48 protein-coding genes and 5 tRNA genes (2 of these 53 cut by a window edge) are annotated in these 57671 nt (G+C 47.9%); 27 read left to right on the top strand and 26 right to left on the bottom strand.

Going from position 1 to position 57671, the window contains the following annotated elements; all coding sequences use genetic code 11:
• Positions 1–185: the final stretch of a nickel-dependent hydrogenase large subunit gene (locus tag ACO05Z_RS16590; protein ID WP_421903297.1), read on the top strand. Its footprint begins 892 nt before the window's first position; only the last 185 of its 1077 coding nucleotides appear in the window; its start codon lies off the left edge, out of view; it ends in the stop codon at positions 183–185.
• Positions 186–196: 11 nt separating this feature from the next.
• A complete protein-coding gene (locus tag ACO05Z_RS16595) occupies positions 197–571 on the top strand; it encodes a 4Fe-4S dicluster domain-containing protein (RefSeq protein ID WP_420248986.1) in 375 nt (124 codons plus the stop codon).
• A gap of 75 nt (positions 572–646) precedes the next feature.
• On the opposite strand, the gene ACO05Z_RS16600 is transcribed toward ACO05Z_RS16595, so the two are convergent.
• The 11 genes from ACO05Z_RS16600 to ACO05Z_RS16650 all read right to left on the bottom strand — a co-directional run bounded on the left by ACO05Z_RS16600 (position 647) and on the right by ACO05Z_RS16650 (position 11755).
• Positions 647–1885: an EAL domain-containing protein gene (locus ACO05Z_RS16600; RefSeq protein WP_421903298.1), complete on the bottom strand. Its 1239-nt coding sequence runs from the start codon at positions 1883–1885 to the stop codon at positions 647–649.
• 126 nt (positions 1886–2011) lie between these two features.
• A complete protein-coding gene (locus ACO05Z_RS16605; RefSeq protein ID WP_421903299.1) occupies positions 2012–3226 on the bottom strand; it encodes an ABC transporter permease in 1215 nt (404 codons plus the stop codon).
• Entirely contained in the window at positions 3226–3900 is a 675-nt protein-coding gene (locus ACO05Z_RS16610; protein WP_421903300.1) for an ABC transporter ATP-binding protein, read from the bottom strand. Before ACO05Z_RS16610 ends, ACO05Z_RS16605 begins: the two co-directional genes overlap by 1 nt.
• A 13-nt stretch (positions 3901–3913) precedes the next feature.
• On the bottom strand, positions 3914–5143 hold the full coding sequence (locus ACO05Z_RS16615; protein WP_421903301.1) for an efflux RND transporter periplasmic adaptor subunit: 1230 nt from the start codon (positions 5141–5143) through the stop codon (positions 3914–3916).
• Positions 5144–5247: 104 nt separating this feature from the next.
• Positions 5248–5472 carry a helix-turn-helix domain-containing protein gene (locus ACO05Z_RS16620; protein ID WP_015853109.1) on the bottom strand — a complete coding sequence of 75 codons (225 nt, stop codon included), beginning with the start codon at positions 5470–5472 and terminating at the stop codon, positions 5248–5250.
• Between the two features lie 9 nt (positions 5473–5481).
• Complete coding sequence (locus ACO05Z_RS16625; RefSeq protein ID WP_421903302.1) at positions 5482–6021, bottom strand: DUF2975 domain-containing protein; 540 nt, start codon at positions 6019–6021, stop codon at positions 5482–5484.
• A gap of 189 nt (positions 6022–6210) precedes the next feature.
• A complete protein-coding gene (locus ACO05Z_RS16630; RefSeq protein WP_421903303.1) occupies positions 6211–7080 on the bottom strand; it encodes an RluA family pseudouridine synthase in 870 nt (289 codons plus the stop codon).
• Complete coding sequence (locus tag ACO05Z_RS16635; protein WP_421903304.1) at positions 7081–8382, bottom strand: TRAP transporter large permease; 1302 nt, start codon at positions 8380–8382, stop codon at positions 7081–7083.
• A 4-nt stretch (positions 8383–8386) separates the two neighbouring features.
• Positions 8387–8884, bottom strand: a complete 498-nt coding sequence (locus tag ACO05Z_RS16640; protein ID WP_421903305.1) for a TRAP transporter small permease — start codon at positions 8882–8884, stop codon at positions 8387–8389.
• Between the two features lie 63 nt (positions 8885–8947).
• Positions 8948–9967: a TRAP transporter substrate-binding protein gene (locus ACO05Z_RS16645; protein ID WP_421903306.1), complete on the bottom strand. Its 1020-nt coding sequence runs from the start codon at positions 9965–9967 to the stop codon at positions 8948–8950.
• A 138-nt stretch (positions 9968–10105) separates the two neighbouring features.
• A complete protein-coding gene (locus ACO05Z_RS16650) occupies positions 10106–11755 on the bottom strand; it encodes an FG-GAP-like repeat-containing protein (RefSeq protein WP_421903307.1) in 1650 nt (549 codons plus the stop codon).
• Between the two features lie 376 nt (positions 11756–12131).
• Here ACO05Z_RS16650 and ACO05Z_RS16655 point away from each other — a divergent pair, with 376 nt between their 5' ends.
• The 4 genes from ACO05Z_RS16655 to ACO05Z_RS16670 all read left to right on the top strand — a co-directional run bounded on the left by ACO05Z_RS16655 (position 12132) and on the right by ACO05Z_RS16670 (position 14512).
• Positions 12132–13388, top strand: a complete 1257-nt coding sequence (locus ACO05Z_RS16655; RefSeq protein WP_421903308.1) for an RsmB/NOP family class I SAM-dependent RNA methyltransferase — start codon at positions 12132–12134, stop codon at positions 13386–13388.
• Positions 13389–13410: 22 nt separating this feature from the next.
• Positions 13411–14187, top strand: a complete 777-nt coding sequence (locus tag ACO05Z_RS16660) for a class I fructose-bisphosphate aldolase (protein ID WP_421903309.1) — start codon at positions 13411–13413, stop codon at positions 14185–14187.
• 131 nt (positions 14188–14318) lie between these two features.
• Positions 14319–14394 (top strand) — tRNA-Val (locus ACO05Z_RS16665).
• Between the two features lie 41 nt (positions 14395–14435).
• Positions 14436–14512, top strand: a tRNA-Asp gene (locus ACO05Z_RS16670).
• A 49-nt stretch (positions 14513–14561) separates the two neighbouring features.
• Here ACO05Z_RS16670 and ACO05Z_RS16675 read toward each other — a convergent pair.
• The 5 genes from ACO05Z_RS16675 to ACO05Z_RS16695 form a co-directional block, all read right to left on the bottom strand.
• The gene (locus tag ACO05Z_RS16675; protein ID WP_421903310.1) at positions 14562–15119 is read right to left on the bottom strand and encodes a DUF6691 family protein; all 558 of its coding nucleotides are present in this window, start codon (positions 15117–15119) and stop codon (positions 14562–14564) included.
• A gap of 1 nt (position 15120) precedes the next feature.
• Entirely contained in the window at positions 15121–15705 is a 585-nt protein-coding gene (locus ACO05Z_RS16680) for a YeeE/YedE thiosulfate transporter family protein (protein WP_421903311.1), read from the bottom strand.
• Positions 15706–15899: 194 nt separating this feature from the next.
• A complete protein-coding gene (locus tag ACO05Z_RS16685; RefSeq protein WP_421903312.1) occupies positions 15900–16784 on the bottom strand; it encodes a DUF4198 domain-containing protein in 885 nt (294 codons plus the stop codon).
• 36 nt (positions 16785–16820) lie between these two features.
• A complete protein-coding gene (locus ACO05Z_RS16690; protein WP_421903313.1) occupies positions 16821–18890 on the bottom strand; it encodes a TonB-dependent receptor in 2070 nt (689 codons plus the stop codon).
• Between the two features lie 152 nt (positions 18891–19042).
• A complete protein-coding gene (locus ACO05Z_RS16695) occupies positions 19043–19972 on the bottom strand; it encodes a helix-turn-helix transcriptional regulator (RefSeq protein WP_421903314.1) in 930 nt (309 codons plus the stop codon).
• Positions 19973–20244: 272 nt separating this feature from the next.
• Between ACO05Z_RS16695 and ACO05Z_RS16700 the strand changes: the two genes are divergently transcribed.
• The 3 genes from ACO05Z_RS16700 to ACO05Z_RS16710 all read left to right on the top strand — a co-directional run bounded on the left by ACO05Z_RS16700 (position 20245) and on the right by ACO05Z_RS16710 (position 22981).
• A complete protein-coding gene (locus tag ACO05Z_RS16700; RefSeq protein ID WP_421903315.1) occupies positions 20245–21198 on the top strand; it encodes an L-lactate dehydrogenase in 954 nt (317 codons plus the stop codon).
• Positions 21199–21369: 171 nt separating this feature from the next.
• Positions 21370–21446 (top strand) — tRNA-Asp (locus tag ACO05Z_RS16705).
• A 170-nt stretch (positions 21447–21616) separates the two neighbouring features.
• On the top strand, positions 21617–22981 hold the full coding sequence (locus ACO05Z_RS16710) for a serine hydrolase domain-containing protein (protein ID WP_421903316.1): 1365 nt from the start codon (positions 21617–21619) through the stop codon (positions 22979–22981).
• Positions 22982–23092: 111 nt separating this feature from the next.
• On the opposite strand, the gene ACO05Z_RS16715 is transcribed toward ACO05Z_RS16710, so the two are convergent.
• A complete protein-coding gene (locus ACO05Z_RS16715) occupies positions 23093–23908 on the bottom strand; it encodes an arylamine N-acetyltransferase family protein (RefSeq protein ID WP_421903317.1) in 816 nt (271 codons plus the stop codon).
• 153 nt (positions 23909–24061) lie between these two features.
• Between ACO05Z_RS16715 and ACO05Z_RS16720 the strand changes: the two genes are divergently transcribed.
• Both ACO05Z_RS16720 and ACO05Z_RS16725 read left to right on the top strand, forming a co-directional pair.
• Positions 24062–24847, top strand: coding sequence for a substrate-binding periplasmic protein (locus ACO05Z_RS16720; RefSeq protein WP_421903318.1), 786 nt, complete (start codon positions 24062–24064; stop codon positions 24845–24847).
• A 233-nt stretch (positions 24848–25080) separates the two neighbouring features.
• The gene (locus tag ACO05Z_RS16725) at positions 25081–25599 is read left to right on the top strand and encodes a DUF2087 domain-containing protein (protein WP_421903319.1); all 519 of its coding nucleotides are present in this window, start codon (positions 25081–25083) and stop codon (positions 25597–25599) included.
• 68 nt (positions 25600–25667) lie between these two features.
• Here ACO05Z_RS16725 and ACO05Z_RS16730 read toward each other — a convergent pair whose 3' ends face one another.
• Positions 25668–27776 carry a heavy metal translocating P-type ATPase gene (locus ACO05Z_RS16730; RefSeq protein WP_421903320.1) on the bottom strand — a complete coding sequence of 703 codons (2109 nt, stop codon included), beginning with the start codon at positions 27774–27776 and terminating at the stop codon, positions 25668–25670.
• Between the two features lie 168 nt (positions 27777–27944).
• Positions 27945–29015 carry a class I SAM-dependent methyltransferase gene (locus ACO05Z_RS16735; RefSeq protein ID WP_421903321.1) on the bottom strand — a complete coding sequence of 357 codons (1071 nt, stop codon included), beginning with the start codon at positions 29013–29015 and terminating at the stop codon, positions 27945–27947.
• A gap of 208 nt (positions 29016–29223) precedes the next feature.
• Here ACO05Z_RS16735 and ACO05Z_RS16740 point away from each other — a divergent pair, with 208 nt between their 5' ends.
• From ACO05Z_RS16740 to ACO05Z_RS16755, 4 genes are all read left to right on the top strand, one after another.
• Positions 29224–30369 (top strand): sensor histidine kinase, encoded by a 1146-nt coding sequence (locus tag ACO05Z_RS16740; protein ID WP_421903322.1) that lies wholly within the window; start codon positions 29224–29226, stop codon positions 30367–30369.
• A 3-nt stretch (positions 30370–30372) separates the two neighbouring features.
• Positions 30373–30729 (top strand): STAS/SEC14 domain-containing protein, encoded by a 357-nt coding sequence (locus tag ACO05Z_RS16745; protein ID WP_421903323.1) that lies wholly within the window; start codon positions 30373–30375, stop codon positions 30727–30729.
• A 71-nt stretch (positions 30730–30800) separates the two neighbouring features.
• A tRNA-Val gene (locus tag ACO05Z_RS16750) sits at positions 30801–30876 on the top strand.
• 42 nt (positions 30877–30918) lie between these two features.
• Positions 30919–30995: transfer RNA gene (locus tag ACO05Z_RS16755), tRNA-Asp, on the top strand.
• A 90-nt stretch (positions 30996–31085) separates the two neighbouring features.
• Here the strand turns inward: ACO05Z_RS16755 and ACO05Z_RS16760 are convergent.
• The gene (locus ACO05Z_RS16760) at positions 31086–34343 is read right to left on the bottom strand and encodes a transporter substrate-binding domain-containing protein (protein WP_421903324.1); all 3258 of its coding nucleotides are present in this window, start codon (positions 34341–34343) and stop codon (positions 31086–31088) included.
• A gap of 336 nt (positions 34344–34679) precedes the next feature.
• Here ACO05Z_RS16760 and ACO05Z_RS16765 point away from each other — a divergent pair, with 336 nt between their 5' ends.
• From ACO05Z_RS16765 to ACO05Z_RS16790, 6 genes are all read left to right on the top strand, one after another.
• Positions 34680–35129 carry a GNAT family N-acetyltransferase gene (locus ACO05Z_RS16765; RefSeq protein ID WP_421903325.1) on the top strand — a complete coding sequence of 150 codons (450 nt, stop codon included), beginning with the start codon at positions 34680–34682 and terminating at the stop codon, positions 35127–35129.
• 217 nt (positions 35130–35346) lie between these two features.
• Positions 35347–35652 (top strand): hypothetical protein, encoded by a 306-nt coding sequence (locus tag ACO05Z_RS16770; protein WP_421903326.1) that lies wholly within the window; start codon positions 35347–35349, stop codon positions 35650–35652.
• A 157-nt stretch (positions 35653–35809) separates the two neighbouring features.
• Positions 35810–36145 carry a zinc ribbon domain-containing protein YjdM gene (locus tag ACO05Z_RS16775; RefSeq protein ID WP_421903327.1) on the top strand — a complete coding sequence of 112 codons (336 nt, stop codon included), beginning with the start codon at positions 35810–35812 and terminating at the stop codon, positions 36143–36145.
• A gap of 263 nt (positions 36146–36408) precedes the next feature.
• Complete coding sequence (locus tag ACO05Z_RS16780) at positions 36409–38553, top strand: methyl-accepting chemotaxis protein (protein WP_421903328.1); 2145 nt, start codon at positions 36409–36411, stop codon at positions 38551–38553.
• A 244-nt stretch (positions 38554–38797) separates the two neighbouring features.
• Positions 38798–40936 carry a methyl-accepting chemotaxis protein gene (locus tag ACO05Z_RS16785; RefSeq protein WP_421903329.1) on the top strand — a complete coding sequence of 713 codons (2139 nt, stop codon included), beginning with the start codon at positions 38798–38800 and terminating at the stop codon, positions 40934–40936.
• 216 nt (positions 40937–41152) lie between these two features.
• Positions 41153–43297, top strand: coding sequence for a methyl-accepting chemotaxis protein (locus ACO05Z_RS16790; RefSeq protein ID WP_421903330.1), 2145 nt, complete (start codon positions 41153–41155; stop codon positions 43295–43297).
• A 59-nt stretch (positions 43298–43356) separates the two neighbouring features.
• Here ACO05Z_RS16790 and ACO05Z_RS16795 read toward each other — a convergent pair whose 3' ends face one another.
• Together ACO05Z_RS16795 and ACO05Z_RS16800 are read right to left on the bottom strand one after the other, a co-directional pair.
• A complete protein-coding gene (locus ACO05Z_RS16795; RefSeq protein WP_421903332.1) occupies positions 43357–44202 on the bottom strand; it encodes an aldo/keto reductase in 846 nt (281 codons plus the stop codon).
• A gap of 18 nt (positions 44203–44220) precedes the next feature.
• Entirely contained in the window at positions 44221–44556 is a 336-nt protein-coding gene (locus ACO05Z_RS16800; protein WP_421903333.1) for an MGMT family protein, read from the bottom strand.
• A gap of 105 nt (positions 44557–44661) precedes the next feature.
• On the opposite strand from ACO05Z_RS16800, the gene ACO05Z_RS16805 reads away from it, so the two are divergent.
• Positions 44662–45675, top strand: coding sequence for a hypothetical protein (locus ACO05Z_RS16805; protein ID WP_421903335.1), 1014 nt, complete (start codon positions 44662–44664; stop codon positions 45673–45675).
• A 99-nt stretch (positions 45676–45774) separates the two neighbouring features.
• Positions 45775–46590, top strand: coding sequence for a helix-turn-helix domain-containing protein (locus tag ACO05Z_RS16810; protein WP_421903336.1), 816 nt, complete (start codon positions 45775–45777; stop codon positions 46588–46590).
• On the opposite strand, the gene ACO05Z_RS16815 is transcribed toward ACO05Z_RS16810, so the two are convergent.
• The gene (locus ACO05Z_RS16815; protein WP_421903337.1) at positions 46587–46979 is read right to left on the bottom strand and encodes a bacteriohemerythrin; all 393 of its coding nucleotides are present in this window, start codon (positions 46977–46979) and stop codon (positions 46587–46589) included. The two genes, ACO05Z_RS16810 and ACO05Z_RS16815, sit on opposite strands and share 4 nt — an antisense overlap.
• Positions 46980–47119: 140 nt before the next feature.
• Between ACO05Z_RS16815 and ACO05Z_RS16820 the strand changes: the two genes are divergently transcribed.
• From ACO05Z_RS16820 to ACO05Z_RS16830, 3 genes are all read left to right on the top strand, one after another.
• Positions 47120–48067 (top strand): DMT family transporter, encoded by a 948-nt coding sequence (locus ACO05Z_RS16820; protein ID WP_421903338.1) that lies wholly within the window; start codon positions 47120–47122, stop codon positions 48065–48067.
• 217 nt (positions 48068–48284) lie between these two features.
• Entirely contained in the window at positions 48285–49274 is a 990-nt protein-coding gene (locus ACO05Z_RS16825) for a BMP family lipoprotein (protein WP_421903339.1), read from the top strand.
• Between the two features lie 52 nt (positions 49275–49326).
• Positions 49327–51651 carry an ATP-binding protein gene (locus ACO05Z_RS16830; RefSeq protein ID WP_421903340.1) on the top strand — a complete coding sequence of 775 codons (2325 nt, stop codon included), beginning with the start codon at positions 49327–49329 and terminating at the stop codon, positions 51649–51651.
• Between the two features lie 283 nt (positions 51652–51934).
• Here the strand turns inward: ACO05Z_RS16830 and ACO05Z_RS16835 are convergent, their stop codons facing one another.
• Positions 51935–52267, bottom strand: coding sequence for a NirD/YgiW/YdeI family stress tolerance protein (locus tag ACO05Z_RS16835; protein WP_421903341.1), 333 nt, complete (start codon positions 52265–52267; stop codon positions 51935–51937).
• 601 nt (positions 52268–52868) lie between these two features.
• Here ACO05Z_RS16835 and ACO05Z_RS16840 point away from each other — a divergent pair.
• Positions 52869–53513, top strand: coding sequence for an RluA family pseudouridine synthase (locus ACO05Z_RS16840; RefSeq protein ID WP_421903342.1), 645 nt, complete (start codon positions 52869–52871; stop codon positions 53511–53513).
• Between the two features lie 222 nt (positions 53514–53735).
• Here ACO05Z_RS16840 and ACO05Z_RS16845 read toward each other — a convergent pair whose 3' ends face one another.
• Both ACO05Z_RS16845 and ACO05Z_RS16850 read right to left on the bottom strand, forming a co-directional pair.
• On the bottom strand, positions 53736–56063 hold the full coding sequence (locus tag ACO05Z_RS16845) for an FAD-dependent oxidoreductase (RefSeq protein ID WP_421903343.1): 2328 nt from the start codon (positions 56061–56063) through the stop codon (positions 53736–53738).
• Between the two features lie 29 nt (positions 56064–56092).
• Positions 56093–57671 carry the 3' portion of a glutamate synthase-related protein gene (locus ACO05Z_RS16850; RefSeq protein ID WP_421903344.1) on the bottom strand. It continues 56 nt past the right edge of the window, so only the last 1579 of its 1635 coding nucleotides appear in the window; its start codon lies beyond the right edge, outside the window; it ends in the stop codon at positions 56093–56095.

Genomic DNA, 57671 nt, shown 5'->3' on the forward strand with positions numbered 1-57671 from the left:
CCCGCGGTGAATGCCTCTACTACATGAAAGGTAGCGGCAAGAAGTTCCTTGACAGGGTCCGCATCAGAACACCCACGTTTGCGAACATTCCGCCTCTCCTGGCGATGCTCCCCAACTGCGAACTGGCTGATGTTCCGGTTATCATTCTGTCAATCGACCCGTGCATCAGCTGCACGGAACGCTAGGAGGCCGAGACATGCTTAACATGACTCCCACTGTACTGAAGAACCTCCTTCAAAAAAGCTCTACTCGCATGTATCCCATCGAGAAACGCGAGCCTTTTGAACGCTACAGAGGTGAACTGTTCAACAACATTGACGAGTGCATTTTCTGCAAAAAATGCCAGATTAAATGCCCTTCACAGTGCATTACCGTCACTAAAGATAAAGATAGCGGCACCGGAACATGGATCTGCGATCCCTTCGCATGCGTCTACTGCTCCATCTGCGTTGACCACTGCCCGACCAACAGCCTGTACATGAAACCTGTACACCGCGCCCCGTCCGCAGAACGCGACATGATGGAACAGACCGGTAAGGTCAAGCCGCCCAAGAAAAAAGCCAAGAAATAATTCAAAGCTTAGTTCGAACTACAAAAATCCCCGCAGCCTAACGGTTGCGGGGATTTTTACATGAAAGCGAAGCGACTAACCTGATGGGAACTCAACGCACAGCAAATGAAAAGACTTTAATCCGCTGAAAAAACGTAATGAAACTATTACGGTTGGAAAATTTGTAAATGGAGACAGCTGAGGTGGAGTAACAAAATTATCATAACCTAACAGCAAGTGCATATAATAATCGCGCATGGAGTGATCAGCTCCTGTTGTATTTACCGCCCTACGCTGCTTTAAGTCATCTTTTGAGACATTACGTGCAAGTCTTGGAGTTACTTGAATTCCATGCTCATCAATTACAAAAATAGAAACAACATCTTCATATTTCCTCAAAATACGTTTCAATAATTCTTTAAACTTGATTTCAGGAATATCGATAAACAAACTGGAAATCTTTTTCATCTGGGTTCGGATATCCAAAAAATGTTTTTTTCTATCTTTGATTCTGTCAGCCTGCAATTGCTTGAACTTTGAATTGATCAGCTCAACAGTTTGAACAAACCCCTGAACGGAGTCTCCAGCCCCACTGGTCGTACTGCGGTTGCGTGTATAAAAATATCCCTGATGACAATTAATTTTTGCCTGAAGCAGGTGCATAGCCTCATCTTCGCTTTCAATCCCTAAAGCAATAGGAACGCAATCAACAGAAGTGCAATTCCTGACGACATATTCCAAATTGCCAAGATTGAAAGTTGTATCAAGGGGATTACTCCATATTGAACGTTGGAGTTTTATAAAATCGGGCTTCACCTGCAAAAGAATACTTAACAGTCTGGAATCATGTTCGACTTTATCTATTGAAATTTGAAACCCCTGCCCTCTGCAATATTCAACAAATTCCAATCCATTTTTCTCGTCCAATGACTCTGATGCAATCTCAATGACAATATTTTTTAAAGGCACGCCTCCAGATTTGACTAAATCTGAAATAAAATGCTCCTCACAACACCGTACTCCAAGAGCCCGGACATTAATATTGATGAAAATAGAAATATTTCCCCAACTTTTCAGCAGCTTCCTGAATCGGTACAGGGCCTTAGTACAACAAGATTTATCCAGATCGTACAAATAGGCCGGATCTTCGGTATCGAACAAGTCATTAATGTTCATTCCGCGCTGCTCCTCCCCATCTTTCACTTCGCGGGAAAAAGCCTCAAACCCTATAACCTGTTTATCATCTATAGAAACAATCGGTTGAAACAGAGTCTTCAATTTCTGCGGTATTGACCTTTCATTAACTTCTGAACTTTGCAGATCTTTTTTATCCATATCCACTCCATGCAAAGAGATACAATCCTGTGAGACTGTAATACTACACTATATTACTGCATATGTCTCTCTTGTCGCATAAAGTTGCAATGCATCTGAATATGAAATATTAAACCAAGACTTAGACTATTCATGCCGCAAAGCATCAATTGGATTCATCCTTGCTGCACGCCGCGCCGGGAAATAGCCGAACACAATACCGACCAAACCGGAAAACACGAAACTGATCATAATAATACGCATATCAATAACAAATGGAATTTTCATATAGCTGGTCACAAAAAGCGGAACCAGCAAGCCTAATGAAATACCCAGCAATCCGCCAAACAAGGAAAGCACCACCGCCTCCACCAAAAACTGGATCAGGATGTCTTTTTCCTGCGCTCCCACGGCCATGCGGATACCTATTTCACGGGTCCGCTCAGTTACGGAAACAAGCATAATATTCATGATCCCGATCCCACCCACTAACAGGCTGATTGCTGCAATGGCACTGATGAAAGTCGTGAAGGTTCCGGTCTGTTTTTTTACCGTCTTGATGATCTCTTTCATATCTTCAATAGCGAAATTATTCCCATGCCCGGGCGGAACCGGACGACGTTCAACCATAACCTGCTTAAGTTGCCGCTTGAGGGTTGTAGAATCCTGACCGGGACCACAGCCCACGATAATCATGGCAACCTCTTTGTTACCGGAAATCCTGCGTTGAAAAACCTTAAGAGGTACAAGAACAATATCATCCTGCTCCTTACCTGCAAGAGAACCGCCTTTGGACTTGAGCACCCCGATAACCTGATAAGCAAAGCGATCTATGCGAATGGATGAACCGATGGGGTCCATCCCTTTAAAAAGATTCTTGCTGACTTTCTCACCAATAATGCAGACAGATTTACCCACCCTTTCTTCACTGGTGTTGAAAAACCTGCCCGACTTAACCTGCCAGTTCCTGATAGTGAAATAGCTGCCCTCAGTTCCGGTTATTGCAGTCTGGCAATTGTTGTTCCCAAATACCGCCACCACCGCAGACTCGGCAACAGGAGCGACCCCGCCGCAATCAGGAAATTCCCGCTTTAGAGCATCAACATCTGAGTTTTTAAAAGGGATAAGATTGGATGTTTCCCCGGCAAAGCCGACCCCGTTCTCTTCATCAGGGTAAATCATAATCATTCTGCTGCCGAGACTGGAAATTTCATCAGTCAATTTACGGCTGGCCCCCTGACCGATAACCACCACGGCAATGACCGAACCCACGCCGATGACAATCCCCAGCACAGTCAAGCAGGAACGCAACTTGTTGCGCATAAGGGTACGGAAAGAAAGCAGAACAGCTTGCAAAAACATCAGTGACCTTCCTTGATAATCTTACCGTCACGAAACTCAACGGTCCGCGATGCCCAGAGGGCCATTTCCGATTCATGGGTAACCATAACAACGGTGATGCCATGCTCGGCCTGCAATGAAGTCAACAATTGCATAATCTCAGTGCTGCGGGCGGAATCAAGGTTTCCGGTAGGTTCATCCGCCAGCAGCAGGAAAGGATTGCAGACAATGGCCCGGGCAATGGCAACCCGCTGCTGCTGGCCGCCGGACATTTCCGTGGTGGTATGCATGGCCCGGTCGGCAAGCCCCACTTTATCAAGCGCTGCGTAAGCCATATTACGCCGTTCTTTCTTGCCTAAACCACGATAAACAAGAGGTAACTCGACATTTTCAAGGGCAGTCGTCCGACTGAGCAGATTAAATCCCTGAAAAACAAAACCAAGATATCTACGACGCAAGCGGGCTTTCTGACTCCGGCTTAGTGAAGTCACTTCAAGCCCTTCAAAAAGGTAGCTGCCCGAGGAGGGAGCATCCAGACAACCGAGAATATTCATTGTGGTCGACTTTCCGGACCCGGAGCTGCCCATAACGGCCACAAATTCACCATTTTCAATGGTCATATCTATGCCGTCCAGTGCCCGAACTTCGGCCCCGCCAGTATTGTAAACCCGGGTGATATTCTTGAGTTCAATCATTATCCGACCCTGCCTATTCCAATGAGAGGACTATGTTATTGTCAGCTACAGCTTCTACACGGGAGAGAATGACCTCATCACCGACGGAAAGTTTACCATCAACAATCGCAGTGAACCGCCCGTTGGTGCTGCCCTTAAGAATCTCAACTTTTTGCGGAAAGCCGTCCCTGAGAACCCATATGTTGGCATTTTTTGAGGAAGGAGTGTTTATGGCACTCTCAGGAACGGCATCCGCTGGAGAAAAACGCAATGCTCCGTTTCGAATCAATAGTCTGTCCCGGACATATTCAATCTCAATCTTTGCAGCGGCGGTCATTCCCGGGCGCAATAGCAGCTCCCTGTTATCCACGGAAAATATGCCCACATAAGTCACAACTCCTTGAACCCGCTGCGGGGCATAACGAAGCTTGATAAATTTGGCAGGAAACTTCCGGCCGGCATAAGCGTCAACGGTGAACACAGCTTTTTGCCCGGATCTGATTTTTCCCACATCAGCTTCATCAATATTGAGCTCAAGGCGCATGTCCTTGAGACTGGTGGCCAATGTATAAAGCTGCGGGGTATTCATACCCGAAGAAACAGCCTGTCCGGCCTCCACATGACGGGTCAGAACCAGACCGTCGATGGGCGAAGTTATGGAAGCCTTCTTGAGATTGGCTTCAGCTTCATTAAGGTTGGCTTCAGCCTTGCGCACCATGGCCCTTGCTTCGGCAAGATGGGCATCAGCCATATCCCGGGCAGTAATCGCACTATCCAACTTTTTCTGAGAGACAGCATTCTTCTTGCGCAACTTCCCCATACGCAGACATTCATTCTGTTTATCTTTCAGGTCAACTTGCGACTTGCGGACATTGGCCCGCGAAGATTCAAGGGCTGCCCGCAACTGGTTGACCCGGGCCTGTAATTCATCGGTACGCAAGCGGGCCAGCAACTCGCCCTTAACAACCTTATCGTTGTAATCTTTGAAAATTTTATCGATGGTTCCTGAAATTTCACAGCCCACAATAACCTTATTACGCGGCTGCAAAGTTCCACTGGCAGCTACTTCAACAGTAAAATTGCCGATCCGGGCAACGGTAGTCTTGTATTCAACCATCTCCTCGCTGCCACTAAGGACAACCGCAGAAACTCCCCCCGCCACAACAAGCAGAATCAGCAGGAAAATTAGTTTTTTCCATTTACCCTTCGGGTTCTCGTTGAGGGAGGCTACGTCAATTTTTCTATTTTCATGCTTAGCAGACATTTCATTTCCTTCCCGGTTTCAGGGAATAAAAAAGGCAGAACCGGATTTCCCCGGTTCTGCCGCAAGCCGGGACAACCATAACCCAGCCCGAATAAGGGGAGTCCTTAAATATTTACACTTCCTTGCTCATCCCGGAATTCAAGAATATCTCCGGGCTGACATTCCAAAAATTTGCAGATGGCATCAAGAGTACTAAACCTGATGGCCTTAGCCTTTCCGGTTTTGAGCACAGACAAATTCTGCGGGGTAATTCCAACGGCCTCAGCCAATTCCTTGGATGAAACCTTCCTTTTAGCCAACATCACATCAAGGTTAATAAGTATCGCCATATCAATCCCTTAAATTGTGAGCTCAGCTTCGTCCTGAAGCTTACGGCCTTCATCCATGACCCAGGAAATGGCCAGAATCACGCAGGCAACAACGATATTTCCAATATTTGTGTCGTCAAAACCAACGCAAATCAGACGATCCCCCACTGCGTTGTTCATAGTCGCTATGTATGAAACTGCAGTCTGGGTAAATGGATAGACAATCTCGCCAATAAGCAGCGCCCATGCGGCCCTCCTATAACAGGCTGAATTGTCAGCAGTGAAGATCAGCCCCTGTGAATACAAGCCGAACAACTTTACCAGCTGCCAGCAGCAATACATACCAAGCCCAGCGTAAGGAATAGATACCAACAGCCCCAGAGCTTTCTGAGTGTCAGTCAAAGGCGCTAAATAATCAGGGTCAAAGGTCAGCAGAAATTCTGAAATAAAAAATGACTCTGGATCACCATCAAACAAAATCCATCCGGCAAATTCAAAAATCGGAATTGCAATCAGCATCAGCAGAAATGCATATTTCAAAAATATGCTCATCTTCTTAATCTTATCCATCAATGTCTCCTTGAGAGTAATTTGACCCGTTTTCTGATTCACGAATTACGGCAACGAATTATCGTTTGTCAATAACTTTTTATTTTTCATCGTGAATTAAAACAAGCCAAAAGACACAAAAAAAGACAGCTGAAGTTAATTCAACTGTCTCAAAATGCAGGCTAAATCACCTGATAATTTTAGCCGTATTTAACGGAAATAATGATCAGAAATGTCAGGTAGGCCATCCCAGTCAGGCGGGCAGCAGGCCGTAAACCACGGGGTCTCGATGCGCAGGCAATGGAGTTTCATCATTCCCTTCTGCCCACCGTACTTCACATCACCCAGAATAGGAAAGCCTCGTGACGAAAGCTGAACCCTGATCTGGTGGGTTCGTCCGGTATGCAACTTAACCACCAGCATTGAAGACTTTTTTCCTACCCTTATTGGACAGACAGAACTCAAAGCATCCTTACCGGAACCGACAACGACCTTCTCACGCCCCTTGGGACCACGCTTCTCCATCTTGTCTCGCAACTTGATCCAATTCCCATAACCCCAATGTCCTTCAACCTCTGCAAGATAAAACTTACCGCCCTCACCATGCTCAGCAAAGAAATCAGATAAATTCTTCTGACCCTGATGAGATTTCCCACACAGAATAACGCCTGAAGTATCTCGGTCCAACCTGTGAGCCGGAGCTGGTTTGTAAGGGGCATCCGCGAACATGGAAAGTAGACGGTCAGCCACAGAATCATCATGCCCGCTACCGCCCTGAGTAGGCAGTCCCGCAGGCTTGCACACAGCCAGATAATTCTCGTCTTCGTAAATGACGGGCAATGCCGGGAGCTTTTTATGCTGCGGAGTTTCCTCTGCCTTATACGGAGGGATACGCACAGTCTGCCCTTCCTTGACCAGATCAAAAGGCTTGCAGCGCCCTTTATCCACACGAACATTACCTTTGCGAATCCAGCGCATAATAGCCGAGCGTGGCACCGCACCATCCACACGCCGTTCCAGAAAACGGACCAATTTCTGTCCTGCTTCGGCTTTGGTTACCTGTACAAATTCAGCGGCCATCTAAAGTAAACTTGGTAAGAAAGTAACTGTTGCCGGGACCGCAAGCATAAGCGCAACCAGCATAACGTAAGCGATCATAAAATAACTTACGCCCAGAAAGACCCGGTCAATGGAAACATCCTCGGCCATGGAGGCGACAATAAATGTAGTCACCCCGACCGGAGGTGTGATGGCTCCGAGAGTGGTCACGATGGTGATCAGAACCCCGAACCAGACCGGATCGTAACCCATGGCACTGACAATGGGAAAAAAGATGGGAATGGTGATTAAGAGCAGGGCCAAGGCATCCATAACCATACCGCCGATAATATAGATCACGCAGATCAGCAGAATGATCACTGTGGGCGGAATGGGCAGCGCGGCAACAAAGTTAGCAGCCTCGAACGGAATACGAGTCACAGCCAGAAAACGCCCGAAGATAACCGCGCCGAGCATGACCACCATGATCATACAGGAAACCTTAAGAGTATCGCTGACTGCTGCTGCAAAGCGCTTAAAAGTCATCTCCCGTGAAACAATGCTGATCAGCAGTGCAAAAGCCGAACCTGCGGCACCGGCCTCAGTGGGAGTGAACCAACCGGCGAAAAGCCCGCCCATGACCAGCACGAAAAGGATGATCATCTCAATGGAACCGGGCAGCGAAGCCAGCTTTTCCTTGAAAGAAACTTCAGTTCCTGCCGGCCCCCAGTCAGGATGAGCTACACACATCATGTAAACAGTAAACAGGAAAAGTGCGCACAGCAGTACTCCGGGGATAACCCCGCCCATGAACAGCCTGCTGATGGATTCCCCGGTCTGGAGGCCGATAATGATCAACACAACACTGGGGGGGATAACAACGCCGAGTGTGGCCCCGGCTGCAACTGAACCGGTGGAAAGAATGGGGTTGTACTTAAACTTCTTCATTTCCGGCAGGGCCACGGTGGACATGGTCGCGGCAGTGGCGGTGTTCGATCCGCAAATAGCCGCAAACCCGGCACAGGCCATGACCGTTGCCATAGCAATACCGCCACGGATATGGCCCATCCATGCATAAGCGGACTTGTAGAGACGTTCATTGACCCCGGAATAAAAACAAATCTGCCCCATAAGGATGAACAAAGGGATGACTGTCAGGCCATAGGACGAAAAGACATTCCAGATTTCAGTTCCCAGCATCCCGTAAGCAGCCTTGAGATTCAAGACCTTGGCAAAGCCGATAAACCCGATAATGCCCATGGCAAAACCCACGGGTACACGCAAGACAAGAATAACCAGCAGCAGGCAGAAAACGCCCACAATTCCAACAGTAATCGGTTCCATAATATTAAGCGGGTTTAAGCGGTTCCTTGCCGCGCAGAATACGAAGAATATCAAGCATGATCACGAAAGCCATAGCCAGACAGCCGAAGGCCACAGCAAATACAAAGGGATAAAAATGAATGCCTAAGGTTTCGGATACTTCCTCAAGATCATAGAGAAACATGCCCCATTTGTAGGTCTCATTGGCGCAAAAAATAAAAAACACGCAGGAGACCGCACTGGACAAAGCATCCAGTACAACCTGCACCTGAGTGGGGAAATGGCGGAACAAAAGTCCTACCGCAATATGGCTGCGGTGCAGCTGCGAAAATCCAAGGGAGAACCCGGCAGTAACCGCGCCGAGAAAGCCCATCAATTCAAAGGTCCCCTTAACCGGAACCCAGACAGCCCGCGAAACCATATTCGCACAGGCCAGCAAAATCATCAGGGTCAATGCCGCCCCGGCAATCACTGCCAAACCACGGCATATCCAAACTGCTGTTTTTTCGAGATATTCAATCATAATTTTATCAAGAGTCTTCCCGTTACTACAACAGGAAGACTCTATGGTCATATATTCAATAAATTATTTACCTTCATACTTAACGCGAAGTTCTTCCACGTCGGAAAGTACTGCTGCGCCGTCAACACCTTTGTCAGCTGCTTTCTTCTTCCAATCTTCGATGAGCGGCAGGGTCTTGTCCTTAATGGCCTGCATGTCTGCGTCGGACATCTTGATCATCTCAATGGAGTACTTGTCTTTGGCCCAGGCGAGGGAACGCTTTACATGTTCATCCATGTATTTTCCGGTCCATTCAGCCTGTTCACGGCCAAGGTCGTTGAGCACTTTTTTGACATCATCAGGCAGTGAATTCCAAGAGTTCATGTTCATGATAATGGCAAAGGGGTAGACCGCAGTATTGGTTTCGGTCTCATAACGGCATATTTCAGCAAAATTCAAGTCCTTGAGAACCTCAAAAGAGGAAAAGAGTCCTTTAACCACACCCTTCTGCAATGCTTCGGGAGTAGCAGACATGGGCATGGAAACCGGAGTCGCACCAAGGGATTCAAGGATCTTGGAGAGGATACCGGAAGCGCGGACTTCAAGGCCCTTAAGATCGTTAAGATTACGAACCGGAACCTTCGTCATGATGTTTGAAGGTGCGGAAGTAAACATGGTCAGCACCTTGAAACGCTTAAATTCTTTTGGCTGGTACTTGGTATAAATATCCCAGAGAGCAAGACTGGCGGAAGTGGAGGTGGTGAACCCAAGAGGAAGCTCAAATGCTGAACAAAGCGGAAAAACCCCCGGATGATAGGCAAGACTCACACAACCTATATCAGCCTGTCCCTGCATTACGCCGCGCAGGGTATTCTTGGCACCGAGAAGAGTTGAACCGGGATAAGTCTGAACCTGAACTTTACCGGCTGTTCTCTTTTCAACTTCCTGTTTCCAACGCTCCATCTGGACACAGGGAAAAGTTTTAGCGGGCGGAAAGTTGGCATAACTGAGGCCGATATCAGCCGCAGAAACAACAGAAGCACTAAAAAGTGCCGCACACAACATGAATACTGCAAGCAACCCGGCAGTTTTTCCGGTTCTCATCACACTTCCTCCATTGTAAGGACTTACTTTTTTGATTGAGCAACGAAGCAGGGCAAGGCAACTTCGCCGAAAAAGGATGGTGGTTTATATCATAAAAAGGGCCCCCCGCAAAGAAGCGGGAGGCCCGGACGGTCTTAACTATTGGCCCATATTAAGTTCGTAGGCCATAACCAGAGTCTTCCGGTGCTTGATGCCCAGAGCTCCAGGAAAGGTGTTCAAAATGCAATACAATTCATCAGCCCCGTCGTTGTCGATATCGGCAACACCGTAGCTGCTCACTGTTCCTTTGATTCTACGGGTCTTCCACGCGAGGTTCAGGCCAACGCCATCCCAGAATTCAGCATGAATTTCACCCTGAGAAAAAGTTTTGTAGTTTGAAAAGATCTGGCCGGCTACGGAAAGGTCTTTATTCAACAAAACTTCCTTTTTGTGGGGGTCGGAGATGGAAACAATAGCAACAGGCATGGGGATATAGTAATTATGCTCCATGCGTTCGCTCTTCTTCTCTTCATTAAATCCCCGGGCTTTTGAAACAGTGTCGATCGCTACAGCAGCAGAGTTGTAGCTGTTAGTACTTTCGTAAACAGGCTCAAGGCTCTTGTCGTAAAGGTTGATACGTCCATGTTTATTCAGGACAAGAACCTTATAGTCGCCATCCTTGAGCGGAAGGTAAGTCAAGTTAAATACGTTACTGAATTCAGGAGCTTTAAGGTTACGGATCGGGAGCAGAGCACCATTGGAGAATGAGTACTCAACGAGATCCTTGGAGTAAAAGGTCCTGTGCGGATCAAAACGCTGACCAACAAGAGTTTCAGTAAAGTTCGGGGGAGTTTTAATTACAGAAAGAAAGTTCTTATTGCGATCAAGCAGCACTTTCGGAGTCTTATCCTTGAATGAAAGGATATAAGAATAAGGTTTCCTGTTCATTTCAGTACAAAGGACGACTTCGTAGACTCCATCCCTGTCCAAATCAATCGCACTGATCCGCAAGCCGGATGCACGCTTATTGTATGGGTAGCTGACAACTTCCTTCAGGTGCTGGCCGTTGATAGCCATAACCTTCACGTCACTATCAGACAGGACAACCAGATCTTTCTTACCATCACCGGTTACATCCTCTACAAATCCGCCAAGGTTGACGAACTTCATGGTCTGGCTGCGCCAGCGGCCCGGTGTTTCTGTTCCACCCTGATATCTGAACTGGGGGTTGATAGTACTTTCAAGAACTTTGCCCGCCCCTGCAGCAGTAACAAACTCAGGGTTTACAGGGCTGTCAGGACGTGATTCTTCACGTTTTTTCTCTTCTTCACTCTTTTTCTGGCTGCCCGGTTTTTCAAAAAGCTGGCCTTTGATATCTTTGGCAATACCGTCAATTGCGGGAATAAGTCCGGAAATTGTTGTCTCGGCACTTTTGGTCCATGAGTGGCCCTCAGCATTGATCATACGTACATCAACAGAAGCCTGCTTACCTACAATAACCACGGACCCAAGAGCAATGTAATCAACACCAAGAGATTGAACTTTCTTAACTTCTTCAACCTTATCCTTTGGTTTATCCGCTTCTTTCAAGTCAGCAGAACCAGCCATGGGCTCAAAGTGCCCGGTCCAGTTCAAGCGGGAAGTCAGCATGGTCTGAACACCGCGGCTCAGGTATTTGTACTGGGAAGGGCCGTTGATTTCAAAAGGGTAAACCGCATAAGTGCGGGCATCACTGGCAAAGGCCGCAGTTGCAGCCAGCATGGTAACGGCGACAATGAAAAAAATCATCAAACGTCGAAACGACATCATTAATCCTCCAGACTAAAATTTACAGTCAATATATGTTGTGATTACAAAATATTATCCATTAAGAATAACACACCGGAATACATCATGGCGGCAGCCGGTCCTGCCTAATTTTCAAAAACGGGTTAATCGCTTGTAGCAGCTAATGCAACGGTACGCAAAGTCAAAGATATGGAGGCCCGCACGATACACTTGTCAAACGTCCATTGCTGTTTTATCTCTCTGGCTCCTGTTTATAAGGGTTTTTAAAGTTTTTTTACCCTGGCCTGTCTTCCTTAAGTTATATCAGGCCATAATTTTACATTATTTTACTTTTTCTTGCGGCCCCCTACTCCTGGTCTTCTCAAACTCTCACACCCTCGACCGCAACATACTTTATATGAATACAGATTTAAGAACATTCAGACTGGTCTGCTCTCCCAAGGATGTGGAAGTAGTGGAGGAACTACTCCGTGCGCAGGGCTTTGAATTCAGGCCGGAACCTTTCTATTCCATGGCCCGTATTCTGGAAAAGGAACCTTTTCCGCTGGGTGAATCCGTAGCTGCAAGGTTCGGACGGATTTACATTCAGGACCGCTCTTCCATGCTACCTCCGCTCATGCTGGCCCCGGAAGAAGGTGATGTAGTGCTTGATATGTGCGCTGCCCCCGGAAGCAAGACCGGTTTGCTGGCCCGCTTGGTAGGAAGAGACGGATTTGTCCTTGCCAGCGAACCTTCCAGTGATCGTCTGGCCCTGCTGCGCCAGAATCTGCGCAAGGTACAAGCCGTGAATACCGCAACAGTGCACTACGAATCCCAGAAGCTACCCTTGCCCTCGTCCAGTTGGAAAACCATCCAGCTCGACCCGCCATGCAGCGGCTGGGGTACGCTGAATAAAAACCCCAAGGCTATGGAAGTGTGGAAGGGTGAGAAAACCATCCCGCTGGTAAACCTGCAACGCAAGCTGCTAGGTAAAGCATACGAGCTGCTAGCTCCCGGCGGAAGGTTGGTCTACTCCACCTGCACTACTAACGTACAGGAAAACGAGGAGCAGACCCGTTTCGCCACCGAAGAGCTGGGCTTTGAAATGTTCGATCTCCCGCGCCCCGAAGGCTTCACCATTGCCGACCCGCTCCTGCCCAACATGGACGGGGTGCTGCGGGTGGACGGTTCCGGTGGCGGGCAGGGATTCTATCTTTGCGGGCTGCGCAAACCCGGCGATGAAGAAGCTCAAATCCCGGACACCTGCAATCCCCCGGGCAAGAAGGTCAATCTCAAAAAAACCGAAATCCCCGGATCAGTGGACCTTTCCGCCTTGCCCGAAGGAGAAATTTACGAATTTAAAGGCAAGGCCATGTTCCTGAACAAGCATGCCCTTGAAAGACTGCCCAAGGAACTGCGCTGGCAGGGTTTCCACATAGGCAAACTCAACCGGGATAAGTTCAAACCGGACCCGTTTGCACGCTGCCTGCTGCCTGAAAAACCCGACAGTTCGGCATTGGTCATTGAAAAGCCGCAGGACATAGCAAACCTGCTGGCAGGGCAAAGCCTTCCCGCCCCGGCAAAGGGCAAAGGCCCTGTCGGACTTTATTATAAAGATATGCTGCTCGGATTCACCGGAAAGAAAGGAACCCGGTTTATCTGGACAGACAAGTAAGAACATAAGGATCAATAAGATAATGAACGGAACTCACCGCCGCCTGAAAAGGCTTTTTGATAAAGAAAGCGGAAACGCCCTGATTCTGGCCCTCGACCACGGTGCCAATGAAGGCATGATTGAAGGACTCGGCTCCATCCAGTCCATCCTTGAGTCCCTGCCCGCATCCGGTGTGCAGGGAGTCATCCTCAATAAGGGTCTGGCCATGCATTACGGCCACCTCGTGCCGTCGGACGTCAACCTGATCATCCAGCTCAATGCCGGAACAAGGCACGGCTCGCCTTCTTACAACAAAAACATCGTCTGCTCCATTTCCGAAGCCCTGCGCCTTGGGGCGGATGCTGTTTCCATGCACGTGAACATCGGCAATGAACTGGAAGACCGCATGCTGGTGGACCTCGGTGAAATCACCGACGAAGCTCACCAGCTTGGTATCCCGGTACTGGCAACTGTCCTCGCCAGAGGCAGCCAGATCGTAAACGAACATGATTCCAGCCTAGTAGCGCACTGTATCCGCATCGGCGCGGAACTGGGACCGGATATCGTAGCCGTACCCTACCCCAACAACGGGGATACCTTCATGAAAGCTGTAGCCGCCAGCCCGATTCCGGTTCTGGTCACCGGAGGCCCCCTGGGCCAGAATGTGGAAGGTGCTCTGAACAACACAGAAGAGGGTCTGGAATCAGGTTGCAAGGGCTGTTGCATCGGCAGAAACATCTTCCAGACTGAGAACCCCATTGAAAGCATGGAAAAGTTCGCAGAAATTGCGCATAAAAACTCAAACATTTCAAACGATTAAAATTTATTTTAAATATATTCAAAAAATCGTTTGACAAAACAGGCCGACATCGGCAGTATCCCTCTTCGTGGACGGGGGGCAAACAGAATGAACGCAAACATTCAAGCCACTTACAAATCCACACCGACAGTGGGCGGATAGCTCAGTTGGGAGAGCATCGGCCTTACAAGCCGAGGGTCACAGGTTCGAGCCCTGTTCCGCCTACCACTTGTCAATTAGCGCTGCTTAACGCGCTTTTAGATATATGCGGAGCCGTAGTTAAGCTGGTTATAACGCCGGCCTGTCACGCCGGAGGCCGCGAGTTCGAGTCTCGTCGGCTCCGCCACTTTTCGCGGAGAAGCCATCAATCGAAAGATTGGTGGCTTTTTCTGTTTCTACTCCACGACCTTCTCAGGAAGCACCAAAGCAATAGCAATAAATAAACCTGCTGTCCCACCAGCGATTGCTAATCCGGGAAAAGATACCAGCATTGCTCCATATTTGCTTCCGGTTACAGCTAGAGTCACCTTGCCGCCAAGACTGGAAAACAAGAACGAATCCTTAATTGATCCATATACGAGCGTGTAGATAAATGCACCGACCAACCCACCAATGATGAATACCTGTGCGTCTTTTCTCCCTGCTCCGGCAGCAACAACTCCGGTACCGGGGCAGAATCCTGAAATGGCCCAACCAAGGCCCAATATTAACCCACCGACGACAACTCCCACGTAAGCGTCTTTAACGCTGAGGTGGGAACTGTCAGCAATTCCAAAAACAAGAAGCACAAAAAGCAACAAGCTACTCACCCCAATGCCGAGGAGAATCGCCTTCATTAAATGTAGGTCCCTAAACCTGAGCATATTGATAATCTTCTGGGGATTAGCGGCTCCTACCTTTTGCAGCACAAAACCAAAGGCCATCCCGAGAATAACAGCCATGACAATACTCATGCTAATCTCTCCCCTTGTAGAAAATTATGGCAACAGGCATCGCAACCGCAAAAGTACCGAGCGCAAACAGATAGCCGCTTAAGGAAGTCTGCATCATACCGCTCATCATATGCCCACTGGTACACCCCCCGGCAAGACGCGCACCGAATAGTACCAAGACACCGCCCACAAAGGCATATACATATCTCTTGATATCCGAATCCCCGAAACGCTCACGCCAGACAGGCGGTGCAACCATATCCGCTTCAACATCCTTCTCGCTCTGCATTCTGCGGGCTATAAGGCCGCCTGCGACCATGGCCAGAACAAAAATGAAGCTGTAGTTAATCGGATTGGCGACGCTTTTAGCGTACTTTCCGCCACTTTTATTCAGGTAGGCATTAGGACTGGCGTAACCGCTTTTGGCAGAATTATCTTCGACTACCACTTGATCAGAAACAGCATTCCAAAGAATCCCGTCCAGAATTACAAACTGGGTCGAAACCCCGATGGGTTTTACAAAAAGAACTGCCAGCAAAAACATTATCCCCAGTGCAATACCACTGGTCTGCCAATTCCACTGACTTTGAAAAAGAATATTTTTCATCACTCATCCTCCAATGACACTATTATCGACTACTGAACTAGTTATCAAAAAAAGCTGCCCGAGAGAATGATTGATGGCGCAAAGATATTGTACTTTTACATCTCAAGTAATTTTTTATGGAAAACAGATAGGGGGAAGCACAGGACAAGAAAGAACTCCTGCCCTGTGCTCTTAGTTCGTCATAAGCGACTACATCACTTCACAGAGAATGTCATAGTAGCCGCATGGTAAGCCTGATCGGCTTTACCCACCAAAGCTTTAAGCGGACCGTCTTTCGTAATCTCATCCTTGTGCTTCACAACAACGCGCCACTGACCGGGGCTCTGGACCCGGAATTGAGCTTTTCCCTTAACAATTGCCGAAAACAAGGAAAAACCTTCGCCCTGTCCGAAACTGCTGCTTGACGCGGTAATAAATTCCGCGCTGTTGGCAGAATTATTCAAGGGAGTGCCGTGATAAAGAACCTTGACTTCCACCATATCGCCGATCCGGACATTGCTAAGATCAGTCTTCGGTATTATTTCAAGCCCGTGTCCGAGCGGTTCAGGTTCCTGCCAACTGCCCACAGTAAAAAAGGACTTTGCCGAGGCCTCGTATTTGACCGACATCAGCACTTTTTTAATATCTTTAAGCTCATCTTTAGGTTTGAGCTTCATCCGTTTCCTGCCTTTCGTGTCTATATACTTCGTATAAAAGGCCGGACGGGACATAGCAGCAAGCTGATAAACACCGGGGGTGCCTTCTTTCTCAAGGGAGATTCTCTGCACACCAATGTCACCCGGAAAAACAGAATAATTTCTGTTGGAAACAAAAGGCTTACTCTCCTTCAAAGGAGGATTGTATAATTGCACGGTCTTCCCGGCAGGATCAGTGATAGTGAAGGCGGAGACATTAACTCGGCCGTTGGGAGAATTGAGTATGTCATCAAGAGGCAGGGCGTGCCCCCATCCAAGAGATACGATGGCATGTCCCGGGGAATGGACGTTTGATTCAAAGCAATTAACCCAGAGCGTATGAGCCAGAGCACCGGTCGGCTGTGCCACCAGAAACAGGCCCAACAATATTTGAAGAAATTTCATAAATTATCCTTATAACAGCTTAATCTCTAGTTCTTTTTAAAAACGTAATGACAGGTTCAGGCCGACTTCGCGCGGATCACTGTAAAGAGTGTACATCCCACCGTAATAACCTTCAGCGTCATGTCTGACGTCAAATATGTTCTTGCAATACAGGTAGATGTCCATAGTCTCGCCTTCATACCCGACCTTTGCGTTTACGAGCTGGTATGCATCGCGGGAATAGCGATTAGCCTTGTCCAGATACATTTTCCCGTACCCGACAACATCCATTCGTGAAATGAATCCATTTTCCATGCGGTATTGCGCACCGACATTGAAGGTGTATTCCGGAGCAAAGGGACTTTTATTGCCATCATAACTCACGCCATCTTCAGTGAAATCATCGAATTCAACGTTGGAATACCCAAAGCTGGCATCAAGACTCAGGGTCTTGGTGATCAGTGCCTGCATTTCCAACTCCAATCCGTAGCCGATGCCTTTAGCTGAATTGGAAATATCGAGACGCATGGGCGGATACCCCTCGTAGACCTGCATATTCTGGATATCCATGTAGTAAGCAGCACCATTAAGAATCAGCCTGTCATCCAACCAACGGGATTTAGCCCCTACTTCATATGACCATAATTCCTCGGACTTATATTCGATCTTGCCTGGGTCAACATAGTTGTAGTTGATACCTCCGGAACGGAATCCTTTCGAAGCTGAGGCATACCCCATGAGATTTGGCTGGAACTGATACTCCAAAGATAATTTTGGAGCGATGTTATCCCAAGAGCCATCCTGCTTTTCGCCGGTCTCTCTATTTTTAAAATCGGTCTGCTGCACCTCGTAACGCAATCCGCCGATGGCACTGAGCTTTGTGGTAATAGGGATAGTGGCCTGCCCGAAGACGGCATAAGAATACTTATCCACATCCTGATTGCGCGGGCCACCACTGGCTATTTCCCGGATATTGATACTGTCATTATCGGCATACAGCCCCATGAGCCACTTCCATCCGGAATTTTCGTAGTTCAAACGCAGTTCTTCAGAAAAGGTACGGTAATCATTATCGAAATCCCTCCAAAGCATATCGACGGAGGTAAGATCAATGTCCACAGCCCTGTTGTCGTTAAAAAACCTATGCGTGGTTGTGGATGTGAATGTCAGATGATCACTGAAGTCGTAAGTTACTTTCAGGGCCTGATTGGACTCTGAAGATCTACCATACCCCTCATGATCCGATGAAACTTTCCGGTCGCCGGGAACGGTCGGCAGCATAGCGGACCACCATTCGGGATTGGGCCCCATCCTGAACGCACCGTTATCATACTGGATATGGGACGCGATAAGGCGTAATTCCAAATCTTCTCTAGGGGTCCAGCGCAATTGTCCCTTTCCATAAAGGTATTGCTCATCGTCCACAGGATCGCCGGAAACGGTATGCTCAACGAACCCGTCGTCCCTGAAAAACTGTCCTGCAAAGCCAAAAAACAACTCATCCTGCAGGATAGGTCCACTCAAATTGAAAGAGGCAGATTTTTTCCTGTAACCAACGTCTGTAGATACTTTACCGCGGTAGTCGTTGCCCGGAAGACGAGTAATAATGTTTATGGCGCCGACCTCTGTATTCTTACCGTACAAGGTTCCCTGCGGGCCACGCAAAACCTCAATCCTTTCGATATCCAAAAGGTTGTTGGAGTAACCAACAGTTGATGATACCGGGATACCGTCAATGAACAAACCAGTAGATACCGATAAACTTTCGGCATCAGCGTGAATGCCTCGCATGCTCGGACTGCTCACACCAGGAGGGCCATCGTTGAAAATCATCAAGTTAGGCACATAGTCGCTAAGCTCTGTAAGATCGTCGATTTTCTTGTCTTCGATGCTCATTTCATCGAACACAGTAATAGCCATAGGGACTTTTTGGACCTCTTCTTCCTGCTTATTCGCGGTGACCGTTACCGGTGCAAGGACCATCTCATTCTTATCCTTTTCCGCGGCAGTTTTTTCATCCTTATCCTGTCCGATAGCCGGGACTGCGAGCAACAGCAGAGCCATGGTGACCGAAGTGATAAGCACCTTCAGTCTGCTGGGTGCCCGCAGCTGATCATTGTCTTTCATAAGTACTCCTCATCGTGGCCGGAGAAATTCCGCATGATCATACAAAGTTCGATTCATACGGGGCGGCCAATATGGGAGGAACGCTAGAAAGATTGTAGAAAAGAGGCTGGCACTTTCTTCTATTTTTATTGCACTATCGTCCGAAAATTAGTTCAAGAGAGAAGTTTTTTACGGTATTCCCCCGGCAATTCCCCATAACGTTTCTTAAACGCCTTTGTGAAATATCCTGAACTGGAATAGCCCACCGCAAAAGCTATCTCCGTAATACTCATGGTGCTTTCAAGAAGATATTGCTTAGCAATATCGAGACGGAAGTCACGTTGGTATTCAAAGGGAGTCATGCCATAAACTATTCTAAATTTTTCATGCAACTTCGAACGGCACATCCCCACTGCACGGGCGATTTGCTCAAGGCTTTTGGGATCCTCCAGATCTTCCGTCAAAAGACCTGCTGCGTAACCAACTCCTTCAACGTCATTAGAGGGGAGCGAGATCCGCTCCTGAAGGGAACATAACCCAAGCTGTTCAAATTTATAGGTCAGCAGTTCCATTGCCTTACTTTCAATAAAAAACTCACGACTAATTCCTTGATAAGGGCATGCAAAAATCTGCGGTAAAATTGCCCTCATCCCGGGAGTAAGCGGAGACATTATATGAGTTGGGCTGCTGCTCCGTACTTCCAAATGACGAGGCAAATCTTGTGTGTAATGTTCGATGTATTTATAGAGTAAATCCCTAGGCACCATCAGGCAGACCCGGCGTATGCGACCCTTTTCAATCGTTTCAGTAAAATCCGACACCGCAGGGAACCAACTAAAATGACTCAGTCCAGAATGAAGCCCAACGTTAGAATTCCAACCTGCAGGATTTAGTTCCATATTTCCAGATAAGCTGAATCCGATAGCTATCGTTTCAGGCGGAGGGGTAAAAGAAATGGAGACTGGTTCGTCCAGCATGCAATCTATTGTGGCCAGAGTGATACCGGATTGCAGCGGAATAAAGCGGACAAAACCTTTATCTGAATTACTTACGTTGCGCTCTTCTCCTATTTCGGAAGAATTGCCAATTTGATACACATCCATCACAGGTCTCCAAATCTATTAATAGTCTAAATTTATTGGTTAATACCCCTCAGACTCTATTCTAAGGTGGATGGGTCATACTTTTAACACAACTGAAATTGATAATCAAATTCTATAGACTTAAACAATAATTCAGCCATATATCCTTAACCATCTAACCCTACTCATCAATTTTAAGCATGCTTTTTCCCTGTAATTAAAGTACACTGTTTTCTAATCTGAAAACTTTTGACCCGTTTTTTGTTTCACAAAACAACACAAGAGATTTGAATATGAAAACAAGAAGAACAAAATTAGCCTTGATTGGAACCGGGATGGTTGGCGCAGCTTTCGCCTATGCTTTGAGCCTGAAACGACTGGTCAATGAACTGGTGCTGGTGGATCTTGATCAGGCCCGCGCAGAGGGTGAGGCCATGGACCTGCGCCATGGATTACCGCTGATCGGTCCCATGGAGATCATAGCCGGAGGATACGAGGATTGCGCGGATGCCGACATCGTAGTCATCACAGCCGGAGCAAACCAGAAACCGGGCCAGACGCGTCTGGACCTGCTTAAAATCAACGCCAAGATTGTTTCCGATATTGCGAATAAAATACTTAAACTTGGTGGAGAGCCGATAATCATCGTGGCATCCAATCCTGTGGACGTGCTAACCCTCGACCTGCTTAAAACAACTAGACTACCTAAGGGCAAGATCATCGGTTCCGGCACCGTGCTGGACAGCTCCCGCTTCCGCCTGATTCTGGCTGAGCGCCTTGATGTAGATGTACGTAGCGTACATGCCCACATTATTGGCGAGCACGGAGACTCTGAGCTTGCGGTCTGGAGTCAGGCCAATGTGTCCTGCGTGCCGCTGGAGAGATTCTTTGCCCAGCGCAACGTACCTTTTAACCGCGAAATCCGTGATGAAATCCTGAACAAGGTCCGTCGGGCCGCATACGAAGTCATTGACCGCAAGGGCGCAACCTCCAACGCCATCGGTGTGGCCCTTTGCCGTATTGTGGAAGCCATCATCAAAGACGAAAAAAGCGTACTTACCGTTTCAACCTGCGTAGCCGGACTGCACAACCTCCCGGAGGTCTGCCTTGCCATGCCTTGTGTCATCGGTGAGAACGGAGTTGAAACAGTGCTGGAAACCCTGCTTGATAAGGAAGAATATGAAACTTTGCACCAATCAGCCAATGTGCTGCTGAGCCACGCTCGCGATATAGGCATTATTGGCTAGAACATAAAAATAAAAACTCTTTAATCTAGGCAAGTTAAACAAGAAAAAACCTACATTGCGTAAAATTATAAAACTTTTTGATCTTTATAATTGCGAGCAGCCACGGTTTTACATAGAATCTTCTTCACGAAAGCGCACTTAAGCGTCGCTTAACACGCTTAATATATATGCGGAGCCGTAGTTAAGCTGGTTATAACGCCGGCCTGTCACGCCGGAGGCCGCGAGTTCGAGTCTCGTCGGCTCCGCCACTTTTCGCGGAGAAGCCATCAATCGAAAGATTGGTGGCTTTTTCTTTTTCCCTAATAGAATTCAGTCACATTCAGATTTATTTAATCTAATAGCGGTTGTAATACGGCACTCATCTGGTGTAGAAATGTTTTGTTTTTCTAATCTTTCGAACTAATGAGGACCGGGTATCATGAATAAGATATTACGAATTGTGATCCTTATGTCTGCTATGCTTGCGGCAGGCGTAGTATATTGTTTTGCTCAGGAGTCTACACTTGAGAAAAGTTTAGCGAAGGCAGGGGCAAAAGTAACTATGCCTGTATCTGCAGCGAAAAATCCCTTTCCAAAAGATTTCGTAAAACAAGCTCGCGACAGCTTTGATAGCTTTCATGCTCAGATGGGCGGGGACCATACCTTATATTACCTCCTGAATTGGCCTGCACTTACTCCAACTGACCTTTCCATGCCCAATATCGCATACATGCCTTTAAAATACGCTCTAGATGACAGGATTGGAAAGATCACCGTCAAAACTGACAGTGCTGGTGAAATAACTCTCGATCAGTATGCCAAAAAAGAAGTATTCAGACTTCAGGGTATGCTCTTGTTGCATAAGGGAAAGATTGTCTACGAAACATACCCCGGTATGTCTCCTGTAGATATCCATTGGTGGGCTTCTGCATCTAAGACAATTGTTGGCTTAGTCGGAACTATGCTGATTGAAGAAGAAAAATTAAATCCCAAAGCCCCTGTTACTAAATATGTTAAGGAGCTCGCTGGATCTGCTTGGGAAAAAGTGAGGGTGATTGACTTGCTTAATCACACTGCAGGACTTGATATTGAAGAGACGAATTCATCAATTTTGAATCGTCAATCCATGATCGTAAGATTTTTTTATTCATCCATTGGCACACCAAATCGAGACGTTGAGCTAGAAGATTGGATGCAGGTTGTGCGTGAAGCAAAACCCCTCAAAGAAGAAAAACCGGGGGAAAGATTCCGCTACTCTTCAATCAACACTCAAATACTTGGGCAGGTAATTGAAGATGTTACAGGGCTTCGCTGGAGCGACGTTGTTGAACAGAGAATTTGGGGGAAAATGGGTGCGCGTATGCCGTTGTTTACTAACCTTACACCGGACGGCAGAGCTCTGACCATGGCGATAATGTCCTCAACTCTTCAGGACATGGCTAGGTTCGGAGCTTTGTTTACGCCTAGCTGGAATGCTGTTGCACATGAAAAAGTTGTTACCGCAGAAGTTCTAAAACGCATCCGTGAAGGCGGTGATCCTAAAGCGTTTGCAGGAGGAGCAAAAGAGAACCAGTCAATAGGATTATTTGGCGAAAAACCCATTAAAGGATCACACCAATTCGATTTCATCTTTGAAGATGGCGCCATGTATAAGCACGGCAACACAGGACAAGGTATTTATATCGACCCGGACCGTGATTTTGTGGGTGTCTATTTCTCTTCAGCTCCTTATGTTCCTCCATATGGAGAAATTAAAGCTCCGGCGTATATACGCGCGGCAGCCAGAATGCTAGCAGGACATTAATATTGAGGGGGAAACATGAGATTCTCCCCCCAATGTCTCGTCGGCTCCGCCACTTTTCGCGGAGAAGCCATCAATCGAAAGATTGGTGGCTTTTTCTTTGCCCTTACAAAACTACCCGTCTTCCTTTTCTCTTGAGATAGGTCTCAGCTCCTCATAAGTGGCATCCAGTTCTATCCCGAAATACTTTTTCAGGGCATCCAGATATCCTTGGCCTTCTGGAAGCTCTACGACCTGCTCCTCATCTCCCTGTATCAATTTAAGCCTGTAGTTGAATAAGGCGGCCCATCCATCGGCAAACGGCAGGGCTGCGGATCGTGATGTTGTAAAAAACGAATTCGGGCTTGTGGAGGTATAATGGTTACCGTAAGCGATATCCGCCTTGCATACATACTCCATGTCGAAACTATAAAGATTCTTCCAGTAATCCTGCTCGCGCTTTTGAACCATTGTCCCGAACTCGGCTCCGTCTATCAAACGGAATGATTGTCCGTGAAACTCCTGAACAGTATCCAGCTCCAGAAGCAAAGGACCAAGCGGACCATCCTTTCCAAATCCCACATCAGCAATCCAGTTACGCCCACCAACTTTAACAAGTGATATTTGATGCCCGCGCCCGGAAGGCACTCCCGTCAAGTGCACCCTTCCCAGAAGAGGACGGGCTTCAAATCCTAAAGCATGGAGCGCCATGAGAAACAAACCATTTAATTCAAAACAGTATCCACCACGCGACCGGCACACTAGTTTTTCAAACAGTTTAGATGGATCAAGATCAATGCCGCGTCCCAGCTGGATATCAAAATTCTCTACGGGAATTGAACATAATTGCGCCTGATGCAGGATTCGTAAGCCTTTTGCCGTGCTTGAGATATTATCCGGCAGATGCAGGCGCTCCCGATACAACCCTAGATCGAAGTCAAATTCGGACATATTACCCTCCTACTGAAAATTGTCCTCACACCACAGAACGCTATTATCTTAAAAATAAAGACCCATGTAATAAATATCAACTAGTGATTATACTATTTTTGCGACCGCATATTTGCTAGACTGAATGTTCATTTTACACTCAGGAGACCGAAAATGTTTACCGAGTACTTAAGCAAACGTTTGTACCCATCTATCATATTCTGCCTGTTGGCTGTGGGCGCCATAAGCAGCTATTTCCCAAGCTTTGCCTCTGCGGGGCAAAAGATCAATGTCTGGTGCTACTATTGCGACCCACCGTTTGCTATCGGCACTAACGAAGGATTGAAACAAGACTTTGTGACTTTATTAAATGAAGAAGCAAAAGGAGAATTCTCATTTGAACTACTCTCCATGTCCCGAAAAAGACTCGACCTTTTCCTCTCAGAAGGAAAATCGGGCATTATTTTATTTGTCAGTCCCATCTGGATGAAAGAACAAGGTAAGGCCAAATTTGTGTGGAGTCCGCCGATACTTCATGACCGCAATGAAATTGTTTCACGCAGGGATAATCCTGTTGACTACTTAGGCCCTAAATCGGTTTATGGACTTACTATGGCTGGTGTTTTCGGACATAAATACAAAGGACTGGATGAAGCCATTGCCCAAGGCAAAATTACACGCAAGGATGCGGCATCCATGGACTTGAACCTGCGCACAGTAGTGGAAAATCGAGGCAAGGATTTCACAACAATACCCAATTCCGTTTTAGGGTACCTGCTTCACAAATATAATTATGAAGACAGAGTATATATATCCCCAGCCCCCCTGACCAAATATACTCGCCATATCTTGCTGAACAACCCTGACCCACGATTGAAAAAATTTATATTTGATTTTACCTCAACCCTTGAAAACAACAAAGAATGGAAGAAGATCAAAGATAAGTACAAGCTTCAATAGCTCCAAGGATTGTCTTATCCACAAATATATACCGTCCTTTTTCTTATTGCCTCCACCTCCCCGCTACTGTACCTTGAATCCCGGTCAGCAGTTCACCAAGGCGCCGTCACCCCTTTTGGGGAGCTAAACCTGCTACAAATTAATTCCATTCGACACTTATCCCGTGCCGAGTCGGAAGGACGGCCACCGGCAATCCCATTTTTATGCGGTAGGCACGAAAACAAGGATAAGCCATGTCACGCACACAACTCCCACTCATCATTAACGATGTATCCGCTTTGTCGCGCATCCTGCGCAGACAGCTGGAAGAGGCAGAATGCATTCCCAGCCATGTGGAAATGCTCAATCTGCTGGCCAAGGCCGGAGGTTACAAAAACTTCCAGCACCTCAAAGCTGAGCAGACAACACCTGGCAAACAAGAGCTACCTAACCTCGACCTGAAACGGTTACAAAAAGCTGTCCGCTATTTCGATCTCAACGGACAACTCTACCGCTGGCCCAAGAAATACAACCAGCGCATCCTCTGCTTATGGATACTCTGGTCGCGTCTGCCAGCACGCACGGCTTTAACAGAGCTGGAACTGGATGAACAATTGATTCTGAACCACTCTTTTTGCGACCACACCATGCTACGACGCTGGCTGGTGGATGAGGGACTGGTTTCACGCACTGCTGATGGAAGCGAATATAAACGTGTTGAATCCCGGCCTCCCCATGAGGCTGTGGAGCTGATCAGACAGATCAACAAATAAAAAAAGGGTGCCGGACTCAATTGTCGGCACCCTTTCATTTTAACTCCTTACGTAGACAACGATTATATTTAGCTACCCTCAAGCCTACCTGCGCTGAGGACAGAATAGCCCATCAGCCCGAAGGTGTTCAGGTTATGGAGCACGGTAGCTGCCAGCGGGGCAAGAGCTCCCGCAGAAGCTAGGGCAAGCAGGCAGGTATTGACCAGCGCCCCCTGACGATAACAATGGTCTAAAATCCTGTGCTGACGCAGTGCAATACGTCGGGCAATGCAGAGCGACCGCAAATCGTTATTCAAGATCACTCCCTGTGCGCTCAAACGGGCCAGCTCTCCACCATGCCCCATGCAGATTCCCAGATCGGCTTCAACAAAGGCCGGGGCATCATTTACCCCATCCCCTACAACAGCCACAGATCGGCCCTGTTTTTTCAAATCACGTACAATGCGAGCCTTGTCTTCAGGAGTCAGTTCCCAATGGAGTTCATCAATTCCTGCAAGCCGGGACTCAAACTGACGGGCAGTCTTGCGGTGATCCCCGGTCAGTACTACCACCTTTTGTATACCCATACACTTTAGATCGGCTAAGACATCTCCCGCTTCAGGCCGCAGAGAATCACGCATTCCGATAAGGCCCCGCACTTCTCCATCCTGAGCTACATACAAAACAATCTTACCTTCTTCCCGCAGAATATCAGCGCGGCGGTCCGGCTCAGAGCAATCTAAAATATTCTCAAGAACAAAGCCCCTATTCCCCACCAACGATTTCCGACCATCAGCCATGGCACTAACCCCGCGGGAAACCACAAATTCAACATCACTGACCGGACTAAGTTCAAGGTTACAGGAGCAAGCTTCTTCCACCACAGCCTTGGCCAGCGGATGCTCATAATGTTGCTCAATGCGTGCGGCAAGGCAAAGCACAGCCTCGGCGCTCAAGTCACCGAACGAAACCACATCAGTAACCTTCATCCGGTTTCTGGTCAGTGTGCCGGTTTTATCGAAAACAACGGTATCCACTTTCGCAAGAGCATCGAGAGCCTGTCCCCCGGTCAGTAACATGCCGGAACGTCCGGCAGCATAAATGCTGCTTTTCACGGAAAAACAAGCCGGAAACTTCACCGAGCAGACATAATCTATAGAGGCCATGGATGCAGTGCGGGAAAGATCTCCAGTCAAAGCGTAAGTTGCACCACTGAGTCCTATTGTTACCGGAACCAGCTTATCGGCAAGTTGGTCGCCCTTAAGTTCAGGCAGAGACTTATCTTGAATGGTTCGCTCAAGGAAATGATTAAGCCGGGACATGGATGTTTCGGAACCGACCTTATCCGCCCGGACCCGGATACGCCCACTTTCAACAACTGAACCGGAAACAGCAAGACTTCCTTCTTCCAAGCAGACAGGGAGAGACTCCCCGGTGATCATACTTTTATTAACCACTGCAGAACCACCAACAACTCGCCCGTCAACCGCCACCAATTCTCCGGTCCCGAAGACCGCAATGTCGCCGATGCACACAGCATCAAAAGGAATCTCCACTTCAACACCGGTCCGCTCAACCCAGACCTCTTTTTTCCTGCTGCGCAACAGGCTGACCAGCAGGTCGTTGGATCGGCGGTCATTACACTGCTTCAGGAAATCCCCAAATAGACGCATGAAACCGATTACCGCTACAGCAGTATAATTTTTCAAGACAAAACAAAGAGCCACACTGAAAGCATCGAGAGATTTGGCACTTATGCCGTGATTGAATAAATTTTTTATCCCGTCCCAAAGAATTGGAAGCCCCACTATCATGGCCATATGCAACTTCATTAGCGGTGGGAGAACCGGGGTAGCAAGGGCCACCAGCAAGTGCCCTCCCACTGCACTACAGGTAATTGGCTCTACCCTATTTTTGTCCGCAACAAAGGCCTCAGCAGGCAGGGTGTTCAGGATATGAACAATCTGTCCGTAGATATCTTTCATACCATCATGACGGACAATCAGGCTCCCGGCTTTGCTATTGAAACGTACCCGTACAATTCCCGGCGAAGACGCCAGATAGGCCTCAACATAGTCCGGGTTCAGAGCCAGCTTCCTGAATAAACTGCTGCGCAGGCGTATGCGTCCGGGTATGCAATGCATGACACGCAAGTCTTCTTCCTGAAAAAACTGGCGTGCTGTAACCATCTGATTCATTTATATACTCCCGGGCAAAGCACATTCACATACTGCTTTTTACCCGTATGAATTGATTTTTAGAAAAGTCAAAACAAATAAGAATGACTTTCAAATTCAAAATCAGCAATAAATAAGATCACCCAGAGTGTCAATGAATCAAAAGAGGCTCACTACGAGCCTCTATTTCTATTTAATGCAGAGGTAATGGCTGTTAAAACCATCCTCGGGAATATCATTCACCTCTACCCGGCTGAACCCGGCCTCCCGGCACATAGAAACAGCTTTTTCCCGGCCCCACATCATGCCCAGCCCAGTTCCACCGTCCACCAGCCCAACAGGCATGCAGTGCATCAGGCTTACCGTATAAAGAAAAGCTCCCATGGGATGCTCCATGTTTCCACTGACCGAAGAACTGGCTTTGATGTCGATCATGGAAAAGACACCACCGGGCTTGAGCATCTTATGAATATTGCTCAAAGCATCAAAAGGGCGAGTCTGATCATGAATGGAATCGAAGGCGGTAATGTAATCAAATTGATCCGGATCAATATGAACCCCGGCAGCATCCTCAAGCTTGAAAACAACATTCTTCAATCCCAATTCAGCAACCCGCTTCCGCCCGTTATCCAGAGACTCTTCTGAAATATCAGTCCCCGTAAATTGCGAAGCCGGAAAAGCCTGCGCCATGACCTCCAGGGCCACCCCCTCGGCGCAACCTATGTCACACACTGAAATACCGTTTTCCATGCGCCGGACCATCTCTCCATCCAAGACCGAAGGCAAAAAAGTCTGCACTAATACATCGCGATGTTTGGCATCGGCCAACTGCTCCATGAATGAATAAAATTTAGGGTAGCGTTCATAAGGTATGCCCACACCGCTCTTAATTCCGTCAAGCACACCTTTCCTTGCGCAATCTGTCAGCAGAGGGATTTCCTGCGTATAAACTCCAAGGTTTGAATTCCCTCCGGAAAGACAGAGAAAGGGAACATATTCCTCAGGCAACTCAAAAAGTTCCTGCTCCCCGGTATGAACCTCAACGATGCCACCGCAAACCATTACTCCCAGCCACTCACGCAAATATCGCTCGCTTACTCCAACCTCACTGGCAATGACTTTACAAGAAGCAGGGCCATCCATTGCGGCAAGAGCTTCAAACAGTCCAGCCTCATAGCCGATGCCCATAGCCAGATTCAGTGCCCCGTAATTCAAAATATCGCACATTTTTTTGCTGAACATCTCAGCCTTATCACTCATTTGGGAATCTCCGCGTAAATATATTCTTTTCCTTGAAGTCTCTATATTATTTCAATAAAAAGCAACTTTAAACTAGTCTCCTTTGATAAATAAGGAAAGACACCGCACAGTTGAAACCAAATGGTTCATGTTTGCATAAAGCGGAAAATGAGCTATTACACTTATACAACCAATCCACTCTTTAACCGATAGAATTATGAGGTTCTGCATGACTCTGCCCACTGACTTTGCACCTGCCGAAAGGACTCCCTTGCCGGAGCTTCAGGAGCTGGCAGACATCATACAAAAGAATTCAATGGTCACTGCGTTCCATGCAGTTCCTGTCCCTTTGCTGATCATAAACACAAACCGCCAGACTGTATTTTGCAATTCAGTATTTCAATCTATGGCCAAAAGCCAAAGTTCGCACGAAACAGTGGGACTCCGCCCGGGAGAAGCATTAGGTTGCATTCACGCTGTTGCCCATCAAGGCGGATGCGGAACGAGCAAATTCTGTCGTGACTGCGGGGCCGCAGCTTCAATCATAAAATCCCTTGAAGGAAATGCCCACACTGAGGAATGTCGCATTTTAAGGGAATCCGCTGACTTCAATGAAGCATTGGATCTGCAGGTTTTCACCTCGCCGTTTAAATATGAAGATTACGACCTTATCATTTTTACTGTGCTCGACATCAGCCACGAAAAAAGACGAAAGAATCTCGAGCACCTGTTTTTCCATGACATTTTAAATCTTGCCACAGGATTGCGGTATGCATCGCAAATGCTCTGCCGTAGTTCCGCATCATCTCGAGTACACGAGCAATGCCTCAAGATGGACAACACTATCTCGCAGATGACTGAAGAAATTCAAGCTCAGAGAGATCTCAGCAGGGCCGAAGCAGGAAGCCTGAGAATTTCCATCAAACCGACATCCTGTAAAGGCACACTCAGAAAAGTATGGGATATGTACAGCAGCCATCCGCTCTGCGCTGATCGCCGGATACACATAGAAGAATTCGACGACTTCTATTTCAGTACGGACCCGACAATTTTGATCAGGTCTTTGGGAAACATGGTCAAAAACGCCCTCGAAGCTTCCGAACCGGGAGAAACAATCACGATAGGTTGCCAAAAGGAAAACGGGAAGGTCCGTTTCTGGGGCCACAATAACTATTTCATACCGGAAAAAAGACAGCGGCAGATCTTCAAACGCTCATTCTCCACCAAGGGAGAAGGCAGAGGATTGGGTACTTACAGCATGAAACTGCTGGTGGAAAAACATCTCAACGGAGAAGTATGGTTTGAATCCAGCCCCGAAAAAGGGACTGTTTTTTCCATATCACTTCCTGAAAACAGGGAACAAACTGAGGAGTAGAGCATGATTGAAATCATAGAAATCGCCCCTAAAGTTTTGGGCCTTAAGATCGATGGCAAAATTCAAGAAGAAGACATGAGCAACATGATTGCCGTCTGCGAGAAAAAGATGGAGAACATCGATAGGATCGCCGTCTATGTGGAAGTAGTTGAAATGGGTGGAATATCCTTCAGTGCTTTGGTGGAAGACCTGAAATTTGCCCTGCCCAACCTTAAGCGGTTCTCCAAGAAGGCAGTGGTCTCAGATATCAAATGGCATGAGTCGCTGGTCAAGATCGGCGACAAGCTGTTTCCCTCAATTGAAGTCCGCCATTACAGCCCGGAACAAAGGGATGAAGCCCTTGAATGGGTAAAGGAATAACTTTCTGAAACTTTTTTAAAAAAACTTGTTGACAACTTTAGCGAGTATCTTTAGAACTGATTCCTCACTGGGGGCGGATAGCTCAGTTGGGAGAGCATCGGCCTTACAAGCCGAGGGTCACAGGTTCGAGCCCTGTTCCGCCTACCACCTCAGAATTTAAACGTTGCTTAACACGTTTAATATATATGCGGAGCCGTAGTTAAGCTGGTTATAACGCCGGCCTGTCACGCCGGAGGCCGCGAGTTCGAGTCTCGTCGGCTCCGCCACTTTTCGCGGAGAAGCCATCAATCGCAAGATTGGTGGCTTTTTCTGTTTTGGTGCATCAGACACAAAAAAAATTATAAATATAACCGTTACTATGAACTTTCTAATTTTTTAGCCAAATTATTCAAATAAACTAAAAGATCATCACGATTTTGAGGGTTTAACCTCTTCAAATCCACAAAAATATCTACCCCTGTTTCGGTGTAATGCATTGCTTCCTTATTTTCAGGACTCCTTTGATCGTTTTCATCAATATCCAATATAGCATAAGGCCGGATGCTTCTTCTTATCCCTTTGACAGATATCGGCGCACGCTCCTCTGCCTGCACAACATCTTGAACAAGTGAATATGTCTCTGAGGAAACCAGAACACCACCGGGATCAGCCTGCCCTTCTAACCGAGCCGCCAAATTAACTTCACCGCCAATGATAGTATAATCCATTCTGGACTCAGACCCGAAGTTACCGACATTGCAATATCCAGTGTTTACGCCGACCCGCATTTTAAATGGCTTATCATACCCCATCTTGTGCCATTCACGTTCCAACTGTCTCATACGGTCCTGCATTGCCATTGCCATACCTACGCACGCGAGAGCATCTTCCTTGACCCCTTTAGTTTCTGGGTCACCGAAAAACATCAGCATGGCGTCACCGATAAATTTATCGATAGTTGCCCCATATTCCATTGCAATTGCGGACATTTCCGTAAAGTAATGATTCAACAATGCGGTCAAATCTTCCGGCTGCATGTCGTCAGTTGTTTGCGTGAAATCCTTTATGTCCGAGAAAAACACAGTGAGCTTCTTTCGCTCTGTCGAGAGAGCCACATCGCGAGTTCCGGAAAAAATTGAATCATAAACCTGAGGCGATAAGTACTTTGCCAACTTTGCAGAAAGGCCTTCAAGCATGTTATTTTTTTCATCAAGTGACTCCAAGGTATTAGCCAACTCTGTCTGTGCTTTTTTACGCTCTGAAATCTCTCTGCCTAACTTTCTGTTCCAGTAGATTATGATGCCGACGATTAATAATATTACCCCTGAGATTGGTAAAACCCACCTGAGCACTGTGCTCATATCAAGTCCATGCTCAAACTTAAGGGCAATCCACTTACTTTTAAATTCAGCTGCCTGTTCGTCTGAAACAACACTCAAAGCTTTATTTAGGATATCCACAAGTTCAGGATAATCCTTCCTGACAGCCATGCATAAAGACATGGAATATTCTGTTGATGAAGCGACTTTAAGATTAGTCACTCCCTGTTGCTCAATACAATAGCTGCCAGTGGCCAAATCATTTACAAACCAATCAACCTCTCCCAATTTCAAGGCATTAATTGCATCCTCAACTGTTTCATAAAGATGCAGTTTTAAATTTGGATAGTCTGAAACCATGTATTCATGGGTCGCATATCCCTCCACTACTGCTATTTTGCCGCCCAAAATATCATTCACACCGCTTATAAGAGGAGCTGCCTTGCCCGAATAGATGACAACAGGAAAAGTAATATAAGGATTGGTAAAAAGCAGAAACTCTTCTCTGACAGGAGTTCGAACAATAGAAGTAAGAACATCAATCCTTCCTTCTTTTGCATATTCGAGTATCTCGTTCCAGCTGAGTTCCTTAGCTCTAACCATCTTCGTCTTCAGTTTTCCTTCAATAAAACGGATATACTCTGAAGAAATACCCTTATAGTTCCCCTCCTCATCGACAAACTCAAAAGGTGCACTTTGGGAATCAACCCCGAGCATAATTCGCGGATGATCTTTGAGCCAATCCCACTGCTCTTTGGTCAAGGAAAATATTTTTTGTTTAAAGCCCGATAAATCCAGATAGGTCGAAAGGATCTCATCTCGTTCTTTTTTGGTAATTGCATTAAGCCCCTTTTGCAGAATGTCCCGTAAGATAGGATCATCCTTATCAACTGCAAACCGCAGTTTTCCGGGCAGGTCGGTTCGCCAGAGACTTACAAGTTTCAAATTGGACAGAGTAAATTTTTTTATGAGATAAGATGCAACAACCTGATTACCAATGTATGCGTCAGCTTTTCCAGTGGACACAGCCTCTAGGGCTTCATGGGTTGTTTTAACAAGTAATATTTTTATATCAGGGCGATCTTTTGGCAGGTTCCTTGCGATAGCATAACCGTCTTCAAGTGCGACTGTTTTTCCATTCAGGTCATCCGGTGAACTAATGTCTTCACGGTCATTCTTCGTAAAAATAGCAGAGTAGTATTCGATATACGGTTTTGTGAATATGAAATCCTGAAGTCGTTTAGGGGTTTCATTCAATCCGGGGGCAACATCAAGCGTTCCCTTTTTCAACTTGTCCATATGGGCATTCCAGTCAGTGTCGAACACAGGAGAAATGGCCATCCCAACCTTGCTGGCTGCCAGTCTTATAAAATCGGCAGCAATGCCTGCATAGGAACCATCTTTCATTTCCATTTCAAAAGGTGGCCAGTTGGGAGTTGAGGTAAGAGACAACACAGGGTGCTTTTTAATATACTCTCGTTCATTTTTGCTTAAGCTGCCTTTAGCGTCTGTTTTCGATGCCCGATAAAAACGATCCTTGGGATTTGTTGTCCAACGCTCATCAATGGCAGACAAACGTAAAGGATCAAGCTGACGGAAACCTTCATTAACTTCCTTTAAAAGATCAGAATTACCTTTAATAACAGCAGCATGAACCATATTGGACACCCCAGAAGCATTAAGCCTTGAGACAAGCCCCTGCCATCCAAATTGGGCCAAGATACGAGAAACTGTAGGTACTTCATCGAAAATAATATCGACTTTTTGGGAAACTAAAGCAGCAACAAGATCTTCATGGCTTTCGAAAATTTTTATTGCAACACTGGGATACTTCGGTTTTAAAAATGAGTGCTGATATGTCCCGGCAACTACACCAATCTTTTTCCCATGCATTTGATTCAAGTCGGGAATAGATGCATGGGCACTGAAATAAAAAGCACTTTTGATGGAATAAAGGGAGTCTGAAAACAACATCCATTCAGCCCGTTCCTTATTCTCGAACAACCCGGAATGAATATCAGCCTGACCGGATCTAACAAACTCAAGTGTTTTTTCCCAAGTACCTGAAACAAAATCAACTTCTACACCTGTTTGCTCGGACCAAAGCCTCCAAAGTTCAACAAGAATGCCTTCCGGTTTACCATTCGGGGCAAGGAATGACATTGGAGGATAAGTGTCATCCATAGCGACAGTAACTTTATCTTTTGCGACAGCGACATTGATCGCAGACATTAGGCTTAGTAAGACAAAAATAATAACGAAATATATCTTTCGACCCATCACAAACTTGGCCTCCAGCAGCATAATTTTCGACAACTATCCAACCGACAACAACAGTACCCGGTTAACTGCAAAAAAACTACTGCGTAGCCATATCAAATCAAAACATGAAATATTCTGAAGCATCCCGCCTGTCACGCCGGAGGCCGCGAGTTCGAGTCTCGTCGGCTCCGCCACTTTTCTGAAAAAGGCATCAATTGCAAGATTGGTGGCTTTTTCTGTTTTGGTGTATCGGACACAAAAGTGGCGATGATTGGTGACAGAAAAAACTTTCTGTCTGCGGGTATGGATGACGACCACTAGCCTGTAGATCCAATCGATCCAGCTAAATCAATTGATAATAATTAAAAAAGACTCCATAACTCACAGCAAATGATACATCTTAACTCAGACGCCCCATTAAGCTCAGGACCGATTCACCTGCACCTTGAGAAAACCGTCCCGGTCCCACCGGATGGCGAACTTGTACCCTTTCTCCACTTCAAAATCCTCAATACGGAAGAAACCATTGTCGGCCATATTAATCTTCGTATTGGCAACACCCGTCATATCCTAAAATGTGCAGGACATGTCGGCTATGAAATTCTTCCTGAATACCGGGGTAATTCACTGAGCTACCATGCTTGTATAGCGCTCAGGAAAGTCATTACCTGCTTTTACAGCAGTATCATCCTTACTGTTGACCCTGAAAACGCAGCATCAATCAGGATCATCGAAAAACTTGGAGCCGTTTTCAGATCCATGGAAGATGTCCACCCTGACGACCCTGCGTATAAAAGCGGTGCCAGGAAAAAGCTGTGTTATGTGTGGACACCAGAATAAAAGTCATTTGAAATGCTAACCCACAATTTTTCGCGGAGAAGCCACCAATCGCAAGACTGGTGGCTTTTTCTGCTTTGGTGCATCGGACTCAGGAATTGACTATTCACTATCAGTATATAATTTCTTGTTTCAAGAGGACCTGCTTCAATGAAAACAGCAAACCAAGTTTTTCTATGATCAGTTTCTTAGAAACAAACATTTTTATAAGAGCAGAAAAATGCATAAAATAATTATCATATTACTGACAATCTTCCTTTTGTCCGCCACCTCGATCCAAGCTCAAACTGACGAACCCAAAATCGGCAAAGATTTAACCGTCGAGGATGAATCCGCCTCAGAAAACTTAACTGTTAAAAACAGGCTTGATAAACTGGCAAAACCTTATGACGATGTAAAAATATCAGATGGGATCAGTGCCGGAGTCATGTCTGAACGTGAGGACAACATTATGGAAAGCCGCCATAGAACTCCGGTTAAAGAGAAAGGACAGGAAGTGGGAGTTGGCATAAGCCTGAGTTTCTAATAATACTCAGTGCAAAAAATCCACAGCTGAATGGCAACTTGAAAAATAAAGGGATAATAGCTACTGATCCCTTGCGACTATTAATCATAATGCTGGCAACATGCCTGCACCTGAAACTCCCTCTTCAGGAGGGAATAAAAAAAAGAGTTAAAACATAATGGAAAATTTACCTAATTGCCCGCAGTGTAATTCTGAATATGTATATTCCGACGGCACCTCCCTCATCTGTCCTGAGTGCAGCCATGAATTTCAGCCTGAAGATGTTGCAGAAAAGGTATACAAAGACGCAAACGGCAACGTGCTTGTTGACGGCGACACCGTAATCGTTATTCAGGACCTGAAAGTTAAAGGCGCATCTTCATCCATCAAGAAGGGAACCAAAGTCAAAAACATCCGACTGGTCGAGCCTGAAGACGGAGTGCATGACATCTCCTGTAAAATTCCTGGCTTCGGCGCAATGATGCTCAAGACATCCATTGTGAAAAAGGGCTAATAAACCACACCGGCTTTACAGCTTTTTTTCCCTAAGCAATCACACAAGGGCTGCATCAATTGATGCAGCCCTTTTTTTATTCTCCTGCTCTCTACTGAATGCTTGTTCAGGCCACAATTGTCGCTTTTCCTTTACATTTCCATCAAGTTTATTGTTATATAATCAGATATGTTTAGCATCCGGCTGCTGCACTTCAGCCGTTAACACAGGACACAATGCTTTATAATAAACATAACTGTCATCACTAGTAAGGGAGGACTTACATGAATTTCAAAGACTGGAGCCTAAAAAACAAGATTATCATCCCCACTTTCTGCGTTGTGGCACTTATTCTTGCCGCCAGCACATGGGTAATGACAGATCAGGCCAGAAGTCTGGCTGTGGAACAGGCAAGTAATGGGGCTGACACAGAAGCAAAAGGTTACGGCAATGAAATTTCCGAAACATTAGGAAAAGCCCTTACCGTAACCAGAACCCTTGCCGCCATGTTTGAAGAGGGCGCCAACTACAAAGTTATCCCTGACCGCGAATTTCTCGACTCAGTACTCGTACACACCCTGAAAAAGCACCCCGGTCTTTCCGGTGCATGGTGTACATTCCCGAGTAAAAGCAGCTACGATGACCGTGAAGATGAATACCGCGACAAATATAAAGGTGCATACCGTAACTGGTATTACCGCGACGGCGGTTCCATCGCCGCGTCATTTGTGGGTGATGAAAACCTTGAAGGACAGGCATGGTTTGAAAACCCCATGTCCGGTAACGTGGAAACCCTTTCCGAACCATACCCATGGGAAGTAGACGGTAAGACTTTCTGGCTCTGCTCCACCGGTTACCCGGTAAAGAAAAAAGGGCGAAACATAGGTATCGTCGGTGTTGACTTCTATCTCACCGACTTGCTTGAGACAGTCCTGAAGATCAAACCCTTTGAAACCGGTTACGCATTCCTCGTCACAAACAAGGGAACCATTGTAGCCCACCCCGATTCTGAACTGCAGGCCAAAAACATGGCCGATGTTCTCTCCGGTGAACACAAGAATGAAATTCTGGACGCAATCAACAATGGCAGGGCTTACTCCTATGTAGCAGAATCAAAATCCGGCAATAAAGAATACATCACTTATGCCCCGATCAAAGTGGGTAAAACCTCCTATCCCTGGTCCATCGCGCTGGTTATCCCCATGGACAAGGTTGAGGCACAGGCCAATGCCATTGCCCAGAACAGTCTCATAGTCAGTGTTGTAGCCATTCTTATCCTGCTGGCTATCCTCTTTGTACTGGCCGGGGTAATCAGCAAGCCGATCCTCAAGACTGCCGGCTACACCACTAAGGTAGCTGAAGGCGATCTCGACGCCTCACTTGAAATCAATCAGAAAGACGAAATCGGACGTATGGCCGATTCCCTGCGAGCCATGGTCGGAGAGCTCAAGAAGACCATCCTTAAAGCGGAAGATGAAACCAGCAAAGCGGAAGAAGAATCAGCCAGAGCCCGCGAAGCCACTGCAGAAGCGGAAAAAGCCCGCGCCAAAGCAGACATGGCCCGTACCGAAGGGTTGCACCACGCAGCAGACCGTGTTGAGCAGGTCCTTGAACGGGTAGTCTCCGCCTCCGAACAGATGTCCGTGCAGTCCAACGAAATGCTGCAGGGCTCTGAAATCCAGAGTGACCGTATTTCTTCCACTGCAACTGCCATGGAGGAAATGAACGCCACCGTACTGGAAATCGCCCGCAACGCCAGTGATGCCGCTGAAGCAAGTACCGATGCTCAGGAAAAAGCTAAAGACGGGGCTTCTGTTGTAGATAAATCCAAGAACGCCCTGACCCAGACAGTGACCGAGGTCAACAACCTCAAAGGCAACATGGAAGAACTTGGCAAGCAGGCCAAGGGAACCGAAGCCATTGTGGGTGTAATTACCGATATTGCTGACCAGACCAACCTGCTGGCGCTCAACGCAGCCATTGAAGCGGCTCGCGCAGGTGAAGCCGGACGCGGATTCGCAGTTGTTGCTGATGAAGTACGTAAACTGGCAGAAAAGACCATGACTGCAACCGGGGAAGTTTCTGACTCCATCAACGCTATCCAGCGTGTGGCCGGAGACAACATCCGTTCCATGGAAACAGTTTACACCCGTATTGAAGAGGCCAATGAGTTCTCGGAAAGTTCCGGCGGAGTTTTAAAAGAAATCGTAACCGGTGCCGAGGAAAGTGCAGTCCAAATTCAGAGCATTGCCACCGCAGCTGAAGAGCAGTCCGCGACCTCCGAGGAAATTAACAGCTCCATTGAAGAAATCAGCCGCATCACAGCTGAAACAGCCAGCGGAGCACGTGAATTCGCACTTGCCCTTGAATCACTTGCCGAGCAGGTCTCGGAGATGCAGAAAATCGTCGAAGACCTGAAAGACGAATAGAAATAAACTGCAATAATTAGCTTAAAAGGCCGTATCGAGTGATACGGCCTTTCTTTTTGCCTCTTTCCTGATTTCATGAATTAAATCTATTTTACAATTTTTCAGTTTCCCCTCTTTACTTTTTCATCAAGATTGCCGAAATACCCCTGTAAAAAACCAATTAAGACACTGTAATAACTAAACAAAAACACGACAAAACTGTCCTAAACGCGCCGACCATGTCGCAACAACAAGGGGTATTTTGATGAATTTTAGAAACTGGAGTCTGAAGACCAAAATTATATTACCGACTTTCTGCATCGTGGCCCTGATCCTTGCCACAAGCACATTGGTAATGACCAATCAGGCCAAAAAGATGGCCGTAAAACAAGCAAGCCAATCAGCGGACCACATTGCCAAAGGTTTCGGCAATGAAATTTCCGAAACCATGGGTAAAGCCCTGACCGTTACCAGAACACTGGGCATCATGTTTGAAGAAGGTGCCAACTACAGCGTTATTCCGGACCGCGAATATCTCGATTCTGTGCTGGTAGGAGTTCTTGAGCGCCACCCCGGTCTCGCCGGTTCATGGTGCGCCTTCCCTCCTGATGTATATGATGGTCGAGAAGACGATTACATGGGCAAATACAAAGGCGCCTACCGCAACTGGTATCATCGCGACAATGGCCGTATTGCAGAACTTTTTGTAGGTAATAAAGATGTCTCCAATGTTGGCTGGTTTCAAAATCCCATGTCCGGAAATGTGGAAACAATCACCGAACCTTATCCATGGACAGTGCAGGGTAAGACCTATTGGGTCTCCTCCACAGGAATTCCGGTCAAAAAAAACGGACGAAACATAGGGGTCGTAGGTGTAGATTTTTATTTGAACGACCTTCAGGAAACCATCCTTGAAATCAGACCCTTTGATACCGGATACGCCTACCTTGTAACCAACAAAGGTAACATCGTTGCCCACCCTGACTCTGAGCTGCAGGCCAAGAACCTCGGTGAGGTAATCGACCGTGAGCACAAGAGGGAAATCCTGGATTCCATTGAAAGAGGTCGGGCATACTCCTACGTTACTGAAGCTGAAAACGGCGAAAGACAATACATCACCTATGCCCCGATCAAGGTTGGTAAAACATCCTACCCTTGGTCCATTGCACTGGTCATTCCTATGGACAAAGTTGAAGCACAGGCAGATGCCATTGCCCAGAAGAGCCTTATTGTCAGCGCAATATCCATTCTTATCCTGCTGATCATCCTCTTTATACTGGCCGGGGTAATCAGCAAACCGATCCTCAAAACAGCCGAATACACCACACATGTAGCTGAAGGCGACCTTGATGCCCCGCTCGATATTGACCAGAAAGATGAAATAGGACGCATGGCTGATTCCCTGCGAGCCATGGTCGGGGAACTCAAGAAGACTATCCTCAAAGCCGAGGACGAAACCAGCAAGGCGGAAGATGAATCAGCTAAGGCCCGCGAAGCAACCGCCGAAGCTGAAAAGGCCCGCGCCAAAGCGGATATGGCCCGCACCGAAGGTCTGCATCAGGCAGCAGAGCGGGTTGAAATGGTCCTTGAACGCGTGGTTTCAGCTTCCGAACAGATGTCTGTGCAATCCAACCAACTTCTCAGCGGAGCGGAAATCCAGAGTGACCGCATCACCTCCACGGCAACAGCCATGGAAGAAATGAACGCCACCGTGCTGGAAATCGCTCGCAATACTGCCGACGTGGCCGGGAAAAGTTCCGAGGCTCACGACATAGCCAGAGACGGAGCCGAAGTTGTAGGCAAATCAAGAAACGCACTGGACCAGACAGTTTCCGAGGTCAACAACCTTAAAGGAAACATGGAAGAGCTGGACAAGCAGGCCAAGGGCACAGAAGCAATCATCGGTGTGATCACCGATATTGCCGACCAGACCAACCTGCTGGCCCTCAATGCTGCCATTGAAGCGGCCCGTGCAGGTGAAGCCGGACGCGGATTCGCGGTTGTTGCTGATGAAGTACGCAAACTGGCTGAAAAGACCATGACCGCTACCGGGGAAGTTTCCAATTCCATTGGTGCCATCCAGCGCGTGGCCGGAGAAAACATCCAGTCTATGGAAACAGTTTACCGCCACATTGAAGAGGCCAACGGATTCTCCGAAGACTCCAGAACGGTGCTGCAGGAAATCGTAGCCGGCTCCGAGGTAAGCACGGTCCAGATTCAGTCCATTGCCACCGCAGCAGAAGAACAGTCCGCCACCTCGGAAGAAATCAACGGGGCGGTTGAGGAGATCAGCCGTATCACTTCCGAAACAACTGACAGTGCAAGGGAATTCAGCACAGCTCTTGAATCCTTAGCTGTGCAGATCTCTGAAATGCAGAATATCGTGGAAGATTTGAAAGCATAGTAAAGATAGACAATTAACACACTTTCAAAGGCTGTATCGCAGGATGCAGCCTTTTTTATGCTCACTAGAATTGCAATATTAAATTTTTTTTCTAATTTATAACATTTCTCCTTTACTTTTTTCTCCAGATTACCGAAACAACCCATTGCAACGCCAAAACACGACACTCTTGTCGCTTAAACGTCTAACATGTCGCAAAGAGAAGGGAAGTAATTTATGAAATTTAGGGATTGGAGTCTAAAAACCAAAATCATCATACCCACATTCTGCATTGTAGCTCTTATTCTGACCGCCAGCACATGGGTTATGACAAACCAAGCCAAGATAATGGCTGTAAAACAAGCCAGCGAAGCAGCCGATCACGTAGCAAAAGGATACGGTAATGAAATTGCCGAAACCATGGGTAAAGCCCTGACCGTAACCAGAACTCTGGGCATTATGTTTGAAGAAGGGGCTAACTATAAAACTATCCCGGACAGAGAGTATCTGGACTCAATATTAATTCACGTTGTCAAAAGTCATCCCGGACTTGCCGGGGCATGGTGCACCTTCCCCGCCAGAACCAGCTATGATGATCGGGAAGACCATTACATGGAAAAATACAAGGGAGCCTACCGTACTTGGTACCACCGGGAAGGAGGCCGTATTGCGGACCTTTTTCTGGGAGATCAAGACCTCTCAAACGCAAATTGGTTCCAAACCCCCATGTCCGGCAGTATTGAAACCATTACTGAGCCATACCCTTGGGAAATGAATGGAAAAACATTCTGGCTCTGCTCCACAGGCATTCCGGTCAAGAGACAGGGAAGAAATATCGGCGTAATTGGTGTCGACTTCTATCTCAATGACCTGCAGGACACTGTCCTAGAAATTAAGCCCTTTGAAACAGGCTACGCATACCTTGTCACCAACAAAGGTAATATTGTGGCCCACCCGAACTCAGACTTACAGGCAAAGAATCTCAACAATGTAATTGAGGACAAAAACAGACGAGCAATACTGAATGCCATCAAAAAGGGTAGGACATATTCATACGTAGCAGAATCCAAAACCGGCGAAAGGCAGTACATCACCTATGCTCCCATCAAAGTGGGAAAGACCTCCCTGCCGTGGTCCATCGCGCTGGTCATTCCCATGGATAAAGTTGAAGCACAGGCCAATACCATCGCTCAGAACGGCCTGATTATCAGCGGCGTGGCGATCATTATACTGCTGGCAGTGCTGTTCATGCTCGCCGGACTGATCAGCAAACCGATCATCAAGACCGCAGCCTACACCACCAAAGTGGCTGAAGGCGACCTTGATGCCCCTCTGGATATCGACCAGAAAGATGAAATAGGGCGCATGGCCGACTCACTGCGGGCCATGGTAGGAGAACTCAAGAAGACCATCCACAAAGCCGAAGATGAAACCCGAAAAGCGGAAGACGAATCCTCCAAGGCTCGTGAAGCCACTGCGGAAGCAGAAAAAGCCCGCGCCAAAGCTGACATGGCCAGAACAGAAGGATTGCACCATGCAGCAGACCGAGTTGAGCTGGTTCTCGAACGCGTGGTTTCCGCCTCAGAACAGATGTCCGTACAATCGAATCAGTTACTCAGTGGAGCGGAAATCCAGAGTGACCGCATAACCTCCACGGCAACAGCCATGGAAGAAATGAACGCCACCGTGCTGGAAATCGCCCGCAATGCAGCAGATGCAGCAGGAGAAAGTTCAGAAGCGCAGAACAAAGCCCGAAACGGTGCTGAAGTCGTAGATAAATCCAAAAATGCGCTGGATCAGACCGTATCCGAGGTCAATAATCTCAAAGGAAACATGGAAGAGCTGGATAAACAGGCCAAGGGAACCGAAGCAATCATCGGCGTAATCACCGATATTGCCGACCAGACCAACCTGCTGGCCCTGAACGCGGCCATTGAAGCGGCCCGCGCAGGTGAAGCCGGACGCGGATTCGCGGTTGTTGCTGATGAAGTACGCAAACTGGCAGAAAAGACTATGACCGCTACCGGGGAGGTTTCCAATTCCATTGGTGCCATCCAGCGCGTGGCCGGAGAGAATATCCGCTCCATGGAAACAGTTTACCAAAGAATTGAAGAAGCCAACGAATTCTCGGAAAGCTCCGGCTCCGTATTGCAGGAAATCGTAAGCGGAGCCGAGGAAAGTGCGGTCCAGATTCAGTCCATTGCCACAGCAGCAGAAGAACAATCCGCCACCTCCGAAGAAATCAACGGATCGGTTGAAGAAATAAGCCGCATCACCACCGAAACAACTGACAGCGCAAGGGAATTCAGCACGGCCCTTGAGTCCCTTGCTGTGCAGATATCTGAAATGCAGAATATCGTAGAAGATTTGAAAGCAGAGTAAGAACTACAAACAAACTCAAAAGCAAAGGCCCGGAACACAATGTTTCGGGCCTTAATTATTTAATACTCTTCATAATAAGCGGGATGCTGATCCTTGCGCCTGCCGTCAGGGCGGTCAAATGCACTGATGGCTGCCATTTCTTCCGGACTCAATTCGAAATCAAAAATAGAAATATTCTCCAGCTGCCGCGCCGGGGATGTGGCTTTGGGGATGGGCACCGCCCCCAATTGCACGTGCCAACGCAGGATCACCTGCGCCGCGCTCTTTCCGTGCTTATCGCCAATGGCCTTGATTCCCGCTTCCTGCATGGCGGAACTATCACGACCCAGCGGACTCCATGACTGGGTAATGATCCCGTGCTGGGCATGCCAGTCACGCTGTTCCTGCTGAATAAAATAAGGATACAACTCAACCTGGTTCACTGCCGGGGCCACCCCGGTTTCATCCATGAGCCGCTGCATGTGTTCAGGCAGAAAATTGCTGCAGCCTATGGAGCGGACCAGCCCTTTTTTACGGGCCTCAATCAAGGCCTGCCATGCTTCCACGAACAAATCCTGACTGGGGTTGGGCCAATGAATGAGGTAGAAATCATAATAATCCAACCCAGCCCGATATAAAGACTCTTCAACGGAATAAAGGGCTTCATTGTAGCGATGACGAAGTCCGGGAACCTTGGAAGTAACCAGCAACTCTTCACGGGGAACCCCGCTGCGGCGGATGGCCTCACCCACTGCGCCCTCATTCTCATACTTGAAAGCGGAATCGAGCAAACGGTATCCTGCCTGAATGGCATTGACCATGGTCTCTACCCCTTCGGAACCGTTGAGCTTGTATGTACCGAATCCCAGTGCGGGGATCGAATTACCGTCATTCATCTTCAATTCAGGTACGACAATATCACTCATAAACTTCTCCAACTTTTATCATTCATCCCAATCAATTAAAGACTCGGGCACCCAGAGGTAAACTTCAAAATCAATCTGACCGTCCAGGCTGAACTCAATACCTTCGCGCTCCAGTAATTCACGCTGTCTTTCATAGCCCTGCCCCTTTTTGAGGGAGATACGTCCTTCGCGGTTTACCACCCGCTGCCAAGGCAGGCTTTCTTTTTTACCGCTGCTGTGCAAGATGCGCACAACCTGCCGTGCTGCACGGGGATTGCCCGCCAGAGCAGCCACCTTGCCATAAGAACAGACCTTCCCTTCCGGAATAGCCTTGATGACCTCGATCACCTTTTCAGTAAAAATTGTCCTGCTCATGTTAGCTACCTTTAGACTTCAATTAGATACAAAATGTATTTTCCGCGCAAGATGTACATGTTATATTTTTTCAGCTGAACCCGTTTAACAAACTGTGAGTTTACCATGATTGAAATTTTCAGAAGAGCAGCCGCACTTTTCCTGATCTGCCTCGGCGGCTACCTTATGCTCTGGCCCGGAGGACAACTGCTGATTGTCAGTCCGTACGAAGGCTCCACCATCAAGGGTCGGAAAATCACCGTCACCGATCCGGGCTGGTTGGAACTGGCAGCAGCCATAGACACCCCCGAAGACACGCCGGAGCTGGAAAGCAGGTCATACGGCTTCAAGCATAAAAGATATATATTCAAACCCGACGAGCCACCCTTCAGTGAAATCTCCCATTACCCTGAACAAGCTGTTTTTGTCTCCATAGATAAGGGACAAAAATGGCTGCGCATTTATGCCTGTCACGCCGGGGACATCTACAGCCTGCCGGCACAGTTCAAGCATCCTTATTTTTACCATGGCCCGGGATTCATCATGCTCGGATTCGCCATTTACTTCTTCATTCCCCGCCGCAGATATAAAACAGACGAAATACATTATCCACGCGGGGCTACGGTAATCGGCCCCGATATGATGGGCTTGATCCTAACCCCAATATTCTTCCTGCTGCCCTTCCCCATTGTCTGGGAAATGGATGCCGGAGGAAGTGTCTTAAGCATCTCCAAAGGCTGGATCTGGCTGACCGGGGCCATGTGGACCATGGCTGCTATCTGGGGCGTGCTCCTGCTCACTGCACTGAAATACAGCGACCTCTGCTACAGAATCACAGACAAGGGACTGCATGTTACCAAAAGGGGTAAAGATGAACTCATCAAATGGGATGATATTGAGTACTTCAGAAATTACCGGACCCGGCTCGGAGGAAAACTATCCACTCTGCTGCTGATCTTCGGAACCACCATGCAGGCCATTGCTACCGGGCTTATGCTCCGCCATCAGGAAGAATGGGGAATCCGCATCCAGCCCCGTAAGGGCAAGGAAATCAAGATCATGGGCAATGCCCTTGACCAATTTGATGACATTGTCCGGGCCTTGAAAGAACATGGTGTGAAAAGAAAAAACAAGAAGTAATTAACAGAGAGCAATATTTTACAAGACCGCTATCCGCATTCTGATTAGCTTGTATTCCATAAACGTTTATGCAACTCTTCCGGTCAAGCGGTGCGACCTATGAACAAAGGGACAATCAGATACCTGCGCCCCGAATCCATCGAGGGCCTCGAAATTCAGGAAGTCATCAATTCCAACCATTCCTTCCCGAACCATACCCATGGATTTCATTCCGTAGGAGTCATGGAGGCGGGCGGCTGCTATTGCCGTCAGCCCGGTTCAGGCAGCTCTTTTGTGCGTGGCGGAGAAATCGCCCTATTCAATCCCGGCCTTGTCCACTCCGGTGTAATTACCGATTCCGACACTCGCATCACCTACCGCGTTTTCAGCTTTGACAACCAGTTGTTTGAAAAAGCCCTGCGAGACTTAAACGAAGCTGACGGGTTGCCGGAATTCAGGTCTGTGGTCACCGAAGACAAGCTGACCACCGGAACCCTGACCGAACTCAATTATGCAGCATCAACAGTAAAGAGCAGGCTGGCTCTGGACACAGCCCTTGCCCGTGCAGCTGCGGCACTCCTGACCCGCCATTGCGAAGCCCAGTCCAAGGTTCCGCGCACCGGAGAACCTGCGGCAGTAAAAAAGGCCCGCGAATATCTCAACGAAAACCTCTCGGAAAAGGTTTCCCTTGAAGAACTTTCACAGGCCACCGGGCTCTCCCGCTACCATCTGTTGCGGGTATTCAGAAAAGCTACCGGACTCCCGCCCCACAGCTATCACTTACAGTTACGCATAGAACACGCCAAACGACTGCTCCGCTCCGGCATGTCCTTTGCCGAGACTGCCCTGCAAAGCGGATTCTCAGACCAGAGCCACTTCACAAACACCTTCCGCCGCTACACAGGCGCAACCCCCTCGCAGTACACCAATATCTAGCGGCTGTTGATATAATCCATATACTTCTGGTCACTGCCAATCATATGCTCAATCAACCAGTTGTTTAAAAAATCAAGCATATCCTGAAAAGGCACATAATTAGCGAACACAGCATCCTGATAATCTTCAACCCGGCTGATGAACTCCTTATGTTCGATGATGTGATCATCTAAACCGGGGTAGCCATTCTCGCGCATGAAATTCTCCTCATCGCGAAAATGCTCCTGAGCATATTTAGTCATACGGCTTAAACAGGTAAACCCCTTACCATCCTTATTGCCGGGACCGGCTTCAGACAGATCATTAAGCAGGGCAATAAGCGACTTATGTTGTTCATCTATCAGCTCGTTACCAAGGCTGTATTCATCTTTCCATTCTACAAAAGCCATAAGCACACTCCTTTTCGCTGAAGTTGAGCAACTGCATGTACAGTTTATCATTTCCACGGCTGTTTTACTATTATCCAAAAGCAATATTTTCCAAGACCCGGATTTAACAAACGGCTATTTTTCTATTTAAGGAGAAAATTATGAACGCTACCAAACCGAACACAACCATAATCCCTGTGATTGCCATACTGGGTGCAGTCATTCTTTGGGGCAGCTCGTTTGCAGCCATGAAGTACCTTGTGGGACACTTGAATCCATGGGCTGTCATGTGGATGCGCACAGGCATAGCCACCCTAGTACTCAGCCCTTTCATTCCGAGATTGGCCGGCCCGGTCAAAAAAGGGAAGGACAGATTCGCACTGGCCATTATGGCTTTGTTCATGCCCTGCCTTTATTTCCTCTTTGAATCTTACGCCCTTACTTTCACAACTGCCACACAGGCCGGATTGATTTCAGCCTCTCTGCCACTAATGGTTTCAGTGGGAGCCGGCTTCTTTTTCAAAGAAAAAACAACCCTCTCCGGCTGGATCGGACTGGCTCTCTCAATGTTCGGTGTTGCAGTGCTGACCCTGAGTGGAAATGCTTCCGGTAATGCCACAAATCCGGCCTTGGGCAACCTTTTAGAGCTGATAGCCATGGTCTGCGCTTCAGGATACATGCTGCTGGTCAAAAGACTTTCCGCAAACTACGGCCCATGGACCCTGACGGCTATACAGAATATCGCCGGATGTATCTTTTTCATTCCCGGTCTCTACCTGCTTATCAGCGATGGGCTGGGGCCGGACCCGGCTCAGGCTTTGATAATGGCCGGATACCTCGGTGCTTTTGTGACTCTCGGCGCATTTGTTCTATACAACATGGGTATAAGCAGGCTCCCGGCAGGTAAAGCCTCGGCCTTCATCAACCTCGTCCCGGCTATTGCTGCTTTCTTCGGCTGGTTCCTGTTAGGCGAAACACTGAATTTTGCCCAGCTACTGGCCTCAGCGGTTATATTCGCCGGAGTCGGCCTTGCCCAGATTGGTGGAAAAATTAATTGGAAATCTCTTATCATTTTCCCACCCGGATCACCTTTAAAGCAAAAAAACTGATCATATTATCCGTAATCCTCGCCCGATCCCGGCAAAATTTCATTTTGCCGGGATTTCTTCGCTTAAAAGACATATGCAGGCCTTGCGGAAATAACCTTTTATAAATTACACTTTTATATTAAGTTACGGTCTATAGACGGTAATTCTAATAAAAAAGACAGTTCTTAAAGGCATGTTCATTGCCGACCAGCACAGCTTTCATTAATCCGGGGTAATTATGAAAAGAGTATTTGTCGCAATTTTATTCTTATTTTTTACAATAGGAACCGCTTGGGCGGACCAGCCCGTAGTCGGTTTTGTCACCGGTGCTTCAGGGCTTGGCGATCTATCCTTTAATGACATGTCTTATGGCGGAATCCGCAGGGCTCAACAGGAATTCAATTTCAAACTGATTATCCTTGAGCCGGAAAATGATGGAGAATCCAGAGTAGAAGACTTTACCAATCTCATCAGGCAATCAGATATTCTCATCCTTGTGGGAGCCCAGCATGCGGAAATGGTTAAAGAAGCTGCCCCAAAATTTCCTAACAAAAAATTCATCATCAGCGAAGTTCCTTTGGAAGGCATGAAAAATGTATCTTCAGTCTTTTTTGAACAGGGCGAAGGTTCTTTTCTAGCCGGTGCATTGGCCGCACTGACCAGCAAAACTGGAAAGATAGGCTTCATCGGAGCCACCCCGGTGCCCCCGGTCCGTAAATTCGAACAGGGCTATGTTGACGGAGCAAAATACGCTGTACCTGATATTAAAATCGACGTGGCCTACCTGACTCCGCTGGGCGACTTTTCCGGATTCAATGCCCCGGCCAAGGGGTACAATGTTGCCATGGGCCAATACAAAGACGGAGCGGATATTGTGTTCACCGTTGCCGGACTTACCGGAAACGGTGTTATTGAAGCAGCCCGGCGCAGCGGAAAATACGCCATCGGAGTTGATTCGGATCAGGATTCACTGGCTAAAGGCTTTGTCTTGACCAGTATGATCAAGAAACTGGATGTAGCGGCTTACAATGAACTAAAAGCCGTTATGCTTGGAGAATTTAAATCCGGTCCCACCAGCTACGGGTTGAAGCAGAACGGCGTAGGATTGAGCGAAATGAAGTATACTCGAGACAAAATACCCGCTGATGTGCTGAAAAAAGTAGACGGCATCAGGAACAAAATCATAAAGGGCGAGATCAAGGTCCAGTACCGGGAAGACCCCAAGTAAATCAACTGCGACCCGTCCCAAGGAAAATTTAAAACATGGCTATTGTACTGGAATGAAGGACAGCTTACGGTTTAAGATATCTATAGGCACCGGCCTGATCCTGCTGCTCTTCTTTTTCATGCTGGGATATTATATTGTCGATTCCCAAAAGAGACTGCTTGAGGATAGTCTCTATGAACACGGCAACCGGATAGCATCCCTAGCTGCACGCTCCTGCGCGGAATACCTGCCCCGCTTCAGTTTCTTCCTTGTGGAAGACCTTGCCCTTTCCATTGAGCAATCACCGCAAGTGGCCTTCTGCGAAATTTACAACCGTGAAGGGAACCCCATCCTGCAATCCGGAAATATCGTATCCAAATCCCATATATCTAAAAACAAACCTTCATACGGCTCTGACGTACTTATAGTCTCCAAGCCGATCATCAGCGGGCAGGACAATATTGGAAGGGTTGAGATCGGCATGAAACTGGATCAGGTCAGGGATGAAATCCGTGAAAACACGATTAGCCTGACCATTCTCTTCACAGCGTGTATGCTCTGCACCATTATTGCGCTGGATGCTTTTTTCCAGCGAATCCTGATATCCCCGCTGCGGATGCTGGCCAATAACACCCGAAAGATTGCCCGGCGCAAATTTGTTACCGTGAACGTTGGTTCCCGCATGGACGAGATCGGAATTCTGGCTCTTAACTTCAACCACATGAGCCGAAATCTGGAAAGCCTCTATAAAAATCTGGAGGTCAATGTTCAGGAACGAACCCACGAACTGGAAAGCGCCAACCGCAAACTGGTCAAAGCCATTGCCAAGTCAGATGCCATGGCCGTGGAAGCAGCCAAGGGAACCCGGGCCAAATCCCAGTTTCTGGCCGCCATGAGCCACGAAATCCGTACCCCCATGAACGCAATTCTCGGCATGGCTGAAATTCTGGCCGACTCGAATCTGGATGACGAGCAACGCAGGTTTGTGGAAATTCTGCAGGAATCCGGGGAATCACTGCTTCACCTGATCAACGAGATACTCGACCTGAGTAAAATCGAAGCCGGTGAAATCGCTTTTGAAAATAGAGACCTCAACCTTGACCGCATCATCGGCAAGGCCTTCAAGGTCACCGCCCATGCAGGACATGGCAAAGGTCTGGAACTGGCCTACAACATCAACCGGGATGTACCGGAACAACTCATGGGCGACCCCTCAAGACTGCAACAAATTTTCGTCAATCTCATCGGCAATGCCATCAAATTCACGGAAAGAGGTTTCGTGGTTGTAGAAACTTCTCTTGTCCAACCCGATATGGCAGACGATGACGGCTCACTGAAAATCCATTTCGCTGTCAAAGATAGCGGCATAGGCATTGAAGAGGAGAAGCTGGATTCAATTTTTGACCGCTTCACTCAGGCTGATTCTTCCACTACACGCAAGTACGGGGGGACAGGACTGGGCCTTTCCATCTGCAAATCCCTGTGCGAAGCCATGGGCGGTAAAATCTGGCTCGAAAGCCGCAAGGGCTTCGGGACCTCTGTCCATATGGAACTTCCCTTTGAGAAAGACCCCCGGGTTTCAATTGCCAATTCGCCCCTGCGCGGAAAGTCCATCCTGGTTATCAACGATCAGGATTACTCCCGTCAGGCACTTGCCATCCGGATCAGCACACGGACCAAGCGGATCAGCAAAGCCCAGAGTATGGAAGAAGGGCGCAGTTTCATTGAAAACAGCCGCAAATCCAACACCCCTTACGACTTGATCATTGTCCGCGGGAACATCCACGGCTGGAAACGGCAACGGACTTTGGACAAGTTACGGGACATGAAGGTAGATGAAGAAAGAATCATCCTGATTACCACCGTTGGACAGGATTATATTGAAAAATTCCACGGAAGTGTTCTGCTGGCCCCTCTTGACATGCACTCTCTTGAAAAGACTGCCAAAAAAGCCCTGAGCAAGGCACCACAGCAACAGCAGCCTGTAACGGTCCAGCCACCGGGAGCAATAAGGCCCCTCGACATCCTGCTGGTAGAAGACAACAAGGCCAACTGCATGTTGATCCAGCTTTTTTTCAAAGACATGCCTCATACCTTAAGAATAGCTCACAACGGAGAAGAAGGTTTTGGGCAGGCCAGTACGCATAACTTTGACCTGATATTCATGGATATTGAAATGCCGATCATGGATGGGTATGAATGCACCCGCAAAATCCGGGACTGGGAAAACCAATCCGAAAGAAAGCCAAGCATTATTGTAGCCCTTACCGCCCACGCCCTGACTGAGGCAAAGCAAAAGATTCTTGAAGCAGGGTGCGACTCATTCCTGACCAAGCCTGTATCAAAGGATAAAATTATCAGCACCATCAACGAGCTGTGCAGTCCATATTTCAGATAAGAAAGACACTCACCATTCATACTTGCCCACAAAGCCCCCCCTGCACGACACACGATATTCATATGAACTAAGCAGTTAAACAGGACTCAACAAACGCCGCCACGAAGTACACCTGCCCCCATACAAAAGACCCCGAAGCCAAGTAACAAACTCAGCTCCGGGGCTCTAAAAACAGAAAGGCCGCGTCCTCAGACGCGGCTTTGAAAACTGCTGACAATTCAGATTCAAGAGAGTCGGATTAGCGACCTTTCTGGTTCGGAATTATTATTCCTGTGAGGTCCGTTTAGTTGATAACGGATATTTTCTGGGCTTCGATTCCGGCGAAGACGAGGTCCTGCTCGACCCTGCCTTCAATCTCGATCTCAGCATTAGCGTCTACGGGGAGGGATCCCGCTTTCGGGCTGAGGTCGATGATGATTTCACCGGTCTTGTCCTGAAATACGTATTTATTGTCGTTGATCTTTCTTACAATGTGTCCTTTTACAACAGCTTTGGTGTCAGCACCGGACACACGCGCTTCAGCAACGGTGGTTACGTCTTTGGATTTGAAATCCAGAGTTTCAGAAGTTGCTGCAGCAGCCACAATCACCAGGAGTAAAAGAAAAAGTACGCTCATTTTTTTCATCTCTTATTACCCGTCCCACCTTTGAGGTGGAAGTTAAAGATTTGAAACCTTATTTATGAAAATTTTATTTTTACCTTTATGAAAACGTCCGGCAATTTGTCCGGCCATTTTTTCTAAGAGGACCTGTTCTTGATCCGTTGATCAAGTAATAGCCCTCTCAATTTGATTATGCAATCAAAAAAATAAGCTATTTGTGAAATTTTGTACAAAACACCCCTTAACCCCTCATATTGCTTATAGATATTTTTTTCACAACCACTTTTTTGACATGTGGATAACATTTTACTTTTCGTAGCACTATTTTTCACCCCTAATTCAACACTGAATCCGGGTTCAACAACCCCTATTTCCCTTCGCCTCAGTATGATATTTTCAGATGTTCCCCGAAACAGCACAAAAACAGCGCATTAATTCTTTAAAACAACTTATTCTCCGAATAAACATCAGCTTTAAAGACTAAACACAGGTGACAATTCTGAAACAAGAACAAAAAACTTATTTCTTCACATTTGAATCCATTTGCTGTATTCACACACTTCCATTATAAATACTGATAACTAAACTTTGTCTAAAAAAAATGGACTTAAAGCTGATGAGTAACGAAAAACTTCTCGACATTGTATATGCGGATCGAAAAATTGTGGTGGTCAACAAACCCAGCGGCCTACTCTCAGTACCCGGCCGCGGACCAGAAAATCAGGATTGCGTTGTTACCCGGGTCCAGAAAATGTTCCCTGAATGCCGTAAGTTTCCCACCGTACACCGTCTGGATATGGATACATCCGGTTTACTGGTATTGGGCCTGACAGCACGGGCCGTACGCGAACTGGTGGAACAATTCCAAAAAAGGCAGGTAAAAAAGAAATACGAAGCCTTGCTGGAGGGGATAGTTAAAGAAGACAGCGGAGTCATAGAGATGGCTTTCCGGCTTGATCCATACAACCGCCCCTACCAGGTATTTGACCCGATTCACGGTAAACTGGGCATCACCCACTGGCGCAAGCTGAGTATTGAAAATGGCATGACCCGTGTCGAATTCACCCCCCATACCGGACGTACCCATCAATTAAGAGTACATTCTGCGCATCCGCAGGGGCTGGGCTGCCCCATCGTAGGAGACAGGCTTTACGGCTCCGGCACAGCTCCAGGCCAGCTCAAACTGCATGCCCGCTACCTGTGCTTCACCCACCCCAAGACCAAAGAGGTCATGGAATTTGATATTGATCCTTTATTCTAGGTAATTAATACTGTTAAGAAAGTGCCAGATGCTAGGCTCAAAAAAAGGCTGGAACGACGCGTATAAACATACGCGAGTTTCAGCCTTTTTTGCAGCAACGACGCAGATGGTACTTTCTCAACAGTATAAAAGCCCTGCTGAAGTAATTCAGCAGGGCTTTCATCTTAGAATCCATACAGGATCACCGGACCACCCGGCTCTCCTATTCTTTAAGACTTTATATTAGCCAAGCGGACTGTTCTCTACGAGATTCCAGATACCGCAGGGGCAGACATTGGCGCAGAAACCGCAACCAATACATTTTTCAGGATCACAGACCATCTCGAAATCCTTGCCTTCACCGCTCTTGCGGGAGATGGCAGCCTGCGGGCAGACGGTTTCGCAAAGGCCACAATCACGGCAGGAACCGCAGGAAGAACATTCCTGAGCACATTCCTGAACATCCTTAAAGTGGGTAATGCGCGGATCAAAGTATTCGAGGGTCATACGCTTGTAATCGATAACGTCTTTGGGCTCAGCGTGAGGACGCTTACCAGTGAAGACTTCATCAAGGGTCTCGGCAGTTTCGCGACCGTGACCGATGGCGTGGGTCAGCAGGCCGGGACGGACAGCATCACCAATAGCGTAAACACCGGGCTCGGTGGTCTGGTAATCTTCGTTGACCACGATGTGACCGCGATCAAGAGCGATGGTATCGGGCAGGAAGTCGATATCCGGGGTATCACCGATGGACATGATCACGGTATCAGCCGGAAGAATTTCGCCAGACTTGAGCACTACGCCTTCCTCGGTAACTTCCTGAGTGAAGCAGGGGTAGCGGAACTTAGCACCTACATGCTCAGCTTCTTCGCGCTCCTTACCGAAAGCGGCAGGCTTCTGGATATCAATGAGAAGAATATCTTTCGCGCCAAGACGAGCACATTCGGTGGCAACGTCACAACCTACGTTACCCGCACCGATGATGACAACTTTCTCGCCCACTTCAGCCTTATCCTTCATGGCACCCTTGAGGAAATCAAGAGCCGGGGTGATGCGCTCATGCCCGGGAATGGGGATGATGCGCGGCTTCTGGGCACCGATAGCGAGAACAACAGCATCGCTGTTCTGACGCAGTTCGGCGAAGTCGTCAGCAGTGAGCTTCTTCTGCATGTGTACATGCGGGATGACCTTGGCAACACGCTCAAGTTCGCTGTCCAACACTTCCTTGGGAATACGGCTGGAAGGAATAGCGGAAGTAATCTTACCGCCGAGCTTGTCGGCCATGTCATAGACAACTGCTTCGTGACCTTTACGGCGAATCTGCCATGCAACAGAAATACCTGCGGGGCCACCACCGATTACCGCTACTTTCTTACCGGAAAGAGGCGGCAGTTCAGGTGCGGGACTCTTCACGCCGTCACGACCAAGCTTGGTGATATCAACGGAAAGCATGTCTTTCACGCCGCGGGTACAACCTTCCATACAGAGGTTGGGGCAGAGGTAACCGCAAACAGTTGCGGGAAAAGGAGTATATGCAAGGGCAAGGTCCACGGCTTCATCAACAAGACCGTCACGGACAAGCTGCCAACGCTTCTGTACCGGCATACCGGTAGGACATGCAGACTGACAGGGAGCCTGATACTTGCGGTTTTCCCAGACCGGAACGAATCTGCGCAGATCACCGTGGGTGATAAGCGGAATGGGAGAACGGTCAAGGTCCGTCAGGTCACCGATAAGCCCACCCTGTCCAAGCTCGCCATCCCATACTTCGGAACGGAACTCAGACATGGAGCGACGCTTACGCCCGGTCTTCTCAAAAGGAGACTTGGCACGGATCAGCTGCCATTCCTTGCGTTCGGTCAGGGTTTCATAAACTTCTTCACGGCCGATTTTGGCGAGGTTCTCTTTGAGGTTACTGGTCAGCCATTCCCAATCCGCATCGGTGATGGGCTCAAGAATAGCGTCAGCAGTGGAAAATTCGCCGTGGGGTCCGCGTACGAAAATGCGACCGCCAACCATACCGACACAGGGACGGAAGGCGAGTACGTTTTCAGGGTTCTGGGGTTCGTAACCACAGACTACAGCGGTACCACCGGCCATGAATTCGGCAAAGTAGTCACCAACGCCGCCGAGAATCCAGAGTTCGGGTTCATCAAAGCGGGGGTTGGTTTTGGTCATGGTCATGCCACGGGCACCGATATCGCCGTTAACGATAACTTTACCCTGTGCCATGGCGTTACATGCGCCGTTAGAAGCATTGCCGTGGACGATGATTTCAGCACCGGCGTTGAGCCAGCCAACGTCATCGGATACTGAACCGTGAACGTTGATTACAGTGCCGGGAAAACCTTTGGAACCGAGACGCTGACCGGAAGTACCGATAACGTCAATCTCAATGGGTTCTTCCTTGGAAATCCAGAGCCTTCCGCCAATGCCGTGCTGGCCCATGGCGTCTATTTCAAGCTTGCGGGCTCCATCGGCAACCGCTTTCTGAATCCGCTCTTCAAGGATGCGGGATTCAATACGGGCGCCTTCTTCAAGACCGCTGATGCATATTTTTTCTGTTGCCATTTTAAATCTCCGTAAATCGTGAGCTGTTGTTAAACCACGTACTTGATGCCGAGTCTGTCAGCAGCATCACGGTCACTGATACCAAGCGCATCCGACATACCGATAGGCAATGATGTGGAGCGGCCCAGAGGGGCGATAATCTTTTTGATTTCAGTGTCAAAGCTCAGATAGAAGTCAACAACCCTTTCGGCGACCTTTTCAGGATCAAGGCGACGGTAAAGTCTGGGGTCCTGAGAAGTAATACCCTTGGGACATACGCCGATGTTACATACGTTGCAGCGGTCTTTTTCAGAACCGAGGCAGCCTGCACCGGCCTGCATAACGTATTTACCGACCTGAACGGCACTTGCGCCGAGCATGATCAGTGCCGCAGCGTTGGCTGCGAGATTGCCGGATTTACCGATACCGCCACCTGCGATGAGAGGCAGTTCGTTCTGCTTACCGGTAACAACCAGAGCGTTGTAACAGTCGCGCAGGTTACTGGCGATGGGGTGTCCCATATGGTTCATGGAGACGTTGTATGCCGCCCCGGTACCACCGTCTTCACCGTCAATGGCAAGACCGGCAGCGTAGGGGTTACGGGTCAGGTTGTTGAGAACCGCCAGCGATGTGGAAGAGGCGGAAATCTTGGGATATACCGGGACCCTGAATCCCCAGGCCATACTCATGGACTGAATCATCTTCGCAACTGATTCCTCAATGGAATACTGGGTCTGGTGGGTCGGAGGACTGGGCAGGCTGACGCGCTCGGGAACACCGCGAATCGCAGCGATGAGCTTGTTGACCTTGTACCACATGAGCAGTCCGCCATCACCGGGCTTTGCACCCTGACCGTATTTAATCTCAATTGCGCAGGGGTCGACCTTCATCTCGGGAATGGCGTGGATGATTTCATCCCAGCCGAAGTAACCGGATGCGATCTGGAGAATTACATATTTGAGGAAGCGGGAACGGAGCAGTCTGGGAGGACAACCACCCTCACCTGTGGAAATACGCACAGGCATGTTCAGCTCTTCGTTCAGGTAAGCCACACCCATCTGCAGACCTTCCCACATGTTGGGAGACATAGCCCCGAAGGACATGCCGCCGATGACCAGCGGGTAGATTTCGCGAACCGGGGGCTTCCAGCCGTGTTCCTGATAAGTCTTCAGGCTCTCTTCGGGAGACTGCACACGACCAAGAAGAGTATTCAGGCGGAACTCATGGCGACCGGCATCAAGCGCGGGGTCGGTGAGCATGGATATACGCATGAACTTGATCTGGTCCAGCAGGGATTCACCGGAGTTGCGGCGTCCACCACGGGTGCGGGGGTTACCGCCGCGGTCATTGTGGAATTTCTGGGTGGTGGAACCTTCTTCGCGCTTGGGACCGATGGCATTATTGGGACAGACCATGTTGCACATGGAACAGCCGATACAAGCGTAAGCAGGGTCGGTCTTCTGACGGATGCCGTAAAAAACGGTATGTTTATTTTCGGCCTTTTTCATCAGGCCTGCGGGGGTAATTATCTCGCGCTTGCGGAATACGCCGAGTTCAATAGCGTTGACCGGACAGACTGTGGTGCAGCGACCGCACTGGGTACAGAGATCCTTGTCCCACTCGATCTGC

This window comes from Maridesulfovibrio sp., from assembly GCF_965230075.1.
Lineage (GTDB): Bacteria > Desulfobacterota > Desulfovibrionia > Desulfovibrionales > Desulfovibrionaceae > Maridesulfovibrio.

Coding starts and splice junctions, on each gene's coding strand:
- ACO05Z_RS16615 (WP_421903301.1), bottom strand. CDS start 5,143: ATGTCTGCTAAGCATGAAAATAGAAAAATTGACGTAGCCTCCCTCAAC.
- ACO05Z_RS16845 (WP_421903343.1), bottom strand. CDS start 56,063: ATGGCAACAGAAAAAATATGCATCAGCGGTCTTGAAGAAGGCGCCCGT.
- ACO05Z_RS16650 (WP_421903307.1), bottom strand. CDS start 11,755: ATGATGTCGTTTCGACGTTTGATGATTTTTTTCATTGTCGCCGTTACC.
- ACO05Z_RS16820 (WP_421903338.1), top strand. CDS start 47,120: ATGAACGCTACCAAACCGAACACAACCATAATCCCTGTGATTGCCATA.
- ACO05Z_RS16835 (WP_421903341.1), bottom strand. CDS start 52,267: ATGAGCGTACTTTTTCTTTTACTCCTGGTGATTGTGGCTGCTGCAGCA.
- ACO05Z_RS16795 (WP_421903332.1), bottom strand. CDS start 44,202: ATGAGTGATATTGTCGTACCTGAATTGAAGATGAATGACGGTAATTCG.
- ACO05Z_RS16830 (WP_421903340.1), top strand. CDS start 49,327: ATGAAGGACAGCTTACGGTTTAAGATATCTATAGGCACCGGCCTGATC.
- ACO05Z_RS16700 (WP_421903315.1), top strand. CDS start 20,245: ATGAAAACAAGAAGAACAAAATTAGCCTTGATTGGAACCGGGATGGTT.
- ACO05Z_RS16815 (WP_421903337.1), bottom strand. CDS start 46,979: ATGGCTTTTGTAGAATGGAAAGATGAATACAGCCTTGGTAACGAGCTG.
- ACO05Z_RS16800 (WP_421903333.1), bottom strand. CDS start 44,556: ATGAGCAGGACAATTTTTACTGAAAAGGTGATCGAGGTCATCAAGGCT.
- ACO05Z_RS16645 (WP_421903306.1), bottom strand. CDS start 9,967: ATGAGAACCGGAAAAACTGCCGGGTTGCTTGCAGTATTCATGTTGTGT.
- ACO05Z_RS16680 (WP_421903311.1), bottom strand. CDS start 15,705: ATGAAAAATATTCTTTTTCAAAGTCAGTGGAATTGGCAGACCAGTGGT.
- ACO05Z_RS16595 (WP_420248986.1), top strand. CDS start 197: ATGCTTAACATGACTCCCACTGTACTGAAGAACCTCCTTCAAAAAAGC.
- ACO05Z_RS16630 (WP_421903303.1), bottom strand. CDS start 7,080: ATGGCCGCTGAATTTGTACAGGTAACCAAAGCCGAAGCAGGACAGAAA.
- ACO05Z_RS16660 (WP_421903309.1), top strand. CDS start 13,411: ATGAACGGAACTCACCGCCGCCTGAAAAGGCTTTTTGATAAAGAAAGC.
- ACO05Z_RS16805 (WP_421903335.1), top strand. CDS start 44,662: ATGATTGAAATTTTCAGAAGAGCAGCCGCACTTTTCCTGATCTGCCTC.
- ACO05Z_RS16715 (WP_421903317.1), bottom strand. CDS start 23,908: ATGTCCGAATTTGACTTCGATCTAGGGTTGTATCGGGAGCGCCTGCAT.
- ACO05Z_RS16825 (WP_421903339.1), top strand. CDS start 48,285: ATGAAAAGAGTATTTGTCGCAATTTTATTCTTATTTTTTACAATAGGA.
- ACO05Z_RS16730 (WP_421903320.1), bottom strand. CDS start 27,776: ATGAATCAGATGGTTACAGCACGCCAGTTTTTTCAGGAAGAAGACTTG.
- ACO05Z_RS16745 (WP_421903323.1), top strand. CDS start 30,373: ATGATTGAAATCATAGAAATCGCCCCTAAAGTTTTGGGCCTTAAGATC.
- ACO05Z_RS16655 (WP_421903308.1), top strand. CDS start 12,132: ATGAATACAGATTTAAGAACATTCAGACTGGTCTGCTCTCCCAAGGAT.
- ACO05Z_RS16720 (WP_421903318.1), top strand. CDS start 24,062: ATGTTTACCGAGTACTTAAGCAAACGTTTGTACCCATCTATCATATTC.
- ACO05Z_RS16810 (WP_421903336.1), top strand. CDS start 45,775: ATGAACAAAGGGACAATCAGATACCTGCGCCCCGAATCCATCGAGGGC.
- ACO05Z_RS16625 (WP_421903302.1), bottom strand. CDS start 6,021: ATGGATAAGATTAAGAAGATGAGCATATTTTTGAAATATGCATTTCTG.
- ACO05Z_RS16770 (WP_421903326.1), top strand. CDS start 35,347: ATGCATAAAATAATTATCATATTACTGACAATCTTCCTTTTGTCCGCC.
- ACO05Z_RS16725 (WP_421903319.1), top strand. CDS start 25,081: ATGTCACGCACACAACTCCCACTCATCATTAACGATGTATCCGCTTTG.
- ACO05Z_RS16640 (WP_421903305.1), bottom strand. CDS start 8,884: ATGATTGAATATCTCGAAAAAACAGCAGTTTGGATATGCCGTGGTTTG.
- ACO05Z_RS16620 (WP_015853109.1), bottom strand. CDS start 5,472: ATGGCGATACTTATTAACCTTGATGTGATGTTGGCTAAAAGGAAGGTT.
- ACO05Z_RS16840 (WP_421903342.1), top strand. CDS start 52,869: ATGAGTAACGAAAAACTTCTCGACATTGTATATGCGGATCGAAAAATT.
- ACO05Z_RS16690 (WP_421903313.1), bottom strand. CDS start 18,890: ATGAAAGACAATGATCAGCTGCGGGCACCCAGCAGACTGAAGGTGCTT.
- ACO05Z_RS16600 (WP_421903298.1), bottom strand. CDS start 1,885: ATGGATAAAAAAGATCTGCAAAGTTCAGAAGTTAATGAAAGGTCAATA.
- ACO05Z_RS16685 (WP_421903312.1), bottom strand. CDS start 16,784: ATGAAATTTCTTCAAATATTGTTGGGCCTGTTTCTGGTGGCACAGCCG.
- ACO05Z_RS16735 (WP_421903321.1), bottom strand. CDS start 29,015: ATGAGTGATAAGGCTGAGATGTTCAGCAAAAAAATGTGCGATATTTTG.
- ACO05Z_RS16740 (WP_421903322.1), top strand. CDS start 29,224: ATGACTCTGCCCACTGACTTTGCACCTGCCGAAAGGACTCCCTTGCCG.
- ACO05Z_RS16790 (WP_421903330.1), top strand. CDS start 41,153: ATGAAATTTAGGGATTGGAGTCTAAAAACCAAAATCATCATACCCACA.
- ACO05Z_RS16780 (WP_421903328.1), top strand. CDS start 36,409: ATGAATTTCAAAGACTGGAGCCTAAAAAACAAGATTATCATCCCCACT.
- ACO05Z_RS16775 (WP_421903327.1), top strand. CDS start 35,810: ATGGAAAATTTACCTAATTGCCCGCAGTGTAATTCTGAATATGTATAT.
- ACO05Z_RS16605 (WP_421903299.1), bottom strand. CDS start 3,226: ATGTTTTTGCAAGCTGTTCTGCTTTCTTTCCGTACCCTTATGCGCAAC.
- ACO05Z_RS16765 (WP_421903325.1), top strand. CDS start 34,680: ATGATACATCTTAACTCAGACGCCCCATTAAGCTCAGGACCGATTCAC.
- ACO05Z_RS16675 (WP_421903310.1), bottom strand. CDS start 15,119: ATGAGTATTGTCATGGCTGTTATTCTCGGGATGGCCTTTGGTTTTGTG.
- ACO05Z_RS16635 (WP_421903304.1), bottom strand. CDS start 8,382: ATGGAACCGATTACTGTTGGAATTGTGGGCGTTTTCTGCCTGCTGCTG.
- ACO05Z_RS16710 (WP_421903316.1), top strand. CDS start 21,617: ATGAATAAGATATTACGAATTGTGATCCTTATGTCTGCTATGCTTGCG.
- ACO05Z_RS16785 (WP_421903329.1), top strand. CDS start 38,798: ATGAATTTTAGAAACTGGAGTCTGAAGACCAAAATTATATTACCGACT.
- ACO05Z_RS16610 (WP_421903300.1), bottom strand. CDS start 3,900: ATGATTGAACTCAAGAATATCACCCGGGTTTACAATACTGGCGGGGCC.
- ACO05Z_RS16695 (WP_421903314.1), bottom strand. CDS start 19,972: ATGGATGTGTATCAAATTGGCAATTCTTCCGAAATAGGAGAAGAGCGC.